Source organism: Pseudoalteromonas sp. M8 (assembly GCF_018141365.1).
Taxonomy (GTDB): domain Bacteria; phylum Pseudomonadota; class Gammaproteobacteria; order Enterobacterales; family Alteromonadaceae; genus Pseudoalteromonas.
In genome coordinates this window covers 3,987,501-4,044,612 of the sequence record NZ_CP047240.1, presented here as the reverse complement: position 1 = coordinate 4,044,612, position 57,112 = coordinate 3,987,501, and the positions used below count along the sequence as shown (strand labels likewise).

The following is a 57,112-nucleotide window of genomic DNA, read 5'->3' as shown; positions in this document are numbered from 1 at the left end:
TTATTTCGTAGAGTCGTAGGTTATGCTCTGAAGCTTCTTGTTTAATGCTGATCTAATTAATGCTATCAATAAATACACTTAAAATATGGCGAAGAAAGAAACATTTGCGATTTTTTTTGAGCTGTATATACTTACAGTAAATAAACCACTGTATGGAATACCAGTTAATGCGTCCTCTAACAAAACGACAAGAACAAATCTTTGAATTAATAAAAGTATTCATAAAAGATACAGGCATGCCTCCAACTCGTGCTGAAATAGCTGATGCTTTGGGTTTTAAGAGTGCAAATGCAGCGGAAGAGCACCTGAAAGCGCTTGCGAAAAAGGGAGTTATCGAAATGGTCCCAGGCGCAAGCCGAGGGATTCGACTTGTAGAGGATGAATCAGAACAACTTGGTTTGCCTATTATTGGTCGTGTTGCTGCTGGTGAGCCTATTTTGGCAGAGCAACATGTAGAAAGCCACTGTAATGTAGATGCTAGTTTTTTTAAACCTAATGCTGATTACCTTTTGAGAGTTAATGGTATGAGCATGAAGGATATTGGTATTATAGATGGTGACCTATTGGCTGTTCACAGAACTCAAGTGGCAGAAAATGGGCAAGTGATAGTTGCTCGTGTAGAAGAAGATGTGACTGTTAAACGCCTTGAAAAGAAAGGAAAGAAAGTTTTTTTACATGCTGAGAATGAAGAATTTAAAGCGATTGAAGTAGATCTAGAACATCAAAATTTCTCCATTGAAGGGTTAGCTGTCGGTGTTATCCGAAGTGCAGACTGGATGTAGTTTATGAGAGCGAGCGTAGCGTTAAATATAAAGTTGCGCTTGCTTTAACTATATTTTGTTTAGAAAGTAATAATTAACTTTTCTAACTGTGTGAAAGTTAGATAATTATAGTGACTTTAATCATTTAGTAATATTTTTAGTTTTCTGATCTTTATACACTATTTTTCATCATTCTTCGTTTTACTCCCTATAGTCCCCAGTTTTGATTCTAAAGTCGGTCTTCTCGAAAATCTTGCAATTTGTTTGTTTTTTGACTAATTGGTTAATAGTCGTGCAGTAAGTCTATGTACAAATAGACAATATGACAGTCATCCAATAATAACAAGAGACAACCACGAGTTGTCTTGAAGGAGACGTCAAATGAAAATTTGTCGATTAGTTGTAGCATTCATCGCGGTGCTAATCGCCATGCCCTCACTTGCTAACAGCGCTTACAATATGAGGCAAGGTGTTACAGACATTAGTCATCAAGTGTATGAGCTTCACATGACCATATTTCTAATATGTTGTGTCATTGGAGTGATTGTATTTGGGATTATGTTTTGGGCGCTTATAAAACACAGAAAGTCAAAAGGCGTTGTTGCGGCGCAATTTCATGAAAGCACCAAAGTGGAAATACTTTGGACTGCAATTCCCTTCCTGATACTCATTGGTATGGCAATACCAGCCACAAAAACGCTTATTGCTATGGAAGACACGAGTAAGGCTGATCTGACCATTAAGGTCACAGGCTCTCAGTGGAAATGGCACTATGAGTATATGGGGCATGATGTTGAGTTCTATTCTTTGCTCTCTACTTCGAAAGATGAAATTAGTGATCTTAAAGAAAAAAATGAAAATTACCTGCTTGAAGTTGATAAGCATTTAGTTATTCCTACAGATAGGAAAGTCCGCTTTTTGATGACCTCGGATGATGTCATCCATTCTTGGTGGGTGCCTGATTTTGCGGTGAAGAAGGATGCCAATCCGGGATTTATAAATGAGGCATGGGCAAAGGTAAACGATGAGGGAATTTATAGAGGCCAATGTGCTGAATTATGTGGCAAAGATCATGGCTTTATGCCAATCGTCGTCGAGGCCGTAAGTCCTGATAAATTTGATAGTTGGCTTAACGATGCTAAAGCTGAAAAAGCAAAAGCAGAGGCGGAGTCACAGGCAGTTGCGCAACAAACTCTTTCGAAAGAAGAGTTAATGGAGGTTGGGGAACAAACTTACATGGCTTATTGCGCAGCTTGCCATCAACCAACTGGGCTTGGGCTACCAGGAGTCTTCCCTGCAATGAAAGGAAGTAAAGTCGTCACTGGAGATATTAAAGCTCATATAGATATTCTACTTTTAGGTCGCCCAGGAACTGCGATGCAATCTTTCGCAAAGCAATTAACAATTAAGCAGATCGCGGGGGTGATCACCTATAAAAGAAATAGCTGGGGTAATGACACTGGCGATGTTATTCAGCCAAGCCAAATACAGCGTGAGATAGATGCACTAGAGGAGGGTAAGTAATGAGTGCCATCGTAGACGAACATTCACACCATACAGCTCCCAAAGGCTTAAAGCGCTGGCTGTTTACCACCAATCATAAAGACATTGGAACACTGTATTTATTGTTCTCACTAACCATGTTTTTAATTGGCGGTGCTATGGCGATGGTGATCCGAGCCGAGCTTTTCCAACCTGGGTTACAGCTTGTAGATCCGCATTTTTTTAATCAAATGACGACAGTGCATGGACTAATAATGGTATTTGGCGCAGTAATGCCCGCATTTACAGGTCTTGCCAACTGGATGATCCCAATGATGATTGGTGCTCCTGATATGGCGTTACCGAGAATGAATAACTGGAGTTTTTGGATACTACCCTTTGCATTTGCAATTTTACTGATGTCATTATTTTTGGAAGGCGGCGGGCCTGCTTTCGGTTGGACTTTTTATGCGCCACTATCTACAACGTACAGCAATGACAATACTGCATTTTTTGTTTTTGCTGTTCATATAATGGGCATTAGCTCTATTATGGGTGCTATCAACGTTATCGTGACCATCGTCAATCTTAGAGCTCCAGGTATGACATGGATGAAGTTGCCTTTATTTGTCTGGACCTGGTTGATAACTGCATTTCTTCTGATAGCTGTTATGCCGGTACTTGCAGGCGCCGTAACTATGGTGCTGACCGACAAGTTCTTTGGAACGAGCTTTTTTGATGCAGCAGGTGGTGGTGATCCTGTTATGTTCCAGCATATATTCTGGTTTTTTGGTCATCCTGAAGTGTACATCATGATATTACCTGCCTTCGGCATAATCTCTACGATAGTACCGACATTTTCAAGAAAGAAACTGTTTGGCTATGCATCAATGGTTTATGCAACCGCTTCAATTGCACTGCTGTCGTTCGTCGTTTGGGCTCATCATATGTTTACAACGGGTATGCCTTTAGCTGGTGAGTTGTTTTTTATGTATGCAACTATGCTCATTTCAGTGCCTACTGGCGTTAAGGTTTTTAACTGGGTAGCTACAATGTGGCGAGGTGCTATTAGTTTTGAGGTGCCGATGCTTTTTGCTATTGCATTCATCGTACTTTTCACAATTGGTGGATTTTCCGGTTTGATGTTAGCGATTACTCCCGCCGACTTCCAATATCACGATACCTACTTCGTTGTCGCGCATTTCCATTACGTGTTAGTTACGGGAGCTGTGTTCTCAATAATGGCCGCCGCATATTATTGGTTACCAAAGTGGACGGGGCACATGTTTGATATCAAATTGGCTAAATTTCACTTTTGGCTCTCCTTGGTTAGTGTGAACGTATTGTTCTTCCCAATGCACTTTGTTGGTCTTGCTGGCATGCCAAGGCGGATCCCTGACTATGCTCTACAGTTCGCTGATTTCAACGCGATCATTAGTATCGGAGGGTTTGCATTCGGTCTTTCTCAACTGTTGTTTGTTGCAGTGGTTTATAAATGTATAAAAGGTGGAGAGCAGGCCTCTGGGAAAGTATGGGATGGGGCAGAGGGATTAGAATGGCAAGTACCATCTCCGGCTCCTTATCATACCTTTTCAACGCCACCGGAGATTAAGTAATGCAACATGGCCGCCTGCTTAAGAAGCTTATTTTGTTGACGCTAGGTATGTTTGCTTTTGCCTTTGCACTGGTTCCTCTATATGACGTTTTTTGTGATGTCACAGGCCTAAATGGTAAGCCATCCATGGAAATCGCAAAGCAGAGCGAGTCAATTGCACAAAGTCGACAAGTAGATGTGAGCTTCACAACGCATAGTCAAAGCCAGGCGCCATTTAAGGTCGATGCAGTCGAGCATTCGGTTAGTGTTCAACCCGGTAAGCTAACCGATGTCAAATTTATTGCAAAAAACTTGAGTGATAGTGAGCGTGTGTTGCAAGCGATCCCTTCAGTGTCCCCGGGGAAAGCTGCAAAGTATTTACACAAAATGGCCTGCTTTTGTTTTGATCAGCAATCAATGAAAGGCAAAGAAGAAGTTGAGTTTGTCTTGAGGTTTTATGTAGATACGGAGCTACCAAGTGATGTTGAGGAACTCACGCTTTCATATACGTTGTTTGATATTACAGAGCGAGTTAGCAAACAAGACAGTGATGGACTGAATATGCTAGTTGCTCGAGAGGAGTTCAAATATGAACCATGAACAAGAAAAATATTACGTGCCTGAGCAAAGTCCATGGCCAATCGTTGGGGCTTTTGCACTTTTCTTTATCGCTGTTGGCGCTGGCTTAACGATTATTCAACTTAAATCAACCAGTAATAGTGGAGTAATGCTACTGCTCGTGGGTATTGCTGTGCTGATCTATATGATTTTTGGTTGGTTCAGGAATGTGATCCAAGAATCTCAAAATGGGTTATATTCTGCCCAAATGGATCGTTCGTTCAAGCAAGGAATGGGATGGTTTATCTTTTCCGAGGTTATGTTTTTTGCTGCTTTTTTTGGTGCACTTTTCTATGCACGAATGATAGCTGTGCCGTGGTTAGGCGGTGCAAGTAATAATGCCAGTACCAATGAGGTTTTATGGCCTCAATTTGAAGCTGTATGGCCATTGCTCACAACTCCAGATGGAACTGTCACTCAAGCTATGGGTTGGCAGGGACTTCCACTGATCAATACGATTATTCTATTAGCATCATCAGTAACCCTTAGCTTTGCTCATGTAGCTTTAGAAAAAGAGCAACGGGCGAAAGTAAAGGCGTTCTTGGGATTAACAGTACTACTTGGCGTCGCATTCTTAACCTTGCAAGTGGAAGAGTATATTCACGCTTACCAAGATCTGGGGTTAACTCTCCAGTCGGGGGTTTACGGTAATACATTCTTTTTACTGACAGGGTTTCATGGCTTTCATGTCACACTTGGCGCGATTATTCTTTTCGTTATATGGATCAGGGTGTTGAAGGGCCACTTTACCGCTAAGAACCACTTTGCTTTTCAAGCTGGGGCTTGGTATTGGCATTTTGTTGATGTTGTTTGGTTGTGCCTGTTTGTATTTGTTTATGTGTTGTAACAACGGGTGAAGAGTGTAGTTTTATAAAGCCAAATTGAGCAGCAAGATAGATTAGAAGTACGACAGCTATTGATGCATAAACTCTTTGTTGCAATAGCCTCGCCATCGACTCTTGTTGCTCTGACTTGAGCATGACTAGCATAGCTCTAAATAGATTTAGAAAAACGAGTAGTAGCAGTACAACAATAATAATTTTAATCATAAGGGGTGTCCGATGGATTTAGGTGCACTTTTTAAAGGTAGATCAAAACCCCCCATATTGGCAGCATTAATAGTTGTTCTTTTATGTGGCTCGCTCTCTTATTGGCAGTGGCAAAGAGCACAGCAAAAACATGTGTTGCAGCATAAAGTTGAGATTGAAAAATCGCTAGGCGTAGCTAATGAGCAGCAAGTAACATCCCAGCCGCTAATGCAATATGTTAATGCTGAAGTGTCGATTTCAGGGAATTTTGTAGGCGATGCGGTTTGGTATTTAGATAATCAAGTCGTAAAAGGCCGAGTCGGTTTTGATGTAATTGGCATTATAAAAATTTCCGGAACTGATGAGTATCTAGCTGTGAATTTGGGTTTTGTGCCACAGCAAGCTAGTCGCGTGCCTACCGTTTTCTCTCTTCCAAGTGGTACCGTTTCTCTACCTGTCTATATCAAATCTAGTGCTAGTAAGCGGTTCACCTTAGCTAAGTCTGCGGCAGAGGAGGCAACAAAACAATCTGTGATCCAATATATTGATGTTGATTACTTATCTGCGGAGTCAGGTAAACCTCTTTTACCTCTAATTGCCTATATGACTAAAAACAGATTTGCCGGGACTGAGCCCCATTATCAACCGGTTGTAATGTCACCGCAAAAACATGAAGCTTATGCTTTACAGTGGTTGCTTATTGCCTTGGCTGCGGTAGTAATTGGCTGGAAACTTTCAAAAAAGGAGAATAAAAATGTCTAAAAGTGCGGCATGGTTTATAGGGCTGTTCGTATTCCCCTTACTGTTGGCATTTGTTGCCCTGAAGGTTGGCTGGATACCACATAGCACGACTAATCACGGTGAATTTTTAAGTCAGGAGGTTCGCCAATCAGAGCTGGTTTTAGATACTGAGTGGAGTATCGTTTACCAGCGACCAAAACAGTGTAATAAGCAATGTTCTTTACTACTAGATAGCTTACCTAATTTGTATTTAGCGCTGGGGAAAAACCAGCAGAAAGTATCGCTTGTGGTATTACAAGAGCGAAATGAAAAAGGTATTGAGTACGCTACTTCTTTGCCGATATACCTCAACCAGTTAGACGACAATCATCTCTATTTGGTTGATAAAACAGGGTTATTTGTACTCAAGTATGCACCAGTAGCAAGCTTAGAAGAAATGCGAAATGTGCAAAAAGGGCTACTGAGTGATTTGAAGAAATTATTGAATTACTCTCGTTCAAGTTAGGAGGTAAATATGTCCAAGGTAAAAATAAAAATCGCAATATTTGCCTGTTTCGTCGCAATAACTGTAGTGACACTTGGCGCCTTCACACGTTTAAGTGATGCGGGACTTGGGTGTCCAGATTGGCCTGGGTGTTACGGCTTTTTAACAGTACCAAATGAGACTCATGAACTATCTGCGGCTAAAGACAATTTTCCACATTTAGAAGTGGAAGCAGAAAAAGCTTGGATTGAAATGATCCATCGCTATTTTGCCAGCTTCCTCGGGTTACTTATTTTGGCACTTGCATGCATAAGGCTGTTCAAAAAGCAAAATACAGAAAGCCCTAACCGTCACTACTATCTACTGCTATTGCTTGTGTTATTTCAAGGGGCACTCGGGATGTGGACCGTGACGATGAATTTACAGCCAGTCATTGTGATGGGTCATTTACTAGGTGGGTTTTGTATTCTTGCATTGCTGGTGTTACTGGTTCTAAGGCTGAAATACACCACTATTACTGCTAGTGTAACTAAGCCTACCTATCGCTTATGTTATGTGGCTCTTGGTGTGTTGATTATACAAATTGCGCTTGGTGGGTGGCTTGCCGCCAATTATGCTGCTCCACATTGTACAGGGTTGCCGCTATGTGACAACCTTCAGCTTTTCTCTTGGCAGAGCTTATTTACGCTTCCTGAAGCTTCAGCGACCTACGAGTTTGGAGTGTTACCGTTTGAATCTAGAGTATCTATTCACTTTATCCATCGGGTTTGGGCAGTTGTTACCGTTTTAACGCTACTTGCTGCATGTTGGCCACTCCTTAGAGCTGGTCAAAACCACTTACTCCGACATTCAGCGCTTGTCGTTTTAGCTTTAGTTTCTATACAAGTTTTGGTGGGGGGGCAATCGTACACTTCCAATTTCCTCTGTTGTTGACCTTATTCCATAACTTCATGGCAGCTATGGTGTTATTAGCAATGGTGAAATTGTGTTTCTTTATCAGCTTGGCGCAAAAAGTAGGAGTAAAACATGCTTCAATTAACTAGTTTTTCAGAGCTTCAAAAAGCAACTACTTTATTCAAAGCCTACTTTGGCATGTGTAAGTTCAAAGTAGTATGTATGTTGGTTATTACCGCTTGGGTCGGGATGATGTTAGCACCACAAAGTGATAAAACATTATTGGCACAATTAATGAGTTTGTTTGGCATTGGTTTACTTTCGAGTAGTGCAGCAGCTGTAAATCATATCGTGGATAGAGAAATAGATAAAAAGATGGCGCGAACACGAAACCGACCGTTAGCGACAGACTCTGTTTCTGTATCATCAGCTTTAATCTTTGCGATAGGCCTCGCAATTTCTGGGTATGCTCTATTAACTATTTTCGCCAATCAGTTATGTGCGCTACTTACCTTAGCCGCGCTATTCGGTTATGCCGTGATTTATACGTTATTGTTAAAACGCGCAACACCTCAAAACATAGTAATTGGGGGGTTAGCAGGAGCGATGCCACCCCTGTTAGGTTGGGTCAGTGAGACTGGTCAGCTTGGTGCAGAGCCTTGGTTGTTAGTAATGATCATTTTTGCTTGGACACCTCCCCACTTTTGGGCATTAGCTATTGCTCGTAAACGAGACTACGAAAAAGCCGAAGTCCCCATGTTACCAGTAACGCATGGAAACGAATTTACAAAACTCTGTGTGCTATTTTATACCATCATTTTGACTTTAGTCTGTTTGCTCCCTTATCTAGTGGGAATGTCTGGTTGGATCTACTTGTTGGTCTCTGGTATGGCAAATGTCGCTTTTATTTACAAAGCGACAAAGCTTATGAGAACAAATAGTTTAGAGTATGCTATGAGGGTATTTTATTTCTCTATCTGGCATCTTTTGATAGTGTTCATTGCACTTTTTGTGGATAAAGCATTTATATGAAAAAATTTCTGTTAATTATCTCTATGTTAACTTTGTTTGGTTGTGGGCCTGCACCAGATGTGTCGGAAAAAGTGGTTTGGTACCCAAAGCCTAAGGACGTTAAAGCGTTTGAATTAAGGGATCAACACGGTGCGATAGTCTCAAACCAAGACTTTACCGATAAATGGAATTTGCTATTTTTGGGTTACACTAGTTGTCCCGACGTGTGTCCTATGACGCTGTTGAAATTAACTCACGTATATCAATCTGTAAAAAATAAAGGTGACTTACAAGTATGGTTTGTATCGGTCGATCCCAACCGAGATACTGAAGAAAAGCGTTTGGCCTACATCAAGCACTTTGATCCTGATTTTAAAGCGGTATCTGCCGAGCATTCTGCTTTATTTCCGTTTGTGAGAGATCTCGGTTTAATATACGCAATAAATCAGGAACAGACAGAAGAGTATTATGTTGATCATAGTGCGTCTGTAGCATTAATTAACCCAAAAGGTCAGCTTGAGGCTATTTTCAAACCTACACATACAGTGGGAGCTGTCCCTACAATCGATGACAAACTACTTCTTGCTGACCTTGAGAAGATCATCAATTAGTCTTATAGCGACACTGGTCGACCCTAGTGTCGCTGCACTATCTTACCTCTAACGCTTTAATTATTTGCGGATTTTTAATCAATCTTTGTGGCATTTTTACCATCACGGTCTAAGCTAATTTTATTACTCATTTTTACAAGGATAGTCTTCAGCTCATGTTGAAACTTCCACCTGAAATGGCGATTAACCATGTGGAAAGCCTGTACCATCAGATTTTCCAAGACTCTATGGAAACATCAGACATCACGATTGATATTAGTGAAGTGCAAAGAGCCGATACAGCATCTATACAACTGCTCTGTGCCGTACAGAAACACTTGCTCTCGTTAGAACATAAAATTGTATGGCATGGTGAAAGTGACGCTTTAGCGCAGGCTGTCAATGAGTTGGGATTAACCCATTATTTATTCCATAGTATTGAAAATTAAGAGGTGAATATGAAAAAGATTTTAGCTGTGGATGATTCGGCGTCAATGCGCCAAATGGTTGGCTTTACTTTGAAAAAAGCAGGTTTTGATGTTACGGAAGCCAAAGATGGCAGTGAAGCGCTATCTATTGCCAAGCAACAAGGGTTCGATGCCGTGATCTCTGATGTAAACATGCCTGTAATGGATGGGATCACACTTATTAAAGAGCTGCGTAGCCTACCCAACTATAAGTTCACCCCTTTACTAATGCTGACCACCGAGTCGGGGTTAGATAAAAAAACAGAAGGTAAAGCGGCGGGAGCAACTGGTTGGATAGTGAAGCCATTCAACCCTGAACAACTACTAGCGGTATTGAAAAAAGTCATAAGATAGATACAGAGAGGCGTCGATATGAGTATTGATTTAAGCCAATTTTTTGATGTCTTTTTTGAAGAAAGCTTTGAAGGCCTAGACATAATGGAAGCTGAGCTGCTGAATTTACAGCCAGGCCATGAAGACTCAGAAACGATCAATACTATATTTCGCGCAGCACACAGCATCAAAGGTGGCAGTGGAACATTTGGTTTTACTTCTGTCGCTAACTTCACGCATGTGTTGGAAACCTTACTCGATCAAATCAGGGATGGGCGTCGACAGTTGACCGCTGAACATGTCAATTTGCTGCTCCAATCCGTTGATTGTTTAAGAGCCTTACTAACCGCATTACAAGCCGAAGAAGAGCCAGATCTTTCCAATGCGAATGAGTTGAAAGTTAAATTTGAAGAGATTTTAGGTGGTAAAGAGAGTGTTAGCTCAGATACTGCCGATAGCATACCTCAAGGGCAAGAATCTCAAACCTATCAAATAGACTTTAAACCGCTCCCCCACTTGTTTAAAACCGGTAACGAACCGCTCTATATGTTAAGTGAGCTATCAGAATTGGGGGATTTAGAAACTCATGCGTTTTGTGATGCAATACCTGAAATTGATGACTTCAATCCAGAGGATTGCTACCTCAGTTGGCGGTTATACTTAACAACCAGTCATCCAGAGTCGGCGATTAAAGAAGTATTTGAGTGGGTTGAGGATGATGCTGAAATTTCTATTACCTTATGTGGTGGTTTATTTGAAGATGATGTGAGTGTCTCCACAACGCCAGAACCAGAGAGTGAGAAGAAAGAAGCGTCGAGCAACGACACTCAAAATATTGATGTACCAAAAACATCCTCAGCGACAGCGACAAAGGCTAAGCCTGAGGCTAGCAAGAAATCAGCAGAATCGACTTCGATCCGTGTTGGGATTGATAAAGTTGATTCGCTTATCAATATGGTAGGGGAGTTGGTTATTACCCAAGCTATGTTGACTCAATTAGGCGAGCAAGAACCGACCGAAAATACGCTTGCTGCGATGCAAGAAGGCCTCGCTCAATTAGCCCATAATACGCGAGATTTACAAGAAAATGTAATGCGGATCAGGATGTTACCTATTAGTTTTGTCTTCAGCCGATTTCCTCGTTTAGTAAGAGACACATCACAGAAGTTGAACAAACAGGTTGAGCTAAAACTGCTAGGAGAGCAAACAGAATTAGATAAAACCGTGATGGAAAAAATTTCCGATCCTATGGTTCATTTAGTAAGAAACTCTTTGGATCACGGCTTAGAAACACCGGAAGACAGAATAAAAGCCGGAAAAGATCCTGTGGGTACGGTGACACTGAATGCTTTCCACCAAGGTGGAAATATTGTGATTGAAATCATGGATGATGGCAGAGGCTTGAATACCGAAAAAATAAAAAGTAAAGCAATTGCCAATGGCCTAATTCAAGCAACTGATGAGCTGACTATTGAAGAGGTTAATGAACTTATTTTTAGGCCTGGGTTTTCAACAGCCGATGAAGTGAGTGATATCTCTGGTCGCGGCGTGGGTATGGACGTTGTTCGAAGAAATATTCAAGCATTAAACGGCAGCGTTGAAGTAACTTCAGCAAAAGGGGTTGGCTCAACGTTTACAATTAGATTGCCATTAACGCTGGCCATTCTTGATGGTCAACTGGTTAAAGTTGCAAAGCATACCTACATCATTCCACTTATTTCTATTGTTGAGTCTTTACAAATAGATATTAAAAAAGTGAGCAAAGTAGGTAATGGCTTAGAGGTGCTACGGTTACGAGATGAATACATACCAATACTAAGGCTATATCAATTATTTAATCATGGTGGTGCAATAGAAGAGTTGGATAAAACACTGTTAGTGGTTGTTGAGAGTGATAATCACAAAGTGGGGTTGTTGGTAGATGATTTACTGGCGCAACAACAGGTCGTTATTAAAAGTCTCGAAGCGAATTATCAGAAAGTAAATGGGATCTCAGGGGCGACAATTTTAGGTGATGGCAGAGTCTCTTTAATTGTTGATATTAGTGGTCTTATCAAGCTAAGTGGCTTAAAGCGTCCAGGAACTCAAGAATTATTAGTAGAACAAGAGTTAGATGAGGTGGTGTCATGATCACTGAAAAAGCCTCGATTAATGAACAAGTCATGCTTGCAGACAGAGATGACGATACACAATTTCTCACCTTTATGATGGCGGGCGAAGAGTATGGCATGGATATTCTGGCCGTACAGGAAATCAGAGGGTGGGAAGAAGTCACTGCAATTCCAAATGCTCCTAAGTATGTGAACGGTGCGATTAATTTACGTGGCACGATAGTACCAATCATAGATTTAAGGATTCGATTCGGCTTACCGCAAATCGAATATGGAGCTCTAACTGTGGTTATCGTTGTCTCCGTTGTAATAAAAGAGGCAACAAAAATTATGGGGTTAGTTGTTGATGCTGTTTCTGACGTATACAGCATCAACGAAGAAACAGCGAAGGATGTTCCAGATTTTCAAGACTCGGAAAATAGTCAATTTGTACAGGGACTTGTAAATGTTGGTGAAAAAATGGTCGTACTTTTAAATTTGAAGAAGATATTAGATCTTGAAGTCAAGCAGAATGAGCAATTGGTTGTCGGGGGATAACATGAGCGATCAAGCATTAGCAAGTCAACTCAACAATAGGGTTCTGATTGCGGGTGCCATAATATTTGTGGGCTTGGCAATTAGTGTTCAAATGTTGAATATTAATATGTCTACACAAGCCTATGTGGCGATGGTTATAGCAGCTGTCAGTGTGGTGCTGGCAATTTTACTACTTAAGCAAAGCGCAAACATTCTGCTTTCTAAGTTACAAGATGTTGAGGAAATTGTTCCCGCGATAGAGAGTAAAGATGCTAGTTTACTCAATGCAAGTAATGCGTCACGTCAATCATCTTTATACAAAGCGGTTGCTAATTTATTAAATGGTGACGCAGTAGATAGTCAAGATCATAGCCATAGTTTGTTGCTAGCTTTAAAGGTCTGTCAGGCCAATGTTATGCTTGCAGATGCTTCTCTCAATATTGTGTATTTGAACGATTCCGTAACCAGCATGCTGCGTAAAAATCAGGCTAAGTTACAGCAAGAATTGCCTGGCTTTAATGTTGATAATTTGATTGGTGCAAACATTGATACATTTCATAAAAACCCCAGCCATCAGAGAGGCATCCTAGCTAATTTGACCCGTCCATATGTCACACAAATCAAAGTGGCAGGTTTGACCTTTGATCTTATTGCCACGCCTGTTTTCGATGATGAAGGGCAAAGGATCGCGACTTTAGTTGAGTGGAAAGACCTTACAAGAGAATTAGCGCTAGAGAAAAAGCAGGCGGACTTGGCGAGTCACAATGCTCGTATATCGAGCGCGCTGGACGTTTGTCAGGCAAACGTGATGCTAGCGGACGAAGGATTGAATATTATTTATGTTAATGATTCGGTTGTGCGAATGTTGAGAGACAATCAAACGCAGCTTAGAAAATCATTACCGAACTTTGATGTGGATACGCTTGTAGGGCAATGTATTGATGTGTTTCATGCGAACCCTAGCCATCAAAGAAATCTGCTTGAGAAACTGAGTGATGTATACAGTACAGATATCAAAGTTGCTGGCTTCACCTTTGGTTTAATTGCGACCCCGGTGTTTGATGAAGAGAAAAAGCGGATTGGTACCGTTGTAGAGTGGGACGACAAAACAGAGCGTTTAGTTCGTGAAGAAGAAGAGAAAACTGCCGCAGCTGAAAACTTACGCGTCCGAAGAGCATTAGACAACGTTTCAACGAATACGATGATAGCAAATGAGCAGTTTGAGATCGTTTACTTGAATCGCGCAGTGAAAGATATGATGAGAAATGCTGAGAGCGATCTAAGGCGTGACCTGCCTAATTTTGACAGTAACCATCTTATGGGGGCGAATATTGATGTATTCCACCGCAACCCAAGTCATCAACGCAGTATGCTTTCTCGGCTCGAAACTGAGTATAAAACGGAAATCGTTGTCGGCGGAAGAACCTTTGGTCTAGTCGCCAATCCGATATTTGATGGCAATAATGAACGCGTGGGCACCGTTGTCGAATGGGAAGATAGAACCAAAGAAGTTACGATTGAGAAAGAGGTGAATGGCCTCGTTCAGTCGGCTAACGCTGGTAACCTTAGTGTTCGTTTATCAGAAGATGGGAAAGATGGCTTCTATTTAAGACTAACCAAAGGGTTAAATAGTTTAGTGTCTACTGTCGATGAGACTGTTACAGACATGGGGGATATGTTAGACGCATTGGCGACTGGTAATTTGACTAGGCGTATTGAAGGCGATTATCGCGGGGCTTATGAAAAGCTCAAAAAAGACGCAAACACCACTGCTGAGAAGTTAACCGAAATGCTTGGTCGCATACGTACATCTGCAAATCTAGTTGCCAGTGGTGCAGATGAAATATCTCAAGGAAACGCAGATTTGAGTCAGCGGACCGAGGAGCAAGCTTCCTCGCTAGAAGAAACTGCTTCTAGCATGGAAGAAATGACGAGCACAGTTAGACAAAATGCAGATAACGCGAAAGTAGCTAATGAGTTGGCTGAAGATACTTGTGACAAGGCGACCAAAGGCGGTGAAGTAGTCACACGCGCAGTTGAAAGCATGTCTGAAATTAATGATTCAAGCAAGAAAATTGCTGACATTATAGGTGTTATTGATGAAATTGCTTTCCAGACAAACCTATTGGCATTAAATGCAGCCGTTGAAGCAGCTCGGGCTGGAGAGCAAGGTCGAGGATTTGCTGTGGTTGCTGGTGAAGTTCGTAATCTAGCTCAGCGTTCTGCCGCAGCAGCTAAAGAAATTAAGGACCTGATCAGAGACAGTGTAAGTAAGGTTGAAGATGGTACGTTACTGGTTAATGAGTCAGGTGAAACACTAAAAGAAATAGTTGAGTCCGTTAAGCGGGTGACAAACATGATTTCTGACATTGCTGAAGCGTCGATTGAGCAGAGTTCAGGTATTGAGCAGGTTAATAAAGCAGTGTCACAAATGGATGAAATGACGCAGCAAAATGCTGCCTTAGTTGAAGAAGCGTCAGCCGCAGGGGAGTCGATGGCTGAGCAAGCAAATGATATGAGAAGATTATTAAACTTCTTCACTCTTGATGAATCTTCACACCGTAGCTTAGAAATATCTGAGTCACCGAAGAACTATAAAGCGCCAGAAAAACAATTACCAAAACGGACAATGAATTCCAATAAGCCCCCGCAGCAAAACACGAGAAGTAATCAGTTTGCTGATGACTCGGAAGAGTGGGAAGAGTTTTAGGGTTTGGTAATAGACCAATTCCTTAGTGGGGTTGGCTGAAGGAATACGACGATGCGAGAGTTTCTGTTGACCGATAAGGATTTCTCCGAAATTTCGGCTCGGGTCTATGACACATGCGGCATAGTACTCGGGCCGCATAAAAGGGAAATGGTTTACTCAAGGTTGGCGAGGCGCATAAGAGCCAACGGGCTAAAATCATTTGAGGCGTATTTGTCTTTTTTGGAAGAAAATCAAGATGTTGAGTTTAGCCATTTTATTAATGCAATAACAACTAACTTAACTTCTTTCTTTCGAGAAAATCATCACTTCGAGTTCTTAACGAAAAGAATAGTTCCTGAAATTATTGCCAGGCACAAACACGACAGAAGAGTCCGAATCTGGTCTGCTGGATGCTCTACAGGTGAAGAGCCTTATAGTATCGCGATGACCATTGCGAATGCTTTTCCAAGTGGTTGGGACGTCAAAGTGCTAGCAACAGATCTAGATTCCAACGTCTTGGGCAAAGCGAGTCTCGGAGAATATACGGCAAATAACGTCACGGGTTTAGATGAAGATAAGCTCAAAAAATGGTTTCTTAGAAGTGCAGATGGAGCAATGTATAAAGTGAAGCCTAAATTGCAATCTTTCATCCATTTTAAACGACTTAATCTTCTAGAGCCATGGCCAATGAAAGGACCCTTTGATGTTATTTTCTGTCGTAATGTTTTGATTTATTTTGATAAAGAAACCAAAGATAAATTGTTTGAGCAATATCATGACATGTTAGTTCCCAATGGTTACTTACTTATCGGGCACTCCGAGACGATGGGAAAAGAGCATCTGGAATTTAAAAACCTAGGTAAAACCATTTATCAAAAAGGCCAGTTGAATGAGAGAGTTTAGACCTGTTCTCAGAGGATTCGAACATGTAAAACGCTTTTGGGATTCAGGACGTTCTAAAGTCGTTGCAAAAGTATTACCTGGGGAATTTTATGTATCTAAGCAGGACGAATTGATTTCGACGGTATTAGGGTCTTGTATTGCAGCTTGCGTATATGACGAGAAATTGGGGATAGGTGGTATGAATCACTTTATGTTACCCGGAGCGAAAGCGCTACGAGAAGTGCATGCGGATGACCTAAATTGTCGTTATGGTAACTGGGCGATGGAGTATCTGATAAATGAAGTACTCAAAAATGGGGCGTCTAGAAGCAATTTAAAAATCAAACTTTTTGGCGGTGGAAAAATTATTAGCGCAATGACTGATATTGGGGAAGGGAACATCAGGTTTGCTCAAGCCTATGTGGAAGAGGAAAGTTTGAATTTAATTTCACAGGATGTAGGTGGCCCCTGGCCAAGAAAAGTTATCTTTCATCCTCAAAGTGGCAAAGCGCAAGTGAAAAAGTTACGAACCATGCACAATAACACAATTGAACAACGTGAAGTGCGTTACTTACATGACATTGAGGCTCAAGACAATAAAACTGATATTGAGCTATTTTAGGTGTGAAATATGATCAAAGTTCTGATTGTTGACGACTCGCCGTTAATTCGTGGGTTGTTAAAAGAAATACTAGGTCAGGCGGATGGTATTAAAGTCGTTGGCACCGCGGAAGACCCTTATGAAGCTAGAGAGCTCATTAAATCTACTTCGCCTGACGTATTAACTTTGGATATAGAAATGCCAAAAATGAATGGCATTAATTTTCTTAAAAACTTAATGCGTTTAAGGCCTATGCCTGTTGTGATGATCTCTACGTTGACCCAAGAGGGCTCACCCGCCACGATAGAAGCACTAGAGTTAGGTGCAGTTGATTTTATTTCTAAGCCCACCAGCAATGTTGCTGATACCTTAATGTCTTATTCCGATTTACTGGTTAAGAAGATTAGAGTAGCGGCTGGTGCAAGAGTGAGGGCTTTTAAAGCACCAAAACAGGAAAGCGAATTAGAAATTGGCCGTAATTATACATTTTCGCGTAATACTATTTTAGCCATAGGCGCCTCAACTGGAGGAACTGAAGCGATCAGAGAAGTGCTTATGCGATTACCAACACACGCGCCTCCTGTTGTTATCACCCAACATATCCCACCAGTTTTCAGTACCTCATTCGCGCAAAGAATGGATCGCACCTGTGCGGTATCAGTCAAAGAAGCGGAAGATGGTGATGTTTTATTACCAGGTCATGTGTTCATAGCACCGGGAGACAAACATCTCAAGGTGGCACACACTGCAACCGGATATGTCTGCCGATTAGATGATACTGAGCCTGTTAATCGTCATAAACCCTCAGTTGAAGTGTTATTTAACTCCCTTGTGCCAATGGGGAAGCATGTTTGTGCTGCTATGCTCACGGGAATGGGTAGTGATGGAGCAAAAGCAATGCTAGCTTTGAAAGTCGCTGGTGCCAAGACGTTTGCACAAGATGAACTAAGCTGTGTAGTATGGGGAATGCCTAGAGCAGCGTACGAGCTTGGTGCAGTGCAAAGTCTGGTACCTTTGAGTAAAGTGACCGAAACCATGTTGAGCGCGGTTAAAAAGTAAGGGTAAGAGCTAATTTGTTCCTACCCAAAGCTGTTATTTTTCAATAACCCAAGGTTGTGAAAACCAATAATATCGTCCTGTGTCTTTGATTGAAGGCGCAGTACAGTTATATCGTGACCGTCCTATGGATAGTGCTTTCGGGGTTTGGATACGTACGCTGGTTTCTGATAGCCACGTCAGCTCAGCTTGCCCAACACCTGAAACGTAGCATGCAAATTGACTCTGATGAAAATCCTTATTGTTAAAATGCAACGTGATTGCTGGGGATTTATTGTTCGTGACGCTATCAAGGTACTCTAATTTTTGTAGAGAGAACGCTTTGGTCTCGAGCTTAGTTTTTAATGTTTCTAAGTTGCTGTAGTTTCCCGATGCGGGAAAGCGAGCGATACGTGTAAAATCTGAAGAAATACCAACCGCACCAGAGTGTTGCCCAATACCAATAAGTCCAAGCTCTGCTACTAGCTTTTGTAATTCATGATTAAATTCGCCGTACGGGTATGCGAGGTAGGGGTAATCGTGGCCAATTTCTTCTTTAATTCGCTGTTGTGACCATGTGATATCGTGCTCAACACGCGCACGCCACTGTGCCACTGTTTCATTTTTTAGTTTGAGATGGAGGTAATCGTGCTTAGCACTATGATTTGCGATAATAGCCCCGCGTTTTGCTAATGCCCTCAGTTCATCCCACGTCATGACATAGCTTTTCTTTTCGTCAATAAGTTGAGGGTTGACGAAAATCGTATAGGGAAAGCCAAAAGATTCCAGGATCGGGGCCGCCGCAGTGATATTGTTTTCATAGCCATCATCAAAGGTGATAGCCAACGTTTTTTCTGGTAGAGACTTACCCGACTTCAGGCTATCTAACAAATGTGGTAAAGGTATCACCGAAAAACCATGTTCTTTAATGTGGTTAAGATGAGATTTAAAGGTTTCTTCACTCACGCTGGTGACCGCTGGGAGTTTCTCACTCACGTGATGATACTGTAAGATAACCGCACTCCAACTATTTGCTGAAAATAGGGCCAAACCAAAAATAATATGTTGTATCAATTTCTTAAATGCCATAAAGCGCAACATCTGAGCCTCTTACTACTTGCAGGTCCGATGATACTATCAAATATTACGGTGCCACTGTTAGGATTAGTCGATACGGCAGTAATTGGTCATATGGGGGATGCGCATTTTTTGGCTGGGATTGCGCTTGGCTCTAGCGCTATCTCGGTACTATTTTGGCTTGCAAGTTTTCTGCGAATGAGTACAACAGGAGTGATCGCTCAATCAAGCGGCCAGCAAGACCATGACAAGCTAACACGTTCACTATATACCAGTATGCTCATTGCGCTGCTCTTTGCCGTGAGTTTGATTGTGTTATCTCCTCTGCTGATCCAAGTTATTGCTCAGCTTTCAAATGCTTCTAGTGAAGTATTTGAGCAAGCAAAATTATATTTTCAGATCCGTGTATTTAGTGCGCCTGCAGCAATGTTAAATCTTGTGTTGCTGGGCTTTATGCTTGGGATGCATTACGGGCGAGGACCATTCTATCTGGTGTTGTTCACAAACATAGTGAATATAGCCTTGGACATTTTATTTGTTGTCGGATTTGAGTGGGGAGTAGCAGGTGCAGCGTGGGCTTCACTGATTGCAGACTATTCGGCATTAGGCTTATCCTTGTTTTTGAGCGCATTGGTCGCAAAGCGTCACGGTATTACGTTGAAATTCACTCTACCAAAGCGCGCACAGTGGTTCAGTTTACTCACCTTGAATCGTGATATTTTTATTCGTTCCTTGATCTTACAACTCTGCTTTAGTTTCATGACTTTCTATGGCGCAAGGCTTGGTGAGATCACACTAGCGGCCAACGCTGTCTTACTGAATTTTTTGATGTTAGTCAGCTTTGCGATGGACGGTATTGCTTATGCTGCGGAGGCTAAGGTCGGCAGAGCAAAAGGACAAAGCTCGTTAGGACAATTGCAATTATGGGTAAAAGTAAGCCTGTTTTGGGGGGCTGCATTTGCGCTTTTATACAGCGCTATTTTTTATCTAGCTGGTGGCTGGATCATTAGTTTATTAACCAATATCCCCGAAGTAATAACGTTGGCAGGTACTTACTTACCTTGGTTGGTGCTATTACCTTTGATTGCTATGAGTTGCTTTTTGTTTGACGGCATCTTTGTGGGGCTTACTCGTGCTAAAGAAATGCGAAACAGCATGTTAGTTTCTGCGGTATTCGGTTTCTTCTTGCCGTTTTTAATTGCATTGCCACTCGGTAATCATGCGCTCTGGCTTGCGATGAGTTGTTTTATGGGGTTGCGTGGATTGACTTTGGCATATAAATATCATCAGCTCTCTCGAGAAGCTGCTTTACTCGAATAATGGAGCTGCGTTAAGCAAATGGGTCGTTATCTTTTAGGGCTTGGCGGCGTTTTTCTCTGGCTTCTATCACTTGAGAAAAGCGGTTAGCAAAAATACCAATATAACCGTAAAAGGCACAGCACAAACCAGGAAGTAAAAGCACTAAACCTGCGATTTGAAAGCGATGATCTTGATAATAACCCAGTGCTATAAAAGCACCCGCGAGTAACACAATAACAAGGCCAAAAAGGAAAAATTTGAGGCTTCGCTTAGGGTGAGACCCTAAGCGATAAATGAGGGTTTTGCTCATTAATAGTAAGAGTGTTCGCCACGCGCGTGCTCTGTGATGTCACGTACGCCATTGATTTCTTCAAACTTAGCGATCATCTCTTTTTCGATGCCCTCTTTCAATGTGACATCAATCATTGAGCAGCCGTTACAACCACCGCCGAATTGAAGTACTGCAATACCATCTGCGGTAATTTCTACTAGGCTAACTTGACCACCATGATTGGCCAACTGTGGATTTACTTCTGTCACAAGCATGTGCTCTACGCGTTCAGCTAGGCTCGCATCGTCACGTAATCGTTTAGCTTTGGCATTTGGTGCCTTAAGCGTTAACTGACTCCCCATTTTATCGGTAACGAAATCGATATCGGCTTCTTCTAAAAATGGTGCACTTTCTTCATCAACGATGGCTTCAAAACCATTAAACGGTAAGCGGATATCGCTTTGTTCAACGGCATCTGCTGGGCAATATGACACGCCACACTCAGCTTGAGAGGTGCCTGGATTAACCACGAAAACCCTAATATTGGTGCCTTCAGCCTGATCGGCTAATAGTTTCGCGAAATGGCTTTGGGCAGAATCTGAAATATGGATCATAATTCGCTCTATACTTGACTAAATTACTCGGTTAATACGTATCATACTCTCCTCGTCGTGTTGTCGCTAGTGTTCGGCGTAAAAATTTGGCAATCGGCGGTGTGCTTGTTAGCTTGAAAAGTAATCGGAATTAAAGGACATTATCATGCGGTTAATAAGCTGTATTATCGTGCTGTTGAGCTTTAGCTTGCAGGCCAAGCCCATTGCCTATTATTTTGGCGATGAAGTAAAATTTGATCCCACAATAACTACGCCAAAACAAGCATTTGGATATGAAGTTGGGCAGTGGCATTTGCGCCACGATCAAATCGTTAATTATCTACATACCCTTGCAAGCGAAAGTCCAAGACTGAGTGTCGAAACAATCGGGTTTAGCCATGAGCGACGTCCTTTGTTACTCCTAAAAGCGAGCTCGCCACAAAACCAACAAAACTTGGCGCGTATTCAGCAAGATCATATTGCTTCATTGAGCAGTAGCCAAAGCCGTTCAGACCAGCCAGTTGTGATGTGGATGGGCTATAGCGTGCACGGTAATGAGTCTTCAGGAAGCAATGCCGCGGTACTCATGGCATATTATTTAGCTGCGGCGCAGGGCGAGTCTGTTACGCAGCTCCTTGATAATGCGGTGATATTGTTAGATCCAGCTTTGAACCCTGATGGCTTATCACGTTTTGCTACATGGGCAAACGCCAATAAGAGCATGTCTCTATCAACCGATCCTGCACATCGTGAGCATAATGAGTCTTGGCCTTCTAGTCGCACTAACCATTATTGGTTTGACCTCAATCGTGACTGGTTACTACTACAACATCCTGAGTCAAAAGCACGGATCAAAGCGTTCCATCGTTGGAAACCAAACGTACTGACCGATTTTCATGAAATGGGACCAAATAGTACGTATTTTTTCCAACCAGGGATCCCATCAAGAACTCACCCAATTACCCCATTACAAAACGTAGCGCTAACCAACGAGATTGGTAAGTTTCATGCCAAAGCTCTTGATGCGCAAGGGGAGTTATATTTTACTCAAGAGAGTTTTGATGACTTTTATTATGGCAAAGGTTCTACGTACCCCGACGTAAATGGTGCGGTTGGCATTTTATTCGAACAAGCTAGTAGTAGAGGGCATGCACAAGAAACTCAGTATGGCGTGTTGAGTTTTCCTGAAACGATTAAAAATCAAGTCACGACGAGTCTCTCGACATTCCAAGCCAGCATAACGCATCGACGCGCTTTACTTGATTATCAGCAGCAGTTTTATCAACAAGCGAACGAGCTTGCGAGTAAAGATGAAATTAACGGTTACGTTGTTGCTCGCGGCAAAGATAACTACCGTTTTCAAGCGTTTGTGGATTTATTGAAACAGCATCAGATAGAGGTGAAATACCTCTCAAAAGCCAAAGAAGTTGATAACACCGAATATCAGCAAGGGGATTTATACATTCCACTAGCCCAGCCGCAATATCGCTTGATAAAAGCACTATTTAGCACACAGACGCATTTTAAGGACAACACGTTCTACGATGTTTCAGGTTGGACGATGCCGTATGCTTATGATTTAGATTTTGCCGCAGTAAAAAGTGGCTGGGGTTTAAAGCTTCAAGGTGAATCGAGCACTGACTCAAATATATTGGCTCCCGTTGCAGGAAGTTATGCCTACACCATAGAATGGCACCATTATCTGGCGCCACAATTAGCAAATCGACTCTTACAGGCAGGAGTGAAAGTAGCAGCTGCAATGTCACCATTTTCAGCATCAACAACCTCAGGCTCTCATGACTTCCAGGCCGGTACATTGGTGATAGCAAGTGGTATTCAACAGCAAGCGGACTGGTTTACTGAGCTTGAAACAATCGCCAGAGAGCTTTCACTTCCAGTCTATAGTGTGACTACAGGCATGACACAAAGTGGCGTCGATTTTGGGTCAAGACAAATGCTGCAGCTGCAAAAGCCAGAAGTCTTCATCATAGGTGGTGCGGGTGTAAGTCAATATGAAGCGGGTGAGCTTTGGTATCATTTGGATAGGCATTTAAAACTAGCCCCGTCGATTGTGGAAAAGCAGCATATCGAGAAACTCGATCTTACACGCTACACCCATATTTTATTGGCTGATGGTAAGTATGGAGATTTAAGTGACAAGAGCAAAGCCAAGCTCTTGAGTTGGGTTGCTAAAGGCGGTGTGATTTGGGGGCAAAAGCGTGGTGCACAGTGGCTAATCGAACAGCAACTACTAGACGCTAAAATGGTTTCAAGCAAAGAAATGCGAGCCCAGTTTGACAGCAAAAATCTCACCTTTGCAGATCAAGATAGCCTTTCGGCAAAGCAGCGGATTGCCGGCGCGATTTTTGATGCGCGTTTGGATTTAAGTCATCCCTTGTCTTTTGGCTTCGAGAACCGGGAATTACCTGTCTTTAAAAATAGTACTTGGGTGATGCATCGTAATAATAAGCCATTTATCGAGTCGTTAACGTACACTCAAAAGCCTTTATTGGCAGGGTATACTGATAATATCAACGTTGAGCAGATCGCAGGTTCCTCTGTCTTGATTGCGTCAAAGTCTGGACGTGGGGTGGCTGTTGGAATGACTGACAACCCGGTATTTCGTGGCTTTTGGTTCGGTTCTAGCCGGCTGCTAAATAACGCGTTGTTCTTTGCACACGGCATAAGATAAAGTCCAGAATATTTAGCAAGTTGATTGGTATCTGTTCTAGCTATATCAATTAAATAATACGCTTTTAAGCGTCGAATGGTGTGAGGCTGATAGCCATTGCCCACACCATTTTCGCCCCGTTTTGTTTACACACTTTTGCCGCTGCATTCATGGTCGCGCCCGTTGTGATCACATCCTCAAGCAATATGATATTTTTTCCCTCAACAGATTGGTTGAGCACAAAGGCATTGTTTAAATTACGTTTTCGTTTAGCTTTGGTCAGCTCAGATTGCGGCTTGGTGTGCTTTGTTCTTTTGAGTATTGTCTGGGTGATTGGTAGCCCTTGCCAAATTTGCTCAACTTGATTGTAACCTCGTCGGATTAACCGTCTTCGGTGTAGTGGCAAACAACAAACTAGGTCTACAGGGAAGCCATTTTCTTCACTGAAGCGCTGCCATAGTGTTTGAGCCAGCAGATTCAAGGCACATTGATAGGCTTTGCTGTGGTTAAACTTTACTCCTTGCAACCATGTATTTATAGGCGTGCGGTACCAACTCGCCACGGTTAACCCATCGCAGTCTTCAAGGCTGACCATGCGTTGGATATTAGGGTAATTAAGTAGATTAATCTCTTGTTCCATAAAGTCTAAGCAGGCTTGTAAGCAGTGTGGACAAAGCAAGGCTTCTGTTGTGCGTTGTTCACAACATACACAAGGCTGACACCACTTTTTAGGTAATAACCGATTAAGTTGGATCATTGCTTTCCATCCCGGGTTAGCTATCATGGCGTCAAGTTTGGTATAGAGAACAGATAAATGCAAAATGAAGTTGTGCTGCTCCATGGTTGGGGGATGAACAAAGCGGTGTGGCAGTTATGCGAGGAAGCTTTAGCACCTACAACACCAATTAAAGCGGTCAATCTTCCTGGGTTTGGTGGTACACCAAGCGCCGAGGGCGATTATTCTCTTGAGCGTAACGCTTTACTTATTGCTGAGCAGCTGATGCCACAAAGCGTGTTGATAGGCTGGTCTTTGGGGGGGTTATTTGCATTGTATTTAGCTACTCATTTTCCAGACAAAGTTAGCAAGGTTATTTTGGTCGCTTCAACGCCATTTTTTTGTGAGCAAGCTGATTGGCCCGGAATAGCCCCTAAGGTGCTAAACAACTTTGAGACTCAACTGCAAACCAATAGCGCAAAAACGATAGAAAGGTTTTTAGCGATTCAAGCGATGGGCAGTGAACATGCCAGAGAAGACATCAAACAACTTAAAGCGTTACTGGGTACTCTGCCAGAAGCGGAGGCGAAAGCTCTAGCTGGTGGGTTGGAGATATTGAAATCGCAGGATTTACGTGGTGAATTTTCACAGCTGAAACTTCCCATTATAGGTATATTCGGCCGTTTAGACTCTCTTGTTCCACAAGCGGCAGTCGAGAAAATGCAGGCATTAAATCCAAATTTTAAGGCTCATACGCTTGCAAAGGCCTCTCATGCGCCTTTTATCTCTCATAAAGAAGCCTTTTTATCACGCCTTAAATCAATTGTTTAAATATTTGGAGTAATAAAGCGGCAAAAAATTGCCGCTTTTACTTTTCTTTGTTGATATTTTGCGCAATAATTAGTCAGTAAGAAAAGGTTTATCTAGGTGCGAATATGCCAATAGGTGATGTGTTAAATAATGGAATTGACGGTTATAACCGCGCTGCTCAGGGGATTGCCCAAGCAAGTGCTGATATTAACCGCGCTGCCATCGATCAACAAAGTGATTCTGAACGTGCAGCTGGGCGGCAGTTGCAAGGTGCTAGTGCCGGTGAAGCTGTGACGGCTCCAGTGAGTGAGACGCCAAGCTTGACCGAATCAGTGGTAGCCTTAAAAGTTGAAGAGTTTAACGCGAAAGCCAATGTGCAAACTATTCGCACTGCAGATGAAGTGTTAGGTACGTTGATTGATATTAAAGTGTAATGAACATAGTAACGCCACCACCGGCGATGAATTTAAACACTGCCAACGTGTACACCGAAACGGTTGTACGCGATAATCAGCTGCGTGAAGCGATCCCAAAACCTGCACCAACTAACTCTTCATTTACTGAAAACCGCAACCTTTCCGATTCTGAAAAAGGCCGCTCTTCTAACGTAGACGATGCAAAAGTTTACGGCTCTGATGGTAAAACAGAGCAAAGCAAAACCATTCAAGGCAAAGAGCAAGGTGAAAAAGGCGAAGGCCAAGAAAAAGAAAAGAATGAACAAGAGCAGCAACAAACCGAGCAAGATGAGCAGATCGTTCAAGAATTAAAATCTCGAGATAGAGAAGTAAGATTACATGAGCAGGCTCATGCCAGAGTAGGCGGGCAATATGCCGGCTCACCGAGTTATGAATATCAGCGCGGTCCTGATGGCAATAACTATGCTATTGGCGGCGAGGTGATGATCGACGTTGCGCCGCTGGAAGGTGATCCGCAGGGCACGATTGAAAAAATGCAAACGGTGAGAGCGGCAGCGTTAGCACCAGCAGAACCATCTGGCGCTGACAGAGCCATCGCAGCAGATGCGACTCAAAAACTCTCGGCGGCGCAGGCTGAGTTGGCAAAAGCTTCTATCAGTGGTGAAGAGCAAAGTGATAGCAAGCGGGTACAAAACATTCAAACTCGCCGCTTGAGTGGTGAGCAGGCAAAAGCAGAGAGTGAAGAGGAGCAAGCCAAGCTTAAGCAGGATGCAGATCCTTACGCTGTTGCGATGCCAATTGAAGCTGACCCTGAAATCCAAGCAAGATCGCTCAGGATCTCAAATTTTTATCAACATGTAGCGATGCCTAACCAACCCGCATCGCTATCAGTGCAAATTTAACCGTAGGTATTGGCCTTCTCCTCCGCGGGTCATTGCAGTGAAAACGAGTTAAAACCCCCGACAAACGAAAAGCGCGACCAAGGCCGCGCTTTTCTTTGTTCACTGTTCTGTTGAGATTACTTCTTCAGCTTTGCGAAGGCTTCAGCAAACGCATTACCCATCGCGGCGTTACCTGCATCTCGTGACTTTGGCTTAGAAGACTTAGGCACCGGTTTTCCTTTGTGCGGCTTAGCGTTTTGTTTTTGCGCTGGAGCTTGAGATATTTCATCGTTTAAGCGCATGGTAAAGCTAATGCGTTTACGAGGCACATCAACCTCAATCACTTTGACCTTAACGATATCTCCCGCTTTAACGACTTCACGTGGATCGGAAATAAACTTATCCGTGAGTGCTGAAATGTGAACAAGTCCATCTTGATGTACACCTACATCCACAAAAGCCCCAAAATTGGCAACATTAGAGACCACACCTTCTAAAATCATACCGACTTTAAGATCTGTGATTGTCTCAACACCAGCTTTAAACTGCGCCGTTTTAAATTCTGGGCGAGGATCTCGGCCTGGCTTATCTAATTCTTTGATAATATCAGTGACCGTTGGTACCCCAAACTTATCATCTACATAGTCATTTGCCACAAGGCCATTCAAGACTTCGCGATTACCGATAAGGGTATTCACTTCTAGATTTTGTTTTTTACAAATCGCTTTGACAACAGGGTAAGCTTCAGGATGCACTGCTGATGCATCCAGTGGATCGTCGCCATTGGCGATACGTAAGAAACCGGCTGCTTGTTCAAATGCTTTAGGTCCTAATCGCTCAACTTTTTTAAGCGCTTTGCGATCTGTGAAAGAGCCATTTTCGTCGCGGTATTTTACGATGTTACTGGCTAATGTTTTATTCAAGCCCGAGACGCGCGTTAGTAATGGTATCGATGCCGTGTTCACATCGACACCCACTGAGTTTACGCAGTCTTCGACCACAGCAGTTAGCGTTTGCCCTAACTGGCTTTGAGAAACATCATGCTGATATTGGCCAACACCGATTGATTTTGGTTCGATTTTTACAAGCTCTGCTAACGGATCTTGTAATCTTCTTGCAATAGAAACTGCGCCACGTAGAGATACATCAAGATCTGGAAATTCGTTTGCGGCAAATTCAGAGGCAGAGTACACCGATGCGCCAGCTTCACTCACCATGATTTTATTAAGTTTTAATTCGGTGGCGCTTTTTAGCAGTTCTGCGGCCAGTTTGTCGGTCTCGCGAGACGCGGTTCCGTTACCGATAGCAATAAGCTCAACTTTGTATTGGCGACACATTTGCTCTAGTGTCTTCAGCGACTTATCCCACTGGTTTTGAGGGGCATGAGGGTGGATAGTACTCGTTGCAATCAGTTTGCCTGTGGCATCGACAATAGCGACTTTACATCCGGTACGTAATCCCGGATCGATACCCATTGTCACTTTTGCACCTGCAGGCGCAGCCATCAGCAGATCTTTTAGGTTTTTCGCAAAAACTTCGATAGCATCTAGCTCTGACTTTTCACGCATTGACCCTAAGAATTCGTTTTCCAAGTGCAGGGCGATTTTAATCTTCCATGCCCACTGGACTACACCCATCAACCAATCACTGGCAGCTTTACCAGAGACGGCTAGGCGGTAATGATCGGCAATGATCTGCGCACAAAATTGAGCGGCGTCTTCTGCACTTGGTTCCGGGTTGATAGATAACTGCAAAAAGCCTTCGTTACGTGCTCTTAGCATCGCCAGCGCACGGTGTGATGGAATTTTATTTAGTAGCTCATTATGTTCAAAGTAGTCACGGTATTTGCTTCCTGCTTCTTCTTTACCTGCGATGACTCTTGCTTCGATTTGCGCGTTGTCTTTAAGGTGTGCTCGGAGCTTAGCAAGTAGTTTAGCGTCTTCTGCAAAACGCTCCATGAGAATGAATTTAGCGCCATCTAAAGCCGCTTTGCTGTCAGCAACGCCTTTGCTTTCATCAATGAAAGGAGTCGCTTGTTGTTCTGGGTCTAACGTTGGATCTGCAAATAAAGCGTCAGCTAAGGGTTCCAAACCTGCTTCTATCGCGATTTGGCCTTTTGTTCTGCGCTTTGGTTTGTATGGGAGATATAAATCTTCGAGTACGGTTTTACTGTCGGCGGCTTGTATTTCTGCACTTAGCTCAGCAGAGAGTTTACCCTGTTCATCGATGGTTTTTAAAATAAACTCGCGACGTTCATCAAGTTCTCGTAAGTAACCTAACCTTTGCTCAAGCAAACGCAGTTGAGTGTCATCTAAGCCACCCGTTACCTCTTTACGGTAACGTGCAATAAATGGAACGGTTGCCCCTTCGTCTAGCAAACTAATAGCAGCATTAACTTGCTGTTCTCTGGCGTTAAGCTCAGTTGCTAAACGTTGTGTGATATTGCTCATGCAAAATCCTTATACTCTTCTTAATCGGTCTGTGTTGCCTAGATAATACTCATCTCGGGCAAACAAAATTTAGCTCAATGTTATCATTGTTCGGTGTTTCTGCGATATTCGATTTGGTTGATATACCAAAGTCTTCGGCCGTGCGGTGTGGTGACCGTAATTTCATCATCGACTTGTTTGCTTAGCAATGCCCTAGCCATTGGCGCATCGATGGAGATGTAGTCATTGCGTTCGTATATTTCATCAGGTCCAACAATCCGAAATGCACGAACCTCGCCTTCTTCGCTTTCTACTTCTACCCAAGCGCCAAAAAATACTTTACCTTCTTGTTCGGGACTATATTCCACGACTTTTAGTTCGGGCATACGCTTTCGTAAAAAGCGTACCCGTCTATCTATTTGCCTTAATAAACGTTTATTGAAGGTGTAGTCGGCATTTTCGGAGCGATCGCCTAAACTCGCTGCCCAATTCACAATTTTGGTGATCTCTGGGCGCTTTTCAAACCACAGGTGATCATGTTCTTGCTGCAGTTGGCGGTATCCTTCGGGCGTGATCAAATTCGTTTTCATGTTTCTCAGGTATTTTGGGTTAAACCCTTGTAATGTTCGGTAACAATCTAGTATCAATGTATGGTGTCGAAAAGCACCAAATTCAATTATATTTATGCATAATAATATCATGGTCCATTATCGCCATGAGCGTTAAATGAACAGGATGATGATTTGTGCACGAAATGTCGCAGATCAGCACGCTTTAGTAAATTAATAAATAGAAGAAATATAAATGGGAAATGAAACCACCAAAGTGCTCGTAGTTGACGACGATATGCGTCTGCGCAGTCTTTTAGAGCGTTATCTCGTAGAGCAGGGATTTATCGTCCGCAGCGCAGCCAATTCTGAACAAATGGATAGACTACTTGAACGCGAAAATTTTCACTTGATGGTGTTAGACTTGATGCTTCCTGGAGAAGATGGCCTTTCCATCTGTCGTCGTTTAAGACAAAAAGAGAATGAGATCCCAATTGTCATGTTGACGGCGAAAGGTGACGAAGTTGACCGTATTATTGGTCTTGAGCTTGGCGCGGATGATTACATTCCAAAACCTTTCAATCCAAGAGAACTGTTGGCGCGAATAAAAGCCATTCTTCGTCGTCGTGCCAAAGAAGTACCAGGTGCGCCTGCGGCAGAAGAAAATGAAGTGAGCTTTGGTAACTTTACCCTTAATTTAGCGACGCGAGAGATGCAACATGGGGAAGCGACAATTTCACTTACCTCAGGTGAGTTTGCGGTACTTAAAGCACTGGTGAGTCACCCTCGAGAGCCGCTTAGTCGAGATAAGTTAATGAACCTTGCTAGAGGGCGTGATTATAGCGCACTTGAGCGTAGCATTGACGTTCAGGTTTCGCGCTTACGTCGTATGATTGAAGATGACGCCTCTAATCCTCGCTATATACAAACGGTGTGGGGTCTTGGGTATGTATTTGTGCCTGACGGCGTGAAGTAGCCAGCATGTTACCTCGTAGTGCATTTGGGCAAACCGTCTTCTTTGTCGGCGCGTTACTATTGATAAATCAAGTCGTGTCTTACATTACCGTTACCTTATACGTCTTCAAACCAACCTTTGAACAAGTGAATCTGATGCTCGCTAAGCAGGTTAAAACGGTCTTCATTGATTGGGAAGATGGTGTTGAAGTGGACAATACACTATCTCGCAAATTTTTTGAGATAACCGGCATTGAGGTGATGACACAAAGAGAGGCGTATGTAAATGGGCTGGGGCAGGCCAAAGAATATACATTGCTGTCTCGTAGTATGTCGGAGCAACTTAATGGCTCTGCGCGAGTCAGGATAAGCCAAGGAGATCCGGTTGTTTATTGGGTTGAGCCACCACAAGCGCCAGGATATTGGGTAAGAGTGCCGCTTAGCGGACTCAGTGAAACAAAAATGGAGTTTTTAGTTTTCTACCTCTCCAGTATTGGTTTCTTAAGTGTGTTAGGGGGTTGGCTTTTTGCTCGGCATCTAAATAAACCGCTAAAATCACTACAAATTGCTGCTAGTCGAGTAGGGGTCGGGGACTTTTCAACCCGGCTTGTTGAAGAAGGGTCCACGGAAGTCATAGAGGTGACTCGGGCGTTTAATAAAATGTCTAAAGGGATCGCAGACCTAGAAAGTGATAGACGACTGTTAATGGCTGGTGTATCGCACGATTTACGTACGCCTTTAACCCGAATTCGTCTAGCAACTGAAATGATGTCGGATGAAGAAGACTACCTGCGCGAGGGGATAATCGACGATATTGAAGATATGAATGCGATTATTGACCAATTCATTGAATATCTCCGTCATCACAACGGTGCGGAAATGTCGCCAGACGATGTTAACACGGTTATTGAAGAAGTTGTTCATGCAGAGCAGCAGCATCAGCGACCAATTCACCTGCAAGCAGAGGAATACTTACCAGCGGTAATGATGAATGCCGTCGCGTTAAAGCGAGTGTTTACTAACATGATTGAAAATGCGATCCGTTATTCTGAACAAGATATTGAGGTGACGACAGAGTATAGCCCCAAGCACCGTGCTGTTATCGTAAAAGTAATGGACAGAGGGCCAGGTATTCCTGAGTCAGAGTTAGAGTCTGTATTCGAACCATTTAAACAGGGAGATCAGGCTAGAGGGAGTGAGGGGAGTGGCTTAGGGCTTGCCATTATCAAACGTATCGTGACCACACACGGCGGTAAAGTAAGACTACGAAATCGAGATGGTGGTGGTCTGATCGCGGAGGTTTCTTTGCCAGCTTATCGGGGAAAGCTTGAGGAAGCATGATTTTCAAAAGAGTAGGCGAGCAAATTGAGCACAATAAAGCATAGGGATTTAAGCTATCAAAAGGGAATGTTAGATACACCGTATTTAAACCAATTGAAGCGAGTGATAGCGACAAGCTTTTCTAATGTAGAGGTAGAGCATTACTTTGCACTGTACTTTGAAAAAGGTGAAAGTACAAAGCGCAGGCTTCGGTTGTTTTTATCAGGCGGTGACATTGTCGGCTATTGCTTATTGACCTTTGATGATAGCAACAAGGATGTTTGTATTGTTGGCGCTTCAGCTGCTTTTTTACCTGCCTTTAGAGGGAAAAACAGCACCTTTAGGTTTTCTCTTATAGAAGTATTAAAACGTTATATACGTAACCCACGTAGACAACTGTTATATGCAGATACCATGCTCAGTCCCGCCATGTTCAGGGCCATGGCAAAAAATATCGCCGAAGTTTATCCAAATAACTTGCCTCAAAATAGCGCGATAGCAACGCTCTATGACACCATCAATCCAGTTGGCTTGGTAAGCCCTCATAATGGCCTAAGGTGTTTGAAGGCTGTTGGACGCAAAACCAATTACAGCGAGGCTGAAATCGCACGCTTTAGAGAAAGCAGCAAAACTGAGATTGCACTTTACTGTTGTGTTAACCCTGACTTTGATAAGGGAATTGCGCTTGTGGCTATCATTCCAATCACAATGAAACAATTTGTATTAACCTTTAAAAAGTTGGTGCTAAATAAGCTTTGGAGTACGTCGTAATAGGGCGAGTTTTCGCCCTATTAAAGGACTTGGTTATCGCGTTATTAGCAGATATCTACTGAACGACAAAGTCCCATTGACTCACAAATCGCAACGTGAGTATCACAAATTTGCCAACTGCCACAATCAACTCTAGAGCCAAAAGTCGCGCCCGCGGCAGCAATTTTTCTGGTCGCCTGATTGTTTAGATCTTTCGCTTGCAGCGATTTTAGTTGTTTCTTTTTTAATTGTAATTTCATGGTTTTCCTTATACGTGCTGTTTAAATAATCAGCAATATATAAGCATGTATGTACCTAAATGTTAATAATAAGTTTGTTGAAAGATATTCATGTGTAAAAAATCAGACACAAAAAAACGCCCAAACAAGGGGCGCTTTTGATAAAGGAATCTTTCTTAGGTTAGCCGCGAGGGCCTGCTGCTTTGATTGCTTCAGAAACATCGTATTTAGCGAAGTTTTCTTTGAAGTCAGCCGCAAGTTTAGCTGCATATTCCGCATACTTAGCCTGATCTTGCCATGTATTTACCGGATTAAGTAGCTTGCTATCAACACCTTCCACTGCCACTGGTACATCTAAATTTAGTGCCTCAATGTGCTGTGTCTCAACGCCCTCTAATGTATCGTTTACGATTGCATCAATCACGGCGCGAGTTGTTGGAATGTCAAAACGCTTACCAATGCCATAAGGACCACCAGTCCAACCTGTGTTTACTAGGTAAACTTTAGCGCCAAACTCACGCACGCGTTTCATTAGTAGCTCAGCGTACACGCCTGCTGGACGCGGGAAGAAAGGAGCACCAAAACAAGTTGAGAAAGTTGATTCGATATCAGAAGTTGAACCAATCTCAGTTGAGCCTACTTTCGCTGTGTAGCCACTAAGGAAGTGATAAGCTGCAGCTTCTTCGCTTAGGATTGAAACTGGAGGTAATACGCCGCTCACGTCACAAGTTAAGAATACAACTGCACGAGGCTCGCCCGCGCGGTTTTCAACTTTACGCTTTTCAACATGCTCAAGAGGGTAAGCTGCACGCGTATTTTGCGTTAAGCTTGAATCGGTATAATCAGGAGTACGCGTTTCATCTAGCACGACGTTTTCTAAAATAGTACCAAAACGGATTGCATCCCAAATAACAGGCTCGTTCTTTTGTGACAGGTCGATACATTTCGCATAACAACCGCCTTCAATGTTGAATACGCTACCAGGTGCCCAACCGTGCTCATCATCACCGATAAGAAAACGCTTAGGATCCGCAGAAAGCGTAGTTTTACCTGTTCCTGATAGACCAAAGAATAACGTTGTGTCACCAGCTTCGCCAACGTTTGCACTACAGTGCATAGGTAGCACACCTTTTGCTGGTAGTAAGAAGTTCTGTACAGAGAACATCGACTTCTTCATTTCACCGGCGTAATGCATACCTGCGATAAGCACTTTGCGCTGTGCAAAGTTGATGATAACGGTACCATCGCTGTTTGTACCATCACGCTCAGGATCACAAACAAAAGAAGGAACGTTCATCACCTGCCATTCAGGTAAATCAGTTTTGTTATAAGAGTTAGGTTCGATAAACATGTTTTTAGCGAAAATGTGGTGCCAAGCAGTTTCAGTCGTTACAACGACTGGTAAATAGTGCTCTGGATCCGCACCGACTTCTAAGTGAGAGACGAAGTGGTCATTTTCAAGAACGTGCGCTTCTACGCGAGCCCATAAAGCATCAAACTTAGCACCTTCGAATGGGCGGTTTACGTTACCCCATTGGATGTCATTTTCTGTGCTTGATTCTTTTACGATGAAACGGTCGTTTGGTGAACGTCCAGTACGACGACCAGTTTTTGCAACAAAAGCTCCATTTGCGGCTAAAGTGCCCTCGCCACGACGGATAGCGTGTTCGACAAGTTCAGCTGCGGTTAAATCGACAAAACGAGTAGCGCTTGAAGTCATGTTTATACCTAAAAAGTGAGAGTTGAACGGGATAGCTCTGGGGTACTCTTGCCCTTAGCTAAATTTATAGTAACAGATGAAATTGAGATATTCGAGCCTTTAGAGTGCTTAAAATTACATAAAAACGTCAAAAAACTTGAATAATTTCAATGATACCGGTGTCATAACTTTTGTATGTTTTATGACACCGGTATCACCCAATAGCCATAAAAAAACCGCCAAAAATGGCGGTTTCATTTTGTAATTAAGGGCTAAAGCGCAACTTAATTAAATAACGATTTAATATCTTGCTCGTTAAAAACGTAGTTTTTCAAGCAGTAATGACAGCTAATATTGACCTCGCCGTGTTTTTGCAAGTCTTCCATCAAGGCTTCTAGTCCGACATTGGCCAGCGCATTCTCGGTTTTCTCTCGGCTACATCCACATACAAACGAGATAGCTTGCGGTTCAAAAAGTTGAGGATTGTCTTCGTGATACAGTCTAGTTAGTACGGTATTGGCGTCTAAATCTAGTAGCTCTTCATCTTTAATCGTGTCGCTTAGTGCTTCAAGATGTTGGAAATCGGCAACAGACTTTTCTTTATTGACGGGCAGTACTTGTAAAAACAGACCTGCCGCTTTCACTTTATCGCCGACTAGGCTTGTTGCGAACCATAAACGGGTTTTCAATTGCTCAGATTGCTCGAAGTATTCTTCTAAACATTCGGCAAGTGATTCTTTAGAAAGGGGAACTATGCCTTGATAGCGTTCGCCTTTTGTCGGTGTAATGGTGATAACCATATACCCTTTGCCCATGAGCTCAGGTATAGATGATCCCAAAACCTCAGATTGCAGCCTTGCCACGCCACGCATCTGTTGTTTGTGATTACCATTGATCACCGCATATTTTACTGGACCATCACCCTGGAGCTGAACCGCAATGTCACCTTCAAATTTTAACGTAGCGGTCAGTAAACTGGTTGCAACCAATAACTCGCCTAATAGGTGTTGCACAGGCTCTGGGTAGTTGTGACCGCTAATGATGTCAGTAAAAGTCTGTTCTATTTGTACAAGCTCACCACGTACGTCTAGCTTGTCAAAAATATAACGATGAAGTAAATCAGTCTGCATCAATGAAAATCCTAGTTTGATTTCAATTTAAGTAATTCACGGCGTTGTTTCTTGTCCGGCTTAGTGGCAGGACGAGGCGCAAACAAGCTATTGTTTTGGCGCGCCAACGCGTTTTGCGTTCGTTTTTCAATGCTTGCTTCAGACTCTTCATAAAGAGTTTGAGCAATTGGAGCCGCTTGTCGCTTTTCCATGATTTTGAGTATGGTTACTTCTTTCTCTTCATATCCTTGGGCTAATTTCACTACCGCGCCGACTTCAACCGTTTTACTTGGTTTACAGCGTTGACCGTTGTAATGTACTTTGCCACCTTGGACCATATCGCGAGCAAGCGCTCGTGTTTTGTAAAAGCGAGCAGCCCATAACCACTTATCAATACGAACTTTCTGTTCAGATTGGTTGTTTTCCTGTTGGAGTTTTGTCACAATTCGTTAACTATTTGCTAGTGTGAAATTTAACCTAACAAATTTAGCATATTTCGTTATGCAAACAAAGTAGATGACAGGCACTAAACTTGTGAGTTAATCGCACTTTACCTAAAAAATGAACTAATATGAGTGTCTATGTTCCAAGGTTAAGTTTAGATTCAGTTAATTGGCCTACGGTGTACCTATTTAATTAAAAGTTTAACAAATGCACGCTTGTTGAAAAAATTTCGAGGCGGTACACTGGGGCGTTCAAGAAAATAAGAAAAGTATTATATGGAATTACAGTTACAACAGCTTCAGAAGTTTTGGCTTGGTTTGCCTCACGCAAAATTGAGTCGTATCATTGTTGTCCTGTCGGTTGTTTACGTTGCGTTTCTCTTTTCGCAATTATTTTGGTTGTTATGGCCAGTGCCACAAACACAACCCTTGCTTCCAGCATCACAACTGTATAGTCAATCAAGTAGCGGTATCACAAGCCAAGGAATTGTCGCTCAAAATTTGTTTGGTGAGGCAAATGCTAAGCCTGATACCAAACCACAGCCCGTGGTTTCTGATGCACCAGAAACAACGCTTAACGTTAGGCTAACCGGTATCGTAGCGGTAAGCCAAGATGATGGTGCGGGTCTTGCTATTATCGAGTCTCAGGGTCGCCAGGAGACCTACTCAGTTGATGCACCAATCACAGGCACTCGCGCTAAGCTTGCCCGAGTGTTACCTGATCGTGTGATTTTGGATGTCAGTGGGCGTTTTGAAACGCTGATGTTAGATGGTATAGAGTTTAGTCGCACTGTGGCGATGCCAACAAAGTCAAAGAAAATCGTCAACAGCACAGCTTCACCAACCCCATCTCGAAATGAACTAGCAAATCGTCGCCAGGAATTGCTCAGCGATCCAGGTAAATTATTTGATTATATTAAGATTGCTCCGGAACAGCGTAACGGCGAAGTTATTGGCTATCGTCTCTCACCTGGAAAGGATCCTGAATTGTTCGAACAGGTGGGGCTTAAAGCGAATGATTTAGCAATCGCAATTAATGGGTTTCAGCTCACGGATATGAAACAGGCTATGTCAGCTATTAATGAACTTAGAACGAGCACAGATGCGAACATCACGATTGAGCGAGACGGTCAAGTGATGGATGTGCAGTTTAGCCTGTAAAGTTACTAATTTTGGAGTTTTAGAATAATGGGTAAAAAGCTACACCTCACAAAAACCAAAAAAGGGTTAGCTAAGTATGCAACGCTCTTGATTGCTGCTGGTATTTCACTTTCTGTTTCTGCGGTTGAATATGCCGCGAACTTCAAAGGCACTGATATTAATGAATTCATTAATATCGTTAGTGATAAGCTGAATAAAACTATCATCATAGACCCTAACGTGCGCGGTAATATCAATGTTCGCAGTTATGAGCTGATGGATGAAAAGCTTTATTATCAGTTCTTTTTAAACGTGCTGGAAGTGTACGGTTATTCTGTTATTGAAATGGATAGCGGTGTGCTTAAGGTAGTTCGTAGTTCTGATGGTAAAAAGTCAAATGTACCTTTGGTATCTGGTGAAGAGCTAGGTAATGGTGACGTAATGGTAACACGCGTTGTTCGCGTGAAGAACGTTAGCGTGCAAGAGCTTGGTCCACTTATTCGTCAGTTCAGTGACCAAAAAGATGGTGGTCACGTAACCAATCTAAATTCAGCAAACGTGATGATGCTAACTGGCCACGCGTCCTCGGTGAATCGTCTAGTTGATATAATCAAAACGGTTGACCAAGCAGGTGATAAACGTGTTGATATCGTTAAGCTGAAGCATGCCACTGCTGAAGATGTTGTTAAAGTCGTTGAAAAGATTTTTCAAGACTCAGGGAAAGGCGGTGTACCAGACTTCCTTATCCCGAAAATTGTGTCAGATACCCGCACTAATAGCGTCATTGTCAGCGGCGAGTCACAGGCGCGTAGCCGAGCTGCTGAGCTTATAAAGCGTTTAGACGACGAGTTGCAATCCCAAGGCAATACTCAGGTCTTCTATCTGAATTACGCAAAAGCTGAAGATCTGGTTAAGGTTCTTCAAGGCGTGAGTAAATCGATTGAAGAAGAGCAAGCCGCAGGTCAGCAAGCAAGAACTCGCAGTAGTAGCAAAAATGAAACCAGCATTGAGGCGCATGAAGACTCAAACTCATTGGTGATAACGGCGCAGCCAGACACTATGCGTTCACTGAGTCAAGTTATTAAAAAACTGGATATCCGTCGTGCCCAAGTATTGGTTGAAGCGATTGTTGTTGAGGTTTCTGAAGCCGATGGTATTAACCTTGGCTTACAATGGATCTCTGAAAAAGGCGGTATGCTACAGTTTAATGACGGTACAACTGCACCAATTGGATCCATAGCGGTTGCTGCTGAGCAAGCTCGTGACAAAACAGTCACTAAAAATATAACAGGTACAGAATCTGGAAAAACAACAGAATATGATGAGACTGTTAAGGGCGATTTGACTGGGCTTGCCAAAGTTCTAGGCGGTATTAATGGGTTAGCCGCAGGTATTGTCAAGAATGATTGGGGTGCAATCATTCAAGCGGTAACTACTGATACCAACTCAAATATTCTTGCCACGCCATCGGTTACGACTATGGATAACGAAGAAGCGTCCATGATCGTCGGTGAAGAAGTGCCAATTGTTACGGGTTCAACGGCGAACGACAATAATTCAAACCCGTTCCAAACGGTAGACCGCCAAGAAGTGGGTATTAAATTAAAAGTAACCCCTCAGATTAACGATGGCACAGCGGTTCAACTGACGATAGAACAAGAAGTATCAAGCGTGAAAGGTGCGACGTCGGTGGATATTCGAGTGGCTAAACGTGCTATCAATACCACGGTTATCGCTGATGATGGCGGCATGGTTATCTTAGGTGGTCTGATTGATGAAACCGTTCAAGAAAGTGTATCTAAAGTACCACTATTGGGTGACATTCCAATATTAGGTCACCTATTTAGATCAACAGGGACTAAAAAGGAAAAACGCAATCTATTAGTATTCATTCGTCCGACTATTGTACGTGATAGCCGCAGTATGAATGAAATTAGCCATTCAAAATATAACTTTATCCGTGGTGAGCAGCATAAACAAAGAGAAGATGGCATTGAGCTAATGCCATTTGAAGACACGCCAATCTTACCTAAGTGGGATGATAAGCTTACTCTGCCTCCTACGTATGAAGAGTTCTTAAAAGAACAAAACAAAAAAGAGCGTGAAAATGATTGATGAGAAAGTCACGCCGGATTTAGGAGCTGAAGCTGAAGAGATGGCAGCGCAGCTGCAAAGCGCTGAGCCAATACTAGGTGAGGTGGCTGAAATGCCGCCCATCCCAGCAATCACTTTACGTTTGCCATTTTCGTTTGCACGTCGCAAAGGGGTGTTACTCAGCCCTGATGGCGATCAGGCTAAGCTCTTTCACAAAGGTACGCTCGATCTTGAAACGTTGATGGAGGTACGCCGAGTTGCAGGAAAGACATTACATCTCGAAGCTTTAGATGAAGAACGCTTTGAGCATATGCTTGAGGCGTCTTATCAAAGAGACAGCTCTGAAACACAACAGATGATGGAAGACATCGGCAACGAGATGGACTTGTTCTCGCTTGCTGAAGAATTGCCACAAACAGAAGACCTGCTTGCAGCGGATGATGATGCGCCTATCATCAAGCTAATTAATGCCATGTTGAGTGAAGCGATAAAAGAAGGTGCATCGGATATTCATATCGAAACATTCGAGCAAGAACTAGTTATTCGCTTTAGGGTTGATGGTGTACTGAAAGAAGTCTTGAAGCCAAACCGTAAATTGTCTTCATTATTAGTTTCTCGTATCAAAGTAATGGCTAAGCTCGACATCGCAGAAAAACGTGTGCCGCAAGATGGTCGTATTAGTCTGCGGATCGCGGGACGAGCCGTGGATGTGCGTGTATCAACGATGCCATCAAGCTTTGGTGAACGAGTGGTGCTGCGTCTACTAGACAAAAATAATGCGCGATTAGATCTCGAAGATTTGGGCATGACCCAAGCAAACCGCGATGCGTTTGCAGAGATCATAGCCAAGCCTCACGGTATTATACTGGTTACTGGTCCAACGGGTTCAGGTAAGAGTACGACCCTGTACGCAGGCATGACACAAATCAATTCTAAGGATCGCAATATTTTAACGGTTGAAGATCCGATTGAATATGAGATCCCAGGCATTGGCCAAACACAAGTGAATCCAAAAGTGGATATGACATTCGCTCGAGGTTTACGTGCAATCCTACGTCAAGATCCCGATGTAGTGATGGTCGGTGAGATCCGAGATTTAGAAACCGCGCAAATTGGTGTTCAAGCATCTTTGACCGGTCACTTGGTATTATCCACACTACACACGAATACAGCCGCCGGTGCTATCACGCGTATGGAAGACATGGGTGTTGAGCCGTTTCTTTTGAGTTCATCACTGCTAGGCGTGCTGTCACAGCGATTGGTAAGAACGCTTTGCCCTAACTGTAAAGAAGCGCATTTGGCGGATGAACGAGAATGTGAACTACTGGGTGTGGCCAAAGACAGTGGCACGCAAATCTTCCGTGCAGTCGGCTGTGAAGAGTGTAACTTCAATGGTTACAAAGGCCGTACAGGTATTCATGAGCTTCTCATCGTTGATGAGCCCATCCGTGAACTTATTCATAACGGTAAAGGTGAGCAGGCGGTTGAGAAGTATATTCGTAAGCGTACGCCAAGCATCCGACAAGATGGCTGTTCGCGAGTACTTGCTGGTCAAACAACCTTAGAAGAAGTAATGCGTGTAACACGTGAGGAAGGCTAATGGCAGCGTTTGAATACCGCGCCTTAGATGATAAAGGCAAAGAGAAGAAAGGAATTTTAGAAGCAGACACGGCGAAGCAAGTTAGGCAGATGCTAAGAGAAAAAGCCATGATGCCACTTGAAGTTTTGCCTGCTGCGGAGAAAGATAAAAACCAAAGTAGTGGTGGTTTTACGCTTTTTAAAGGCTACCGTCCCTCGGTATCAGATCTTGCCTTGATCACGCGCCAGTTGGCAACCTTGATCCAATCCTCTTTACCTGTTGAAGCTGCGGTGATGGCTGTAGCTGAGCAATGCGAAAAGCCAAGACTAAAGCGTATGCTGATGGCGGTAAGATCAAAAGTCGTTGAAGGTTATACACTTGCAGATGGTATGTCGGAGTTTCCTCACGTATTTGATCACTTGTACCGCTCAATGGTTGCCGCTGGAGAAAAGTCAGGGCACTTAGATGAAGTACTAAATCGCTTGGCCGATTACACTGAACAGCGCCAGCATATGCGCAGCCAAATTACGCAAGCGATGGTGTATCCCATTATTTTGGTCATCTTTGCTATCGCGATTGTTTCCATTCTATTGGGAACGGTAGTACCAAAGATCTTGAAGACCTTTGAGAAATCTAAGCAAGCACTGCCTTGGACAACAGAGTGGGTTATGGCTGCCAGTAATTTTGTACAAAACTACTGGATGATCACATTGGCAGTGGTTGTCATTGGCACCTACGCGATTAAAAAAGCATTACAAAAACCTAAGATCCGCTTTTGGTATGATAGTAAGCTGCTGAGTTTACCAGGTCTTGGTAAGGTAACTCGCAGTGTCAATACTGCACGATTTGCGCGTACCTTAAGTATTCTCTCATCGAGTTCTGTTCCGCTACTTGAGGGCATGAAAATCTCAGGCCAAGTACTTGAGAACGAAAAAATCAAAGCCTCCGTTGCAGAAGCGGCGACTCGTGTGAGTGAAGGTGCAAGCCTTAGAGCGTCGTTGCAACAGACCAAAATGTTCCCACCTATGATGCTGCACATGATTGCCAGCGGTGAAAAGTCGGGTGAATTAGAACAGATGCTTGAGCGTGCAGCGAATAACCAAGAAAGAGAATTTGAAAGTATGGTAAATGTCTCGCTGAAGTTGCTAGAACCTGCGATGATAGCGACGATGGCAATTATTGTACTGTTTATAGTTATGGCGATTCTTCAGCCGATTATGGCGATGAACAAAGCCGTAGGATTGTAGTCAAAAAGGAAAGGCCATCGCATGTTTTTGCATGGTCATCAATAACAGCATTGAGGTAAACATTGTGAAAAAACAATCAGGTTTCTCACTACTAGAAGTGATGGTGGTACTTGTTATCATCGGTATGATCTTATCTATCGTTGCGCCTAACGTGATGGGTCAACAAGAAGAAGCAGCAAAAGAAAAGGCACGTCTAGATATTCGTCAGATTGAAGACGCAATGAAGATGTACAAACTAAAAAACAAACGCTATCCAACTACAGAGCAAGGCTTGGAAGCTTTGGTAACGCAAACCAATATTGACCCGGTACCAAAACGTTTCCCTGAAGGTGGCTTTATTTCTAAGCTTCCAGAAGATCCATGGGGTAATCCTTACCAATTAGTAAGTCCTGGCGAAATGAGCCAAATCGATATCTTTTCAATGGGTCCGGATGGCGAAGTTGGAACTGATGATGATATCGGTAACTGGGATACGGAAGACGAACGTTAATCTATGTTAGCACCTCTGCATAAACCGGCATTAGCTAAGGTAAAGGGCTTCAGTTTACTAGAAGTCCTTATTGTCTTGGTGATCATTGCTTTTTCAGTAAATCTCATTACTTATACCGTCAGTGATAGTGATGAGGAAGAGCTCGAAACCATGGCTATGCGTGTGCAGGGGACGATTAATCTTGCATCAGAATTTGCAGTACTAAATCAGGTTGAACTTGGTTTTCACTTAGATAAAGGTGTGATTGAGTTTTTGGTTTTTGACGGTGAGAAGTGGCGAACTTTCGAAGCCGACGATATCTACAAACCAATTGAGCTGCCTGAGCAGTACAAAGTGGAATTAATCTTAGAAGATCTGCCTTGGTCTCAAGATAACTTACTTGAGCAAGCAAATTGGCGAGAGTTGATGAGTGGCGGCGACGACGACAATTTGCTTGAACTTAAAAAGCTCAAGATCCCGCAAGTACTTATTTTATCTTCCGGTGAAGTCAGCGCATTTAGATTAAGTGTGGAAAATAAAGAGCTTCAAGAGCCAATATTTTTTGTCGAAGGTGAATTTATGGCACCAGTAGGGCTGAAGCGGGAACCTGAAGAATGAACGCTAGAAAAAGCTTGGGCTTTACCTTACTTGAAGTCATGGTTGCGCTCAGTATTTGTGCTGTCGCTGGTATTGCTGCAATGCAAGCAACAAGCGAACATATAAACCATATCGGCTCGCTTGAAGAGCAGACCTATGCGTCGTGGGTGGCAGAAAATCGCTTGGTATTTTTGCGTGCGCAAGGTGATGACTGGCATGGGAAGAATGGTAACAAAGGCGAAGAGGAAATGGCCGGGGTCACTTGGTATTGGCAACAGCATATCCAACAAACCGCAGATCCTAGCTTTGTAAAGCTCACCGTGCACGTTTTCCGCGAACCTGAACTCAAAAACTCAGTGTATGACATCACCACTTTTATGTACCGGAGTAAGTAGTGACAGTGCATACACCTCAGCGTGGTTTCACGCTAATAGAAGTATTGTTGGCACTGGCTATTTTAGCGGTGGTGGTGACGGCGACTCACCAAATTTTAGATTCAACGCTGAAGGCCCAAGCTGCATCAGCGGAAAAAATTGCCGAAATTGAAGGTCTACAAACGACTTTCCGCTTGATGGATCAGGATTTTAATCAGATCACTAAGCGAGAAGTCAGAAATGAAGCCGGGGATTTTAGCCCAACTTATATCATCCATGGCCGGTATGAGCTTGAGAGCCAATATGATGGTATCGCTTTTGTTCGTGATGGTTGGACTAACCCTATTAGTTTATTGCCTCGCTCTGAACTGCAGGCAGTGGGCTATCGGGTTATCGATGACAAGCTTGAGCGTATTTATCGAATATACGTTGATCAGCTAGATGGAACAGAGCCCCGCGCGCAGGTCATCTTGGAAGATGTCGAAGAATTAAAGTTTGAATTTTTGGACGACAAACTAAAATGGCAAGCTGATTGGAAGTCGAAATCGTTACCTAAAGCGATTAAAGTGACGTTGCAAAGAAAAGACTCGGATCCAATAAGCCGTTTATTTTTAACGCCAGGCAGTGGTGTCGCTGATGATAAGGGGCAACAGCCATGAAGCAGCAAGGTGCGGCACTCGTCATCGTACTTTTCATCGTTGCATTGGCAGCGACAATTGCCGCTGAAATGGCGAGTAGTTTAATGGTGCAGGTACAAAAGGCCTCGAATATTCAAACTCAGCAACAAGCCAAGTGGTATAGCTATGGTGCTGAGGAATTAGTCAAAAGAGCGTTGATACAAGCGAAAAAAGATGATCCTGATACCGTTAATCTAGACCAGCCTTGGGCTCGTGAAGAAGTGCCTTACCCCGTTGACCATGGTACGTTGAGCGGTAAAGTTACAGACTTACAGGCATGCCTAAACCTGAATGCTTTGAGAGCAAAGTCACAAACAAATGGAAATAACCAAGGTGGTCAGCAGATTGGTGGAAAGAATACTAACCCAGCCCATGCTGCGCTATTGGAGCTTTTGAAGAATATTGAGGATTTGCCGAGTAACGAAAGCGAGGAAGCCCTTGCTGATAGTGTCTACGATTGGCTTGACGAAGATAGCATTACTTACCGCTCAGGGGCAGAAGAAGACGAGTATATGTCTAATCAGACGCCTTATTTAACGGCTAATAATTTGATGGCGTCTGTTAGTGAGCTACGCGTGATTAAGGGCTTTAACCCGCTGGTGATGGAAAAGATTAAGCCTTATGTTTGCGTGATCCCCGGAAGTGAGGAGCTTGCGGTAAACGTCAATACGATATTGCCAGAACAAGCGCTTTTACTCAGTGCGCTTATACCTGGTTTATCGAAGTCAGGTGCTGAAGCTATTATTTCTGCAAGACCAAAAAAAGGTTTTACCGATATTAATGAATTTTACACGGAAGTCGCGAATCAAGGGGTCAAAGACCCTAACAAGACTTCCAAAATTTTTACGATTAACAGCAATTATTTTCAGTTGCGAGCAACAGCTGTGTTTGATGAGCGACGCTTTTCTCTCACATCAATTATAGAAACAAAAGATGGTAAAGCGTACGTGCTTGCTCGTAAATTTGGAGGCGTAGAGTGACAGAACAATTATTGATCCGTGTGGATCAGTCACACCAGGCGACAATACACTGGTTAGTGTGGTCAACAGAACAACAACAAATTATTGCCAGTGGTGAATTAGAAGGGAGTGAACAGCTTGGTAGCCTTGCCGAAAAAGCGCAAACGAGACCGGTTGTTTTGTTACTACCAGCGACTGCGGTACAGTTACGCACGCTAGAATTACCAGCAAAATGGAATAGGAAACTAGAGCAAGCCTTACCGTTTATGCTTGAGGAACATGTCGCGACCGACATCGATGCGCTATTTATCGCAATTGGTAAACCGGGTATGAAAGCCGACACACATACTATCGATGTTGCGATTTGTGATAGCAGTTGGCTACAAAGCTGGTTTAGTACCTTCGATGACGCAGGGATCAGTGTAAGTAAAGCGCTACCAGACGCCTTATGTCTGCCGCTTCATGAAGAGATGACTAGTGCCGTGCAGTTAGGGCAGCAATGGCTATTCAAACACAATGCTTGGCAAGTTGGCACTGCTGAACTTAGCTGGGTTAACGAGTACCTCGCCATTGCGGGTGTTGAGCAGCTGGCGCATTTTAGCCCTGCAAGTGATTTCTCAGAAACGATAGCGCTCACTGCGCAACAACAAGATTACGATTTACCTTTAGCCATCTTCGCGAAATCATTATCAAATATTGATTTTAATTTGCGTCAAGGTCGGTTCGCTGCGAAGAAAAAGCAACCGCAGTGGTGGCGTGATTGGCGCAGTGGCTTAATAGCGGCGAGCGTGGCAGTAGTGAGCTTTATCGCAATTAAAGGCACTCAACTGTATGTAATAAGTCATCAAGCTAATCAGCTAGAAACCCAAGCGGTTGCTATGTATCAACAGGCATTTCCAAATAAAGTAGTGCGTCCGCATTTATTGAAAAAACAGATCCAAAATGAGCTTGATGCTTTATCTGGTACGGAGCAAGGCGGCTTGCTCGAATTAACAAATCATTTTGTGGCCATTTATGAAGAGGTTGATGCTTTCGCTCCTGAAACGCTACGTTACGACAAACGTAGGAATGAACTCAGAATTAGAGCGCGCGCAAAAGAGTTCCAGATATTTGGTCAGGTCAAAGCAATTTTAGAGCAACGCGGTGTAAGCGTTGAACAGGGGGCCCTGAACAATGATGGTGACTTTGTGGTGGGTGAAATTCGTATTCGAGGTGCAGCATGAAGCAGCAAGCAGTTAACTATTGGCGTGGTTTAAAAGAGCAAGAACAAAAACTGCTGATCGTTGCCGGCGTTATTTTTGTCGTTTTTGTTCTGATAATGGGTATATTCAAACCTTTAAATCAGGCTGTCAGCGATGCCGAAGCTAAGCTAAAACGTAATCACGAGCTCGTAAATTGGGTTGGTCAAAGCGTGAATAAGCTGAAATCTAACAGCCCTGCACAGGTGATTAGCGGCGGTAATATCAGCCAGATAGTCAATAACACCCGTGGCCGCTTTCAAATCGATATCAGTAAAATGCAACCTAGTGGCGAAAGCCTGCGTTTAACCATCGATGATGTGGAATTTAATAAACTTGTTGCTTGGATAGATGAACTGACAAATAAGCATGGAGTAAAAGTAGAAAACCTAGACCTTACACAAGGGAATTTACCTGGCTTTGTGCGTGTTAGTCGCTTGGTTTTAGAGAAATAATTATGAAAAAAACACTATCTCTACTCATTATATTTTTACTCGCATTTATTATTTTTAGTGCTTTTACTATGCCAGCAGCGGTGTTGCTGCAAGTTTTTAAAGGTCAATTGCCAGCTAATTTGCAGCTAGGTGCAGTAAATGGTTCTGTTTGGCATGGTCAAGTGAGCGGTGTGAGATTCAATAACATTCAATTGAATCAGGTTCAGTGGGAGCTTGAACCGTCGGCTTTACTACTCGGTGATCTGGCAGGCAATGTACAGTTTGGTAATGCGAGAGATAAAAATGAGATCTCAGGAAAAGCTAATTTCTCATCGAATTTAGTCAGTAAATCAGTGATGGTAAATAATGCCTCACTTCGTTTCAGTGTTGAGCAGGCTATGGATCAAGTAACCCTGCCATTGCCGGTTGATGCCAAAGGGCGTGTTATCGTCAATGTGAAAAAGTACCAAAGTGGTGCACCATACTGTGAAGGGCTAAATGGTGAGATAAGTAGTCCAAATATTGATGTTAAAGGCATGAATGGTTGGTTTAGTATCGGCGACCTTAGTGGCCAGCTCGATTGTAAATCAGGAGATATTGCCGTGCTTGTTGACCCTGAAAATCGTCTGGGCTTACAGGCTGATGCGACACTTGCTGCCAATTTCCAGTTTCGCGTATCTGGTAATATTAAGCCAGATGCAAGTCTACCAAAAGAAGTACACGATGCGGTTAAGTTTTTGGGTAGACCGGATGGCGAAGGTCGTTACCCGGTAAATTTATAATATACTTCTGTCATATCAGACTTTAGTTAATCTAATCTCAGGTTAGTTATTAATATAAAAGTATTTTTGTAGGCGCTGATACGGCGCCTAAGTTCAAGGCAACACTATGCACGACTTCTCTTTTACTGCAGCTGATCAGCTGAATTTAGAAAACTACTTTTCTGCGCGCAAGCTTTCTATTGATATCGCTTTTTTACAAGGATATTTATTTGCTACCTGCATAGACCCGAACGGTATTGAGGTTGATAAGTGGCTTAAGACTTTAACCAATGCGGATCCAGAATTAGATGAGAGTATTGCGTTTGCATTGATGGCCTTACATCATGAGATTTCTGAGCAGGTATACGAAACTGAATTTCAATTGCCTTGGAATAGTGAAACACCACTTGAGCAAAAAATTAATTGGGCCGAAGGATTTTTAATGGCGGCAACGCCCTTTTACGAGCAATTGATGTCCAGTCCGCTCGCCGACGATATTAAACAAGCTTTGCAAGTGAGCACAGAACAACTAGGGCTCTTTGCACTTGGTGAGCAACAGTTAACGATTTACTGTGACAAAATAGGACAGTCACTGGTCGAGTTTCAACTAACTCAAGCGCAATTGGCTGACGAGTTTGCCGCATCTTATGCTGAGTTAGTCGAAGTTGCCGCAGTGAATAGTGGACTATTTGAATAACCTTTATGCGAGATCTAACTCGATAAATGTGCAACCCTGCTGGCATTGCGCCACAGCTCTATTTGACGTTGATTGGCTTAAACTGAGTGCTATGGGTTGCTGACAGCTTGGGCAATTGACAACACGTCCCTGACTAAGCTTTTTGATGAGTGCTTTTTGATCATTAAAGGATTTTGCCGACTTTTTATTTAATTGACTAAAGTCCATTATAATCCCTTTGCTTCATGAATGGCTTGCTCTGCAATTTCACAGATTTTGACGAGATCGGGGCCGTAAAAATACAAGTTATAGTCGTTTTCTTTACAATACTTGAGGTGGAAAAGCCTTACTTTTTCATCTGTTGCAAGGGCTTCATCAATATAGCGCTTTTCGTCATCTGTCATGGTAATTGCTTTTACTACGTTGGCTCTGGCGATTCTTGCAGCCGTACTGCGTTGTACTTTGCTGGACTCGCTTAGCACTTCAACGCCTTGACCGAGTAACCTATCTCTTGGCTCTTTAATCAATGGATGATCCACAGTAAACAGAGCAACGACTATAATGGCTAATACTAAGAATTTTTTCATAATCTGACGCTGATTTGATCTAGCTAACAAAAATCTTGTTCCTAGTGTAATAAACTTGTCTGTCAGGTCGCAACAGGTCTCTCATCATTTATGGTGGGTTTTAGCTCAACTTACTATTAATCATAGGGTTTCAAAGCGTATAATAGTAAGCGCTAAACTATGTCATGGGGCACATTGCAATAGTTTAGCCTGTATTTTTCAAGGTCACTGTAGCAAGTGCATCTCGTTCCAAAGCACTAAGGAGCTTCCATGGAGAACGAAAGAATCAAGGTTAAAAACATACCGTCTGAAGTAAAAATTCAAAAGCCAATAGGTGGCACTGAAGGGAAATCGCTCAATAGCTCTACGCCCGATCGTTTTAATCCTCGTAATCGCATATATGTCCGGGCGGTGTCTGGCCTACATCAACTGCTAAGAAGGCGTATCGGCTTTATTGGTATGTTGGCATTTATGGCTTTACCTTGGTTAAACTTTCACGGCCATCAAGCGGTGTTGTTCGATATTTTTGAGCAGAAGTTCAATATTTTTGGCATGACACTATGGCCACAAGATCTGACTATCTTTGCTTTTATTCTGATGATAGCGGCATTTGCTCTGTTCTTGGTGACCACCTTCTATGGCCGGGTATGGTGCGGCTACACCTGTCCGCAAACCGTTTGGACGTTTATTTTTATTTGGTTTGAAGAAAAATTTGAAGGAACAGCAAACCAACGGAAAAAACTAGATCAGAGACCGATGGATTTTGACAAGTTTTGGCGAAAAACGGCAAAACACGGTAGCTGGATACTCTTTTCACTGTATACCGCAATCACTTTTGTTGGTTACTTTACCCCGATCCGCTCATTGCTCCCTGATTTACTTACTTTTTCAGCAGGTTTTTATTCCGTCATTAGCATCATCGTGTTTACCATTTGTACTTATGGTAATGCCGGTTGGATGAGGGAAATTATGTGTTTACACATCTGTCCTTACTCTCGCTTCCAATCAGCCATGTTTGATAAGGATACGTTTACCGTCGCTTATGATAGCGAACGAGGTGAAAGTCGCGGTCCTCGAGGACGCAAGCAAGATCCAAAAGAGCTAGGTCTAGGAGATTGTATTGATTGTAACCTGTGTGTTCAGGTGTGTCCTACCGGTATCGATATTCGTAATGGTTTGCAATATGAGTGCATCAACTGTGGTGCGTGTATTGATGCCTGTGATGGTGTTATGGATAAGATGAACTACCCGCGCGGATTAATTGCTTACACTACAGAGCGCAATTTAGAATCATCTAGCGAAAAGACCAAACCAGTACGTGGTAAATTAATCGGTTATTTAATGATCCTGGTCGTTATCACTGGTGCATTAGTTGCGAATATTGCGATGCGTAAGCCGATGGATCTTGATATTATTCGGGATAGAAATCAACTTTATCGTGTCAATATTGAGGGATTGGTAGAAAATACCTATACCTTGAAAGTGATAAACAAAGCGCAAGTTGAGCAGAAATTTTCTATTGCAATAACGGGTCTAAGTAATTATCAGGTGATCGGTAAGCATGAGGTGCACTTAGCTGCAGGCACGACATTAGATGTGCCACTCTCTGTTGTGATTGATCCATATGATTTGAAAAAGCCAGTAACCGAATTTGAGTTTGTGCTTATTAACCAAGAAGATCCAGAAGAGCGGCTGGCGCAGCCGACCAATTTCTTCAAAGGAAGATAATAGAGTAAGGTAAAAGCGAGGTATAAAACCTCGCTTTTTTATAAACATTATGAACGATTTTAGTTTTAACGCACTGACACCGGATCTTATTTTAGATGCGATTGAGGCACTTGAGATATATCCTACAACGGGGTTATTGGCCCTGAACAGCTATGAAAACCGTGTTTATCAATTTGGTGCTGAGGACGGCAAGCGTTATGTAGTGAAGTTTTACCGTCCAGCGCGTTGGACGGATGAACAAATTCTTGAAGAGCATGAGTTCGCGCTGGCAGCGAAAGAAGCTGAAGTGCCAGTTGTGGCACCTTTAATTATTGCTGGGCGTAGTCTGCACTTTCATGAAGGTTACCGCTATACGTTGTTTCCAAGCGTTGGTGGACGCCAGTTCGAACTCGATAATCTAGACCACTTAGAAATTTTAGGTCGCTATCTAGGGCGCTTGCATTGTCTGTCGGCTGAGCGAGCATTCGAGCATAGACCACAGCTCAATACCCAGCGTTTTTTGGTTGATGCGCAACAAACACTGCTAAAAAGCCAGCTAGTACCTAGTCATCTACATACTCCATTTGTTACTATTCTTGAGCAAGTTATTAACAAAGCAACCTCAAAGTATCAAGTTACTAAAACACTTCGGCTTCATGGGGATTGTCATGCTGGAAATTTATTGTGGTCTAGAGATCAATTGATGTTGGTGGATCTTGATGATTGTCAGCAAGGCCCTGCAATACAAGACTTGTGGATGATGTTAAATGGCGACCGCAACGAGCAATTGGTACAGTTAGACACCCTGCTTATGGGTTACGAAGAATTTATGCCGTTTGATTCAAAAGAGCTTGCGTTAATTGAGCCGCTACGTGCCATGAGAATGGTGAATTATATGGCTTGGTTGGCACAGCGCTGGCAGGATCCTGCATTCGAACGGAACTTTTCTTGGTTTGCGACAGACAAATACTGGGAACAACAGATCCTAGCGTTAAAAGAGCAATTTGCCGCATTAGATGAACCAAGTTTGAGCCTATTTCCTTAAAATTAGAGAGAGTAACATGCTAAAGAAATTCAGAATCGCATTAGTCGCACTATTTTTGCCTATTGCAGCAATGGCTTCAGACTTTACCGAAGGTGAGCACTACACGACCTTAACAACCGAACAGAGTAAATCAGAGAAAGTTACCGAGTTTTTCTCTTTTTACTGTCCTCACTGTTTCCGCTTTGAGCCAATTGCAAAAGCGATTGAAAAGAATTTACCAAAGGAAGCTCGCTTTGAAAAAAGCCATGTAAACTTCCTACGAGGTATTCCTACAGAGACGCAAAGTAATCTTAGCTATGCCTATATTATTGCCGAGCAAGAAGGCAAAGCGGATGTGATTGCTGAGAAGATTTTCAATACTATTCATGTTGAAAGAAACAAACTGTTAGACATTAAAGATTTGAAAACGCTAATGGAGTTAAATGGGATTTCTGCTGAAAAGTTTGAGCAGGCTGTAACGAGTATGCCTGTCGTGAGTGCTGAAAATAACATGCTTAAAGCACAAAATAAGTTTTCTGACGCGGGTGCACTAACAGGCGTTCCAACTTTTATCGTAAATGACAAATACAGAATCGAAATGAAAGGTATCAAGAGCCAAGAGCAGCTTGATGAATTGATCGCATATCTATTAAAAAAATAAGGACTGGAGAAAGTTAGTATGTTGAAAGTATTAAAAGGCTTAGCGGTTGCACTAATGCTTCCTCTTCTTGCTCAGGCTGCGCCATTTGAAGAAGGTGTGCATTATGAAGTTATTGCCGAGCGTGGCACGAAAAAGCCTGAGGTAATGGAGTATTTTTCTTTTTATTGTCCAGCCTGTAACGCAATGGAAAATTTAATCGTTGACGTTAAACCAAAGCTGGACGAAGGCGTTAAGTTTAAAAAGAGCCATATAGATTTTGTTGGTCCAAGAGAGCCTGAGATCCAACAGGTGTTGGCACAAGCACTTGCAACTGCTGAAGTGCTGCCACAAAAAGACAAGATAGTTGCAGCCATGTTTAATCATATCCATGGCAAGCGCGCAAAAATCAATGAACTTGCTGATGTAAAAGATATCTTTATTGCACAAGGTGTTGAAGAAGAGAAGTTTGATAAACTTTATGCCAGTTTCTCTGTTCGTACTAAAGCTTCAAAAATGCAACGAATGCAGAAGACACTTTCTGATAAAGGCGCGCTAACAGGGGTACCAATGTTCGTGGTAAACGGTAAATACAAGCTATTGCTTCGTGAGTCTGGTACGACTAAGCCTGAGCAAATTGCAGCTTTGGTGAATTATTTAGCAAAGAAATAAAATCTAATTTGTATTAGACTAGCCCTGCAATTGTTGCGGGGCTTTTTTATGTTTAAAGTTTTAGTTTCTAGCTGTTTATTAGGTTATCCGGTGAGGTATGACGCCTCTTCACAAAGCCTTCAAGATAATACCTTGCAGTATTGGCGGCAAAAAAATTGGGTCTTACCGCTGTGCCCCGAAGTATCTGGTGGTTTACCAACACCTCGCCCATCGGCTGAAATAGCAGATGGTAAAGTTTTGAGTAAACAAGGGGATGATTTTACCACCGCGTTTGAACTCGGTGCTAAAAAAGCGCTAGCGGCTTGTCTTCAGCACGATATAAAGTTTGCGTTGTTAAAAGAGTCCAGTCCGTCTTGCGGCAGCAATCTGATTTACGATGGTAGTCATACAGGTAAAAAAATAGTAGGGCAGGGGCTAACGGCGTCTTTATTACAGCAATCCGGTATTCAAGTCTTTAGCGAAACTCAACTGCCAGCACTTATCACAGCGATGGCAGCCAGTCGTTAATCGTTAGAGATCACTTTCTCACTAAGTAAACGCCAGATTCAATATGATGGGTATAAGGGAACTGATCGAAAATTGCCATGCGTGCGATTTTATGTGTTTCACATAACAAGGCTAAATCACGCTCTAATGTGTCTGGATTACATGAGATATAAATAATGTTGTCGTAGTTGCTGACTAAGCGACAGGTTAATTCATCCATACCAGCACGAGGCGGGTCGACAAGAATCGTTTGGCAATCATAGGACTGTAAATCAATACCATCTAATCGAGAAAACTTCTGCCCTTTCATGGCTTGTGTAAACTCTTCACTCGACATGCGAATAATATCTAAGTTATCGACTTTGTTTGCTGCAATATTAAATTGTGCAGACTTTACTGATGATTTAGAGATCTCCGTAGCCAGCACTTTATTGAATGAACCAGCCAACGCAATTGAAAAGTTACCGTTACCACAATAAAGCTCAAGTAGATCGTTGCTTAGCGGTTCACCGATGGACTGCGCCCAAGCTAGCATTTTCTGATTCACTTCCGCATTCGGTTGCGTAAAGCTGTTCTCAACCTGCTGATAAATATACTCTTTACCGTTAACGCTTAGTTTTTCAGTTACATAGTCGTTGCCAAACACAACCTTTTGTTTTCTAGCACGACCGATAAAATCAACTTTATAGGTTTGTTGCAACTCGGCTCTCAATGTCTGCATCGCGGTTTGCCACGCTTCATCTAACTGCTTGTGATAAAGCAAGCTGATCAGTACTTCACCACTCAGTGTCGTGAGGTAGTCGATCTGAAACAGTTTACGACGCAATATTTCGTTGCCTTTCAGCTGATGTATCATCACCTGCATCATTTCATTGACAAGCGGCGCACCAGGATCAAAGCTATCAACACGGATCTTTTCTTTTGTTTGCTGGTCAAACATGATGTGAAACAGATCTTCACCCTCATGCCATACTCTAAATTCACAGCGCTGGCGGTAATGGCGAGTTGCAGATTCATACACTTCAAGTGCAGGTGCATCAAACTGTGCAAATTGTGTTGTGATACGCTCAGCTTTATCTGCTAACTGTTGCTCGTATGCTGAATCATCAATTTTTATTACTGCCATGCTAAAACCATCTATGTTGAATTAAGAGGCGCTATTTTAGGGAGCGTTGCTAATTTGTCCAGTCTAGCATCACTGATGCGTCTGGTTTGCTGTTTTTTTAATCATTATACTTTAGCTTTGCGCAAATATGCCGATAATCTAACTAATATATTGGAGGGCATACCATGAAAATCGGGCAATTAAATCAGTTGCTCAATCCAGCGATGCAGCATAAGCCTGGAAAGAGCAAAGGGATAGGACCAAATATCCAAATTAATTCGGACAGCTATGCGGGGAATAAATCTAAGCTAGCAGCTAAAATTCTTGATGATAAGCTTGCAGAAGCGTTGGGGATTGAGAAGCCGACACAAGATAAAAAAGACAAGCCACTATTTGATTTTGAATCTATTGTCAAAAATGTACTCGATTTTGTTCAGGGGGCAGTGAAGAAAGCCAAAGTCGACGGCAAAAATGATGACGAATTGAAATCCATGCTAGATGGGGCACGTAAGGGCGTGCTGCAGGGTATTGATGAAGCCAGCGAAGAGTTAAAAGGCATGGGCGCTTTCAATTCCGACATCGAAGATGGTATTGAAAAATCACGAGAAGGGATTTTTAAAGGTTTAGATGATTTTGAAAAAGAATTGTTTGAAGAAAAGTCGCCAAAGGCATTAGCGATCAGTGCCGCACAGTTTGCGAGTCTTTCTAATCAGGCTGAATATGCATTTACTACAGCTGAAGGGGATGAAGTCGTTATTTCATTCTCCGATGCGTATGCTCAGGGAGCCGCTGCGAGTGTTGCGCAAAAAGGTAATGATTATGGCATGGCATATGGCACTAAGTCCTCTCACGAAGTCAGTTTCTCAATTAAGGTAAATGGTGAGCTGAACGAAGAGGAGCAGCAGGCAATTAACGATATGATGGAAGATATCCGTAATGTCAGTGATTCTTTTTTCGGTGGTGAATACGATGAAGCTTTCGATTTGGCAAAGTCGCTTAGCTTAAACTCAGATCAGATCACTAATTTCACGATGGATTTAAGACAAAGTAAAACATCTGCTGCGATTGCTCAATATCAGCAAGGCAATCCAATGAAAGACTTAGAGAAGGCATTTATGCCACTGAATAAGCAGTTAGCAGATGTGCAAGAGCAAGCTAAGGGACTCAATGCCGATAATGAGTTGCCAAACCTGCTTGCTTGGATGAATGAAGGTCAGTCGAGACTAAATGAATTTTTGGATTATGCTAGTAGCTTTTTTAGTAAACTGAATGAACTAAATAAAGAGCAAGTTGAGCAAAAACAAACAAGCTAAGCCAGTTTATTTTCGCGAGGACTCATGGCAAACTTCATACTTCATTGATTTGAGGTATGAAGTTTGTCGCATATTTTGGTTTTCGATTCGGGGATCGGTGGCACCAGTGTGCTGTCGCACTTAAAGGTATGTTTGCAGGGGGTTTCATTTAGTTATGTTATGGACAACGCTTTTCTCCCATATGGCCTTCAGCCTCAAGAGCTAATCAAATCACGTATCAAGGGACTTATTCGTTGGCAACAGCAATACTTGGGCAATGTTGATCTTATCGTTATTGCATGTAATACCGCTTCAACATACGCGTTGGAAGAAGCCAGAAAACATACCCAGATTCCAATTATAGGTGTTGTTCCTGCTGTTAAGCCTGCTGCGTCTAGTTCAAAGACCAAGCACATCGCACTATTGGCAACACCGGCAACGTCAAATAATGCTTATACACATAAGCTCATCATGGATTTTACCTCAGGTTGTAAAGTTGAAACTTTGCATTCAACGGAGCTTGTAAGGATCGCTGAGCACTTTTATTGGCATAACGAGTTGGATAAAGAGGCACTTTGCGCGGAAATAGACCGGCTTTACATTCCAGCCACTGTTGATAGGCTCGTGTTGGGATGTACACATTTTCCGTTGATAGCTCACGATATCAAGAATTGCTTACAGAAGCATGTTGAGCTGGTTGATTCTGGCAAAGCAATAGCCAATCGCGCAGTGTCATTGTTGGGAAGTCAAATAGTAGTAGGAGAAAAGGTGCCGAGTGCATCGAAAGTGCGTTTCTATGCAACGGCACCAGTAATGGGTAGTAAAGAAGTAATCTCTATTATTAATTTAAATAAAGATTAATTAAGCGGGTGAGTGATCCATCTCACCTTCAGGCTTTTGCTTTGCTTCTCTTACTTTTAATGTACGTTGTTGAAATTCACGTTCATTGAGTTGAGTAATCGCCTTTTCTGCATCTTGCTTAGACATCTCAACAAAACCAAAACCACGTCGTTTGCCTGTGTTTTTATCCTTAAGTAGGCGAACTGAAAATACTTGCCCTTGCTCTTCGAAAAGCTCGCGGACAACATGTTCGTTGGCTCGATATGGTAGATTACCTACATATAATGTAGTGGTTGATAAGTTTGATTGTTTTTCTTGTTGTGTATCACTTTTTAAAAACTGGCTTATTACGCCACCGATGATAATACCTACGGCAAGCATAAGAGCAGCGTCGAGCTGAGTAGAGCTTAATGCAAGATCAACAATGAAAAAGCTCGCTACTGCAATAACCAAAGTGATCAAAATTGCTTTATGATC

General features: G+C 42.8%; 59 protein-coding genes and 1 pseudogene (1 of these 60 running past the window's edge). 46 read left to right on the top strand and 14 right to left on the bottom strand.

What is annotated here, in order from left to right; genetic code table 11:
• The first annotated feature begins 167 nt into the window (after positions 1–167).
• The 18 genes and pseudogenes from lexA to GSF13_RS22955 all read left to right on the top strand — a co-directional run bounded on the left by lexA (position 168) and on the right by GSF13_RS22955 (position 17,861).
• A complete protein-coding gene (lexA, locus tag GSF13_RS23045; protein ID WP_102057673.1) occupies positions 168–782 on the top strand; it encodes a transcriptional repressor LexA in 615 nt (204 codons plus the stop codon).
• Between the two features lie 360 nt (positions 783–1,142).
• Complete coding sequence (coxB, locus tag GSF13_RS23040) at positions 1,143–2,285, top strand: cytochrome c oxidase subunit II (RefSeq protein ID WP_010604340.1); 1,143 nt, start codon at positions 1,143–1,145, stop codon at positions 2,283–2,285.
• Positions 2,285–3,859 carry a cytochrome c oxidase subunit I gene (ctaD, locus tag GSF13_RS23035; RefSeq protein ID WP_102057672.1) on the top strand — a complete coding sequence of 525 codons (1,575 nt, stop codon included), beginning with the start codon at positions 2,285–2,287 and terminating at the stop codon, positions 3,857–3,859. Before coxB ends, ctaD begins: the two co-directional genes overlap by 1 nt.
• The gene (locus GSF13_RS23030; RefSeq protein WP_102057671.1) at positions 3,859–4,437 is read left to right on the top strand and encodes a cytochrome c oxidase assembly protein; all 579 of its coding nucleotides are present in this window, start codon (positions 3,859–3,861) and stop codon (positions 4,435–4,437) included. The genes ctaD and GSF13_RS23030 overlap by 1 nt, the downstream gene beginning before the upstream one ends.
• Positions 4,427–5,302 (top strand): cytochrome c oxidase subunit 3, encoded by an 876-nt coding sequence (locus GSF13_RS23025; RefSeq protein WP_102057670.1) that lies wholly within the window; start codon positions 4,427–4,429, stop codon positions 5,300–5,302. The genes GSF13_RS23030 and GSF13_RS23025 overlap by 11 nt, the downstream gene beginning before the upstream one ends.
• 214 nt (positions 5,303–5,516) lie before the next feature.
• Complete coding sequence (locus GSF13_RS23015) at positions 5,517–6,245, top strand: SURF1 family protein (protein ID WP_211867191.1); 729 nt, start codon at positions 5,517–5,519, stop codon at positions 6,243–6,245.
• Positions 6,238–6,729: a hypothetical protein gene (locus GSF13_RS23010; protein WP_010604344.1), complete on the top strand. Its 492-nt coding sequence runs from the start codon at positions 6,238–6,240 to the stop codon at positions 6,727–6,729. The genes GSF13_RS23015 and GSF13_RS23010 overlap by 8 nt, the downstream gene beginning before the upstream one ends.
• A 9-nt stretch (positions 6,730–6,738) precedes the next feature.
• Positions 6,739–7,751: pseudogene (locus tag GSF13_RS23005) on the top strand (COX15/CtaA family protein).
• Positions 7,735–8,634 (top strand): heme o synthase, encoded by a 900-nt coding sequence (gene cyoE, locus GSF13_RS23000; RefSeq protein WP_029215745.1) that lies wholly within the window; start codon positions 7,735–7,737, stop codon positions 8,632–8,634. The pseudogene GSF13_RS23005 and the gene cyoE overlap by 17 nt, the downstream one beginning before the upstream one ends.
• Positions 8,631–9,224, top strand: a complete 594-nt coding sequence (locus GSF13_RS22995; RefSeq protein WP_010604347.1) for an SCO family protein — start codon at positions 8,631–8,633, stop codon at positions 9,222–9,224. The genes cyoE and GSF13_RS22995 overlap by 4 nt, the downstream gene beginning before the upstream one ends.
• Before the next feature lie 155 nt (positions 9,225–9,379).
• Positions 9,380–9,652 (top strand): STAS domain-containing protein, encoded by a 273-nt coding sequence (locus tag GSF13_RS22990; protein WP_010604348.1) that lies wholly within the window; start codon positions 9,380–9,382, stop codon positions 9,650–9,652.
• Positions 9,653–9,661: 9 nt separating this feature from the next.
• Positions 9,662–10,024, top strand: coding sequence for a response regulator (locus tag GSF13_RS22985; protein WP_010378447.1), 363 nt, complete (start codon positions 9,662–9,664; stop codon positions 10,022–10,024).
• 18 nt (positions 10,025–10,042) lie between these two features.
• A complete protein-coding gene (locus GSF13_RS22980) occupies positions 10,043–12,133 on the top strand; it encodes a chemotaxis protein CheA (protein ID WP_010604349.1) in 2,091 nt (696 codons plus the stop codon).
• A complete protein-coding gene (locus GSF13_RS22975) occupies positions 12,130–12,651 on the top strand; it encodes a chemotaxis protein CheW (protein ID WP_010604350.1) in 522 nt (173 codons plus the stop codon). The genes GSF13_RS22980 and GSF13_RS22975 overlap by 4 nt, the downstream gene beginning before the upstream one ends.
• A gap of 1 nt (position 12,652) precedes the next feature.
• Positions 12,653–15,340, top strand: coding sequence for a methyl-accepting chemotaxis protein (locus GSF13_RS22970; RefSeq protein ID WP_174171048.1), 2,688 nt, complete (start codon positions 12,653–12,655; stop codon positions 15,338–15,340).
• 51 nt (positions 15,341–15,391) lie between these two features.
• Positions 15,392–16,222, top strand: a complete 831-nt coding sequence (locus GSF13_RS22965) for a protein-glutamate O-methyltransferase CheR (protein ID WP_095728126.1) — start codon at positions 15,392–15,394, stop codon at positions 16,220–16,222.
• The gene (cheD, locus tag GSF13_RS22960; RefSeq protein WP_010604353.1) at positions 16,209–16,823 is read left to right on the top strand and encodes a chemoreceptor glutamine deamidase CheD; all 615 of its coding nucleotides are present in this window, start codon (positions 16,209–16,211) and stop codon (positions 16,821–16,823) included. The genes GSF13_RS22965 and cheD overlap by 14 nt, the downstream gene beginning before the upstream one ends.
• A gap of 9 nt (positions 16,824–16,832) precedes the next feature.
• Positions 16,833–17,861: a chemotaxis response regulator protein-glutamate methylesterase gene (locus GSF13_RS22955; RefSeq protein WP_010604354.1), complete on the top strand. Its 1,029-nt coding sequence runs from the start codon at positions 16,833–16,835 to the stop codon at positions 17,859–17,861.
• 33 nt (positions 17,862–17,894) lie between these two features.
• Here GSF13_RS22955 and GSF13_RS22950 read toward each other — a convergent pair whose 3' ends face one another.
• Positions 17,895–18,938: a polysaccharide deacetylase family protein gene (locus tag GSF13_RS22950; RefSeq protein ID WP_211867189.1), complete on the bottom strand. Its 1,044-nt coding sequence runs from the start codon at positions 18,936–18,938 to the stop codon at positions 17,895–17,897.
• Positions 18,939–18,965: 27 nt separating this feature from the next.
• On the opposite strand from GSF13_RS22950, the gene GSF13_RS22945 reads away from it, so the two are divergent.
• On the top strand, positions 18,966–20,234 hold the full coding sequence (locus tag GSF13_RS22945; protein WP_249122729.1) for an MATE family efflux transporter: 1,269 nt from the start codon (positions 18,966–18,968) through the stop codon (positions 20,232–20,234).
• Between the two features lie 10 nt (positions 20,235–20,244).
• On the opposite strand, the gene GSF13_RS22940 is transcribed toward GSF13_RS22945, so the two are convergent.
• Both GSF13_RS22940 and nfuA read right to left on the bottom strand, forming a co-directional pair.
• Positions 20,245–20,523, bottom strand: a complete 279-nt coding sequence (locus tag GSF13_RS22940) for a hypothetical protein (RefSeq protein ID WP_174171052.1) — start codon at positions 20,521–20,523, stop codon at positions 20,245–20,247.
• Positions 20,523–21,098, bottom strand: a complete 576-nt coding sequence (gene nfuA / locus GSF13_RS22935) for a Fe-S biogenesis protein NfuA (RefSeq protein WP_010378467.1) — start codon at positions 21,096–21,098, stop codon at positions 20,523–20,525. The genes GSF13_RS22940 and nfuA overlap by 1 nt, the downstream gene beginning before the upstream one ends.
• 145 nt (positions 21,099–21,243) lie before the next feature.
• Between nfuA and GSF13_RS22930 the strand changes: the two genes are divergently transcribed.
• Complete coding sequence (locus GSF13_RS22930; RefSeq protein ID WP_211867187.1) at positions 21,244–23,769, top strand: M14 metallopeptidase family protein; 2,526 nt, start codon at positions 21,244–21,246, stop codon at positions 23,767–23,769.
• A gap of 64 nt (positions 23,770–23,833) precedes the next feature.
• Here the strand turns inward: GSF13_RS22930 and GSF13_RS22925 are convergent, their stop codons facing one another.
• On the bottom strand, positions 23,834–24,505 hold the full coding sequence (locus tag GSF13_RS22925; protein ID WP_206471527.1) for a phosphoribosyltransferase family protein: 672 nt from the start codon (positions 24,503–24,505) through the stop codon (positions 23,834–23,836).
• 57 nt (positions 24,506–24,562) lie between these two features.
• Here GSF13_RS22925 and bioH point away from each other — a divergent pair, with 57 nt between their 5' ends.
• From bioH to GSF13_RS22910, 3 genes are all read left to right on the top strand, one after another.
• On the top strand, positions 24,563–25,294 hold the full coding sequence (gene bioH / locus GSF13_RS22920; protein WP_206471526.1) for a pimeloyl-ACP methyl ester esterase BioH: 732 nt from the start codon (positions 24,563–24,565) through the stop codon (positions 25,292–25,294).
• A 104-nt stretch (positions 25,295–25,398) separates the two neighbouring features.
• Positions 25,399–25,707: a hypothetical protein gene (locus GSF13_RS22915; protein ID WP_102057660.1), complete on the top strand. Its 309-nt coding sequence runs from the start codon at positions 25,399–25,401 to the stop codon at positions 25,705–25,707.
• Positions 25,707–26,591: a putative metalloprotease CJM1_0395 family protein gene (locus tag GSF13_RS22910; RefSeq protein WP_206471525.1), complete on the top strand. Its 885-nt coding sequence runs from the start codon at positions 25,707–25,709 to the stop codon at positions 26,589–26,591. The genes GSF13_RS22915 and GSF13_RS22910 overlap by 1 nt, the downstream gene beginning before the upstream one ends.
• A gap of 116 nt (positions 26,592–26,707) precedes the next feature.
• Here GSF13_RS22910 and GSF13_RS22905 read toward each other — a convergent pair whose 3' ends face one another.
• Entirely contained in the window at positions 26,708–29,020 is a 2,313-nt protein-coding gene (locus tag GSF13_RS22905) for a Tex family protein (RefSeq protein ID WP_174171057.1), read from the bottom strand.
• Positions 29,021–29,103: 83 nt separating this feature from the next.
• A complete protein-coding gene (greB, locus tag GSF13_RS22900) occupies positions 29,104–29,589 on the bottom strand; it encodes a transcription elongation factor GreB (protein WP_010378480.1) in 486 nt (161 codons plus the stop codon).
• A 214-nt stretch (positions 29,590–29,803) separates the two neighbouring features.
• Between greB and ompR the strand changes: the two genes are divergently transcribed.
• Genes ompR through GSF13_RS22885 form a run of 3 tightly spaced genes read left to right on the top strand, consistent with a single transcriptional unit; the run spans position 29,804 to position 32,592 of the window.
• Positions 29,804–30,523 (top strand): two-component system response regulator OmpR, encoded by a 720-nt coding sequence (ompR, locus tag GSF13_RS22895; protein WP_010378483.1) that lies wholly within the window; start codon positions 29,804–29,806, stop codon positions 30,521–30,523.
• A 5-nt stretch (positions 30,524–30,528) separates the two neighbouring features.
• Positions 30,529–31,842 carry a two-component system sensor histidine kinase EnvZ gene (gene envZ / locus GSF13_RS22890; RefSeq protein WP_010604363.1) on the top strand — a complete coding sequence of 438 codons (1,314 nt, stop codon included), beginning with the start codon at positions 30,529–30,531 and terminating at the stop codon, positions 31,840–31,842.
• 24 nt (positions 31,843–31,866) lie between these two features.
• Positions 31,867–32,592, top strand: a complete 726-nt coding sequence (locus tag GSF13_RS22885; protein ID WP_227386789.1) for a hypothetical protein — start codon at positions 31,867–31,869, stop codon at positions 32,590–32,592.
• A gap of 44 nt (positions 32,593–32,636) precedes the next feature.
• Here the strand turns inward: GSF13_RS22885 and GSF13_RS22880 are convergent, their stop codons facing one another.
• The 4 genes from GSF13_RS22880 to hslR form a co-directional block, all read right to left on the bottom strand.
• The gene (locus GSF13_RS22880; protein WP_010604365.1) at positions 32,637–32,831 is read right to left on the bottom strand and encodes a hypothetical protein; all 195 of its coding nucleotides are present in this window, start codon (positions 32,829–32,831) and stop codon (positions 32,637–32,639) included.
• 160 nt (positions 32,832–32,991) lie between these two features.
• Positions 32,992–34,530, bottom strand: a complete 1,539-nt coding sequence (locus GSF13_RS22875; RefSeq protein WP_010378491.1) for a phosphoenolpyruvate carboxykinase — start codon at positions 34,528–34,530, stop codon at positions 32,992–32,994.
• 263 nt (positions 34,531–34,793) lie between these two features.
• Positions 34,794–35,639 (bottom strand): Hsp33 family molecular chaperone HslO, encoded by an 846-nt coding sequence (hslO, locus tag GSF13_RS22870; protein WP_010604366.1) that lies wholly within the window; start codon positions 35,637–35,639, stop codon positions 34,794–34,796.
• A gap of 11 nt (positions 35,640–35,650) precedes the next feature.
• Positions 35,651–36,061, bottom strand: a complete 411-nt coding sequence (gene hslR / locus GSF13_RS22865) for a ribosome-associated heat shock protein Hsp15 (RefSeq protein ID WP_010378496.1) — start codon at positions 36,059–36,061, stop codon at positions 35,651–35,653.
• Between the two features lie 276 nt (positions 36,062–36,337).
• Between hslR and gspC the strand changes: the two genes are divergently transcribed.
• The 13 genes from gspC to GSF13_RS22800 all read left to right on the top strand — a co-directional run bounded on the left by gspC (position 36,338) and on the right by GSF13_RS22800 (position 48,327).
• On the top strand, positions 36,338–37,222 hold the full coding sequence (gene gspC / locus GSF13_RS22860; RefSeq protein ID WP_010604367.1) for a type II secretion system protein GspC: 885 nt from the start codon (positions 36,338–36,340) through the stop codon (positions 37,220–37,222).
• Between the two features lie 27 nt (positions 37,223–37,249).
• Entirely contained in the window at positions 37,250–39,316 is a 2,067-nt protein-coding gene (gspD, locus tag GSF13_RS22855; protein ID WP_010604368.1) for a type II secretion system secretin GspD, read from the top strand.
• Positions 39,317–39,407: 91 nt separating this feature from the next.
• On the top strand, positions 39,408–40,895 hold the full coding sequence (gene gspE / locus GSF13_RS22850; protein WP_211869064.1) for a type II secretion system ATPase GspE: 1,488 nt from the start codon (positions 39,408–39,410) through the stop codon (positions 40,893–40,895).
• Complete coding sequence (gspF, locus tag GSF13_RS22845) at positions 40,895–42,121, top strand: type II secretion system inner membrane protein GspF (RefSeq protein WP_206471522.1); 1,227 nt, start codon at positions 40,895–40,897, stop codon at positions 42,119–42,121. The genes gspE and gspF overlap by 1 nt, the downstream gene beginning before the upstream one ends.
• Before the next feature lie 64 nt (positions 42,122–42,185).
• On the top strand, positions 42,186–42,611 hold the full coding sequence (gene gspG, locus GSF13_RS22840) for a type II secretion system major pseudopilin GspG (RefSeq protein ID WP_026001105.1): 426 nt from the start codon (positions 42,186–42,188) through the stop codon (positions 42,609–42,611).
• Positions 42,612–42,614: 3 nt separating this feature from the next.
• Positions 42,615–43,208, top strand: a complete 594-nt coding sequence (locus tag GSF13_RS22835) for a prepilin-type N-terminal cleavage/methylation domain-containing protein (RefSeq protein ID WP_010604370.1) — start codon at positions 42,615–42,617, stop codon at positions 43,206–43,208.
• Positions 43,205–43,582 carry a type II secretion system minor pseudopilin GspI gene (gene gspI / locus GSF13_RS22830; protein ID WP_206471521.1) on the top strand — a complete coding sequence of 126 codons (378 nt, stop codon included), beginning with the start codon at positions 43,205–43,207 and terminating at the stop codon, positions 43,580–43,582. The genes GSF13_RS22835 and gspI overlap by 4 nt, the downstream gene beginning before the upstream one ends.
• Positions 43,582–44,220: a type II secretion system minor pseudopilin GspJ gene (gene gspJ, locus GSF13_RS22825; protein WP_010604372.1), complete on the top strand. Its 639-nt coding sequence runs from the start codon at positions 43,582–43,584 to the stop codon at positions 44,218–44,220. The genes gspI and gspJ overlap by 1 nt, the downstream gene beginning before the upstream one ends.
• The gene (gspK, locus tag GSF13_RS22820) at positions 44,217–45,218 is read left to right on the top strand and encodes a type II secretion system minor pseudopilin GspK (RefSeq protein ID WP_099031899.1); all 1,002 of its coding nucleotides are present in this window, start codon (positions 44,217–44,219) and stop codon (positions 45,216–45,218) included. Before gspJ ends, gspK begins: the two co-directional genes overlap by 4 nt.
• Positions 45,215–46,420: a type II secretion system protein GspL gene (gspL, locus tag GSF13_RS22815; protein WP_174171059.1), complete on the top strand. Its 1,206-nt coding sequence runs from the start codon at positions 45,215–45,217 to the stop codon at positions 46,418–46,420. The genes gspK and gspL overlap by 4 nt, the downstream gene beginning before the upstream one ends.
• Positions 46,417–46,890 carry a type II secretion system protein M gene (locus GSF13_RS22810; protein WP_010604375.1) on the top strand — a complete coding sequence of 158 codons (474 nt, stop codon included), beginning with the start codon at positions 46,417–46,419 and terminating at the stop codon, positions 46,888–46,890. The genes gspL and GSF13_RS22810 overlap by 4 nt, the downstream gene beginning before the upstream one ends.
• Before the next feature lie 2 nt (positions 46,891–46,892).
• Positions 46,893–47,651 (top strand): type II secretion system protein N, encoded by a 759-nt coding sequence (locus GSF13_RS22805; protein WP_010604376.1) that lies wholly within the window; start codon positions 46,893–46,895, stop codon positions 47,649–47,651.
• A 106-nt stretch (positions 47,652–47,757) separates the two neighbouring features.
• Positions 47,758–48,327 (top strand): UPF0149 family protein, encoded by a 570-nt coding sequence (locus GSF13_RS22800; RefSeq protein ID WP_174171060.1) that lies wholly within the window; start codon positions 47,758–47,760, stop codon positions 48,325–48,327.
• Between the two features lie 3 nt (positions 48,328–48,330).
• On the opposite strand, the gene GSF13_RS22795 is transcribed toward GSF13_RS22800, so the two are convergent.
• On the bottom strand, positions 48,331–48,534 hold the full coding sequence (locus GSF13_RS22795) for a hypothetical protein (protein ID WP_010604378.1): 204 nt from the start codon (positions 48,532–48,534) through the stop codon (positions 48,331–48,333).
• Complete coding sequence (locus tag GSF13_RS22790) at positions 48,534–48,893, bottom strand: hypothetical protein (protein WP_026001103.1); 360 nt, start codon at positions 48,891–48,893, stop codon at positions 48,534–48,536. Before GSF13_RS22790 ends, GSF13_RS22795 begins: the two co-directional genes overlap by 1 nt.
• Before the next feature lie 249 nt (positions 48,894–49,142).
• Between GSF13_RS22790 and ccoG the strand changes: the two genes are divergently transcribed.
• From ccoG to GSF13_RS22765, 5 genes are read left to right on the top strand one after another with little or no spacing between them, the layout of a single operon-like run.
• Positions 49,143–50,600, top strand: a complete 1,458-nt coding sequence (gene ccoG, locus GSF13_RS22785) for a cytochrome c oxidase accessory protein CcoG (protein ID WP_102057652.1) — start codon at positions 49,143–49,145, stop codon at positions 50,598–50,600.
• Between the two features lie 49 nt (positions 50,601–50,649).
• Positions 50,650–51,624 carry a serine/threonine protein kinase gene (locus GSF13_RS22780; RefSeq protein ID WP_206471518.1) on the top strand — a complete coding sequence of 325 codons (975 nt, stop codon included), beginning with the start codon at positions 50,650–50,652 and terminating at the stop codon, positions 51,622–51,624.
• A gap of 16 nt (positions 51,625–51,640) precedes the next feature.
• Complete coding sequence (locus GSF13_RS22775) at positions 51,641–52,264, top strand: thiol:disulfide interchange protein DsbA/DsbL (RefSeq protein ID WP_206471517.1); 624 nt, start codon at positions 51,641–51,643, stop codon at positions 52,262–52,264.
• 18 nt (positions 52,265–52,282) lie between these two features.
• Positions 52,283–52,912, top strand: a complete 630-nt coding sequence (locus tag GSF13_RS22770; protein WP_010604382.1) for a thiol:disulfide interchange protein DsbA/DsbL — start codon at positions 52,283–52,285, stop codon at positions 52,910–52,912.
• Between the two features lie 48 nt (positions 52,913–52,960).
• The gene (locus GSF13_RS22765) at positions 52,961–53,419 is read left to right on the top strand and encodes a DUF523 domain-containing protein (RefSeq protein WP_010604383.1); all 459 of its coding nucleotides are present in this window, start codon (positions 52,961–52,963) and stop codon (positions 53,417–53,419) included.
• Positions 53,420–53,429: 10 nt separating this feature from the next.
• Here GSF13_RS22765 and trmA read toward each other — a convergent pair whose 3' ends face one another.
• Positions 53,430–54,524, bottom strand: a complete 1,095-nt coding sequence (trmA, locus tag GSF13_RS22760) for a tRNA (uridine(54)-C5)-methyltransferase TrmA (protein WP_211867185.1) — start codon at positions 54,522–54,524, stop codon at positions 53,430–53,432.
• Between the two features lie 164 nt (positions 54,525–54,688).
• On the opposite strand from trmA, the gene GSF13_RS22755 reads away from it, so the two are divergent.
• Together GSF13_RS22755 and murI are read left to right on the top strand one after the other, a co-directional pair.
• Positions 54,689–55,816: a DUF5610 domain-containing protein gene (locus GSF13_RS22755; RefSeq protein ID WP_010604385.1), complete on the top strand. Its 1,128-nt coding sequence runs from the start codon at positions 54,689–54,691 to the stop codon at positions 55,814–55,816.
• Positions 55,817–55,879: 63 nt separating this feature from the next.
• Entirely contained in the window at positions 55,880–56,656 is a 777-nt protein-coding gene (gene murI / locus GSF13_RS22750; RefSeq protein ID WP_211867183.1) for a glutamate racemase, read from the top strand.
• Here murI and GSF13_RS22745 read toward each other — a convergent pair whose 3' ends face one another.
• Positions 56,657–57,112, bottom strand: partial view of an RNA-binding protein gene (locus tag GSF13_RS22745; protein ID WP_102057648.1) — the 3' portion only. It continues 12 nt past the right edge of the window; 456 of the gene's 468 nt are visible here — the last part of the coding sequence; its start codon lies off the right edge, out of view — the gene reads right to left on this strand; it ends in the stop codon at positions 56,657–56,659.

Excerpts from the sequence above, each read along its gene's own strand:
- GSF13_RS22775 (WP_206471517.1), top strand. The coding sequence starts at position 51,641 with ATGCTAAAGAAATTCAGAATCGCATTAGTCGCACTATTTTTGCCTATT.
- cyoE (WP_029215745.1), top strand. The coding sequence starts at position 7,735 with ATGCTTCAATTAACTAGTTTTTCAGAGCTTCAAAAAGCAACTACTTTA.
- GSF13_RS22800 (WP_174171060.1), top strand. The coding sequence starts at position 47,758 with ATGCACGACTTCTCTTTTACTGCAGCTGATCAGCTGAATTTAGAAAAC.
- GSF13_RS23015 (WP_211867191.1), top strand. The coding sequence starts at position 5,517 with ATGGATTTAGGTGCACTTTTTAAAGGTAGATCAAAACCCCCCATATTG.
- GSF13_RS22930 (WP_211867187.1), top strand. The coding sequence starts at position 21,244 with ATGCGGTTAATAAGCTGTATTATCGTGCTGTTGAGCTTTAGCTTGCAG.
- GSF13_RS22945 (WP_249122729.1), top strand. The coding sequence starts at position 18,966 with ATGATACTATCAAATATTACGGTGCCACTGTTAGGATTAGTCGATACG.
- GSF13_RS22765 (WP_010604383.1), top strand. The coding sequence starts at position 52,961 with ATGTTTAAAGTTTTAGTTTCTAGCTGTTTATTAGGTTATCCGGTGAGG.
- GSF13_RS22795 (WP_010604378.1), bottom strand. The coding sequence starts at position 48,534 with ATGGACTTTAGTCAATTAAATAAAAAGTCGGCAAAATCCTTTAATGAT.
- GSF13_RS22975 (WP_010604350.1), top strand. The coding sequence starts at position 12,130 with ATGATCACTGAAAAAGCCTCGATTAATGAACAAGTCATGCTTGCAGAC.
- GSF13_RS22905 (WP_174171057.1), bottom strand. The coding sequence starts at position 29,020 with ATGAGCAATATCACACAACGTTTAGCAACTGAGCTTAACGCCAGAGAA.
- GSF13_RS22980 (WP_010604349.1), top strand. The coding sequence starts at position 10,043 with ATGAGTATTGATTTAAGCCAATTTTTTGATGTCTTTTTTGAAGAAAGC.
- lexA (WP_102057673.1), top strand. The coding sequence starts at position 168 with ATGCGTCCTCTAACAAAACGACAAGAACAAATCTTTGAATTAATAAAA.
- GSF13_RS22875 (WP_010378491.1), bottom strand. The coding sequence starts at position 34,530 with ATGACTTCAAGCGCTACTCGTTTTGTCGATTTAACCGCAGCTGAACTT.
- GSF13_RS22770 (WP_010604382.1), top strand. The coding sequence starts at position 52,283 with ATGTTGAAAGTATTAAAAGGCTTAGCGGTTGCACTAATGCTTCCTCTT.
- gspI (WP_206471521.1), top strand. The coding sequence starts at position 43,205 with ATGAACGCTAGAAAAAGCTTGGGCTTTACCTTACTTGAAGTCATGGTT.
- GSF13_RS22965 (WP_095728126.1), top strand. The coding sequence starts at position 15,392 with ATGCGAGAGTTTCTGTTGACCGATAAGGATTTCTCCGAAATTTCGGCT.
- GSF13_RS22835 (WP_010604370.1), top strand. The coding sequence starts at position 42,615 with ATGTTAGCACCTCTGCATAAACCGGCATTAGCTAAGGTAAAGGGCTTC.
- ccoG (WP_102057652.1), top strand. The coding sequence starts at position 49,143 with ATGGAGAACGAAAGAATCAAGGTTAAAAACATACCGTCTGAAGTAAAA.
- GSF13_RS22805 (WP_010604376.1), top strand. The coding sequence starts at position 46,893 with ATGAAAAAAACACTATCTCTACTCATTATATTTTTACTCGCATTTATT.
- nfuA (WP_010378467.1), bottom strand. The coding sequence starts at position 21,098 with ATGATCCATATTTCAGATTCTGCCCAAAGCCATTTCGCGAAACTATTA.
- GSF13_RS22810 (WP_010604375.1), top strand. The coding sequence starts at position 46,417 with ATGAAGCAGCAAGCAGTTAACTATTGGCGTGGTTTAAAAGAGCAAGAA.
- GSF13_RS22985 (WP_010378447.1), top strand. The coding sequence starts at position 9,662 with ATGAAAAAGATTTTAGCTGTGGATGATTCGGCGTCAATGCGCCAAATG.
- GSF13_RS22950 (WP_211867189.1), bottom strand. The coding sequence starts at position 18,938 with ATGTTGCGCTTTATGGCATTTAAGAAATTGATACAACATATTATTTTT.
- gspD (WP_010604368.1), top strand. The coding sequence starts at position 37,250 with ATGGGTAAAAAGCTACACCTCACAAAAACCAAAAAAGGGTTAGCTAAG.
- GSF13_RS22780 (WP_206471518.1), top strand. The coding sequence starts at position 50,650 with ATGAACGATTTTAGTTTTAACGCACTGACACCGGATCTTATTTTAGAT.
- coxB (WP_010604340.1), top strand. The coding sequence starts at position 1,143 with ATGAAAATTTGTCGATTAGTTGTAGCATTCATCGCGGTGCTAATCGCC.
- greB (WP_010378480.1), bottom strand. The coding sequence starts at position 29,589 with ATGAAAACGAATTTGATCACGCCCGAAGGATACCGCCAACTGCAGCAA.
- GSF13_RS22990 (WP_010604348.1), top strand. The coding sequence starts at position 9,380 with ATGTTGAAACTTCCACCTGAAATGGCGATTAACCATGTGGAAAGCCTG.
- GSF13_RS22880 (WP_010604365.1), bottom strand. The coding sequence starts at position 32,831 with ATGAAATTACAATTAAAAAAGAAACAACTAAAATCGCTGCAAGCGAAA.
- ctaD (WP_102057672.1), top strand. The coding sequence starts at position 2,285 with ATGAGTGCCATCGTAGACGAACATTCACACCATACAGCTCCCAAAGGC.
- GSF13_RS23025 (WP_102057670.1), top strand. The coding sequence starts at position 4,427 with ATGAACCATGAACAAGAAAAATATTACGTGCCTGAGCAAAGTCCATGG.
- GSF13_RS22925 (WP_206471527.1), bottom strand. The coding sequence starts at position 24,505 with ATGATCCAACTTAATCGGTTATTACCTAAAAAGTGGTGTCAGCCTTGT.
- bioH (WP_206471526.1), top strand. The coding sequence starts at position 24,563 with ATGCAAAATGAAGTTGTGCTGCTCCATGGTTGGGGGATGAACAAAGCG.
- gspF (WP_206471522.1), top strand. The coding sequence starts at position 40,895 with ATGGCAGCGTTTGAATACCGCGCCTTAGATGATAAAGGCAAAGAGAAG.
- GSF13_RS22940 (WP_174171052.1), bottom strand. The coding sequence starts at position 20,523 with ATGAGCAAAACCCTCATTTATCGCTTAGGGTCTCACCCTAAGCGAAGC.
- GSF13_RS22955 (WP_010604354.1), top strand. The coding sequence starts at position 16,833 with ATGATCAAAGTTCTGATTGTTGACGACTCGCCGTTAATTCGTGGGTTG.
- hslO (WP_010604366.1), bottom strand. The coding sequence starts at position 35,639 with ATGCAGACTGATTTACTTCATCGTTATATTTTTGACAAGCTAGACGTA.
- GSF13_RS22790 (WP_026001103.1), bottom strand. The coding sequence starts at position 48,893 with ATGAAAAAATTCTTAGTATTAGCCATTATAGTCGTTGCTCTGTTTACT.
- GSF13_RS22970 (WP_174171048.1), top strand. The coding sequence starts at position 12,653 with ATGAGCGATCAAGCATTAGCAAGTCAACTCAACAATAGGGTTCTGATT.
- GSF13_RS22995 (WP_010604347.1), top strand. The coding sequence starts at position 8,631 with ATGAAAAAATTTCTGTTAATTATCTCTATGTTAACTTTGTTTGGTTGT.
- gspE (WP_211869064.1), top strand. The coding sequence starts at position 39,408 with ATGCCGCCCATCCCAGCAATCACTTTACGTTTGCCATTTTCGTTTGCA.
- GSF13_RS22755 (WP_010604385.1), top strand. The coding sequence starts at position 54,689 with ATGAAAATCGGGCAATTAAATCAGTTGCTCAATCCAGCGATGCAGCAT.
- trmA (WP_211867185.1), bottom strand. The coding sequence starts at position 54,524 with ATGGCAGTAATAAAAATTGATGATTCAGCATACGAGCAACAGTTAGCA.
- ompR (WP_010378483.1), top strand. The coding sequence starts at position 29,804 with ATGGGAAATGAAACCACCAAAGTGCTCGTAGTTGACGACGATATGCGT.
- cheD (WP_010604353.1), top strand. The coding sequence starts at position 16,209 with ATGAGAGAGTTTAGACCTGTTCTCAGAGGATTCGAACATGTAAAACGC.
- GSF13_RS23030 (WP_102057671.1), top strand. The coding sequence starts at position 3,859 with ATGCAACATGGCCGCCTGCTTAAGAAGCTTATTTTGTTGACGCTAGGT.
- GSF13_RS22915 (WP_102057660.1), top strand. The coding sequence starts at position 25,399 with ATGCCAATAGGTGATGTGTTAAATAATGGAATTGACGGTTATAACCGC.
- gspC (WP_010604367.1), top strand. The coding sequence starts at position 36,338 with ATGGAATTACAGTTACAACAGCTTCAGAAGTTTTGGCTTGGTTTGCCT.
- gspK (WP_099031899.1), top strand. The coding sequence starts at position 44,217 with ATGAAGCAGCAAGGTGCGGCACTCGTCATCGTACTTTTCATCGTTGCA.
- GSF13_RS22910 (WP_206471525.1), top strand. The coding sequence starts at position 25,707 with ATGAACATAGTAACGCCACCACCGGCGATGAATTTAAACACTGCCAAC.
- GSF13_RS23010 (WP_010604344.1), top strand. The coding sequence starts at position 6,238 with ATGTCTAAAAGTGCGGCATGGTTTATAGGGCTGTTCGTATTCCCCTTA.
- envZ (WP_010604363.1), top strand. The coding sequence starts at position 30,529 with ATGTTACCTCGTAGTGCATTTGGGCAAACCGTCTTCTTTGTCGGCGCG.